Raw genomic sequence first — 57,671 nt, 5'->3', positions numbered from 1 at the left:
GCTAAAATATCTTCGCGATCGCCATCAGTAAGCGGACGCACGGCACCAGCCACTGCAATACGCGTGCAATAAGAAAGCAGCACGTCTGGGGCACCTTTAGCGCAGACAATCAGATTTCCAGAATCCGAACCATCTTTAACAACAACAGACATACGTTTGCGTTCAGAAGTAAAAGGTACTTCTGCAACTCGAGTCAAATGAGCGTAACGCTTGTCTGCTTTTGTTTTACGCGCTGCTACTACTAGCGAAACTTCTGTAGGGTCTCCTACAGGCTGCCAACTTTTAGCAGTTTCGTCATAGTGTAAATCGCCGTCGTTAGCTAAGCATCCGGAGCCTAACGCACCTAATACTTCCGTAGCAAGATTTTGCGGCACTGCCAGATCTGCATCCGCAGAACCAATTAATATCATGCGACCTTCAGGCTTGTAACCGCTCCCCGTAAGCTGAACTTCGCCGCTAGGTGTTATTACACGCTCAACAGTCATCTCGTTTCGAGTTAAAGTACCTGTTTTATCGGAGCAAATAACAGAAGCAGAACCAAGTGTTTCCACGGATGAAAGCTTTTTTACAACAGCATGATGCTTTACCATTCGTTGCACGCCAAGAGCCAGAACTACTGTCAAAATCGCCGCTAAACCTTCTGGAACGGCAGCAACAGCTAGGGAAACAGAAAGCAGCAAGGAATCAATAATATCTTGGACAGTATGGAATCCTTCAAGAATCCACATCGACGCAAGAACTACAGCCGCAATAATGCACACCGCGATTCCAAGAACTTTGGAAACGCGTACCATTTCTTTCTCAAGAGGTGTTGCTTCGTCATCTGACTTTGAAAGCATATCCGCGATTTTGCCAACTTGCGTGCGCATACCAGTAGAGGTGACTACAGCACGGCCAGTTCCTTGCGTAACAGCGGTTCCGTTGAAAACCATATTTGTACGATCGCCTAAAGCTTTTGCAGACGAAAGCGTATTCGGACGTTTGCTTACTGCCACGGATTCGCCTGTAAGACTTGCCTCAGCTACGCGTAATGAAGCCGCTGCTATAAGTCGACCGTCTGCAGACACAGCATCGCCTTCGCCAAGCACAAGAATATCTCCAGGAACAACTTCTGCAGTATTAATGCGCACAACGCTACCATCGCGCAAAACTGAAGTTTGCGGAGCGCTCATCCTAGCTAAAGCTTCGACTGCTTCTTCTGCTCGCGACTCTTGAATGTAGCCGAGAACTGCGTTTGCAATCAAAATAATGATAATTACGATTGAATCAAACGGCAGAATTTCTCCACCGCTGTTTCCTTTATGTTGTGCGCGCTCAACAAACCACGCGATTGCAGAAATAATAGTTGCCGCAATAAGCAAGTAAACGAGCGGATCTTTAAATTGTTCAAGGAATCGTTTCCATGCTGGAATTTTAGGAGCAGCAGCAAGCGCATTCGGACCGAATTGATCAAGTCTTTTTGCAGCTTCCTCAGAGCTTAAACCGCATGAAATATCTACGTTAAGCGATTTAGCTACTTGTTGAACATCACACAATGATGGATCTTTGCTATCAGCTGAGGTGTCAGCCGTTTTATTGGATTGATCAAGAGCGTGATCAACCATATCTTCCCCCTTGGGAGTGCCGCGGAGTAGTCAATAATCGCAATGCTAACGCTATTTTTAGCGCTTCGTATTGTAACTATTGCGCGGTTGTGGAATATTGCAATAGTTTGCAACAATTAAGTACCGTTCTATTATGCCATACAACGCGCCGAGCTTAGAATCAGCGAACTTTACCGGATTCAAAAAGCTATTAATAGCAATGCCTCGGGGGCATGTGAGAATAGGAGTATGACTACGAAAAAAGGACCGACCAAGGGGTCGGGTGGAAAACATCGCAATGCTTTGCGCGGAAAAGGGCCTACTCCGAAGGCTGAAGATCGCGTGTATCACAAAGCTTATTTTGCTAAGAAAGCTGCTATTAAGCGCACGTTTGCGGATCCGCGTTTGGCTGCGCGCCGCCGAGTGGACAAGCTTGGTAGCGATTCAGACGAGTTGGTAATTGGTCGCAATGCTGCTTTAGAAGCTTTAAGAGTTGGAGTTCCAAGCACGCAATTGTATGTTGCTAATCGCATTGAGCACGACGATCGCACGCGCGAAATCGTGAAGTTAGCAGGCATGCAGGGCTTACGTTTGCTTGAAGCAGATCGCCTTGAGATGGATCGTATTGCGCATAGCACGAATCATCAGGGTATTATTTTGAAAGTTCAGCCTTACCAGTATCACTCTCTGCAAGAGTTGGTTGAACGTGCCGAAAAGAAGTCGCGCGCAATGGAAGCTGCTGACTCTTTGGCTGCTCGCATTAATGCTCGACCATTGTTTATTGCTTTGGACGGCGTTACAGATCCTCAAAATTTGGGTGCTGTTATTCGTTCTGCAGCAGCTTTCGGCGCAAATGGCGTGATTTTGCCTGAGCGTAGAAGCGCTTCCGTAACTGCTGCAGCTTGGAAAGTTTCTGCCGGCGCTGCAGCTCATTTGCCAGTTGCTCGAGTTGTGAATTTAAATAAGGCAATTCAAGGTTTGCGCGAGCGCGGATGGTATGCAATTGGTCTTGATGGCGGCGGAGATAAGCTTGTTGGAGAAACTGGTTTTGAAACTGATCCGTTAGTTGTTGTGCTCGGCTCCGAAGGTAAGGGAATGAGTCGCCTTACACGAGAAGCGTGCGATGCTATTGCTGGAATCCCAATTTCTAACGCGGTTGAATCTCTTAACGCTTCAGTTGCAGCAGGTATTAGCTTGTACGCTGTTGCTAATGCTCGTCGTTTGGCTGCATTGGATCAAAACTAAAAATTTTCAAACTCTAAAATCACGCTTGCACTGTATTGTTACGGTGTTAGCGTGATTTTATTTGGTTGGGGCTTTTATTTGCTGAAGTTTAGTACTGACGCAATTTTGAAAGAAATAATTAAATAGAAATATGCATATTAGTGAAAATACTATAGAAGAAAATAAAACATTTATGAACGAAAATACTATTACGAATACGATTGCTACAGATGCAACCGCAAATACAAGTACAAATACGAATGCAACAAATACTCCGAAAACAACAAATAAACTATGGCTCGTAAAGCATGCGCGCGCGCTTAGTTTTATTGCATACATTGCTGTTGTCGCAGTAGTTATGTACTTCCATGAGCCGTGGTTCGATGAAGCTCAAAGTTGGCTTATTGCACGAGATTCTTCTTTTGTTGATTTGTTAACTCTTCGCCCACATTATGAAGGCCATCCACCGCTTTGGACTTTGCTTCTTTCAATCCCTGCAAAAACAGGAATTCCATACGAAATTGGTCTTAAAGGCGTGCAGCTTCTATGCGTCGCACTTTTAGGCGGCTGGCTTATTTTCCGCGCGCCTTTTAGTAAATTGGCTGTATTCTTACTTCCATTTACGTATTTTTTGTGCTTCCAATATGGAGTTACTGCGCGTCCGTATGCTCTTCTTTGCGCGGCTTTGTTCATGGTTGCGCATTACTGGAAACAGTCTGATTCTAAGCCTTCTGACACTTGGAAACTCGCTTTAAGTCTTGTACTTTTATGCGCAATCAGCGCGTATGGTATCGCTTTAGCAGCAGGTTTCGTTTTGGCTTGGATTTGGCGAGCCGTAAAATCTGCAGGAATTAAAAAAGCTTTCGCTGAAATAGTATCTAACACTAACAGATTAGTAAGCTGGATAATCCTTGCTTTAGTTGGAATTGCAAGCATTATTTGCATTTGGCCTGCGTCTAACGCTTTTGCATCACGTGAAACATTTGACGGAAATTCTCCTCTTACGCAATTCCTGTCGTTTATTTTCGTCATGCCGTCAGAAAGCATGTTCACTCAATTTGCAGGCGATGTTTCTTTGCGTAGACTCACACTAAGCGTACCTTCCGCGATTATTTGCGTTATTATTTCGATTTTAATATGGGCTTTCGCTGTAAGAATCGCTTATCGAAGGGGCATGCTTGTTTCTTTGATACTTCCTTACTTAACTTTTGCAGCAGTTGCCACGCAATATTTCACTTTGCATCACGCAGGAATTGTTTTTGCATTCTTCATAGCTCAACTTTGGATGTGCATTGCGCGTAAGCCACTGGAATCTAAAGATATTCCGGCGATTATTTCTAAGCTATTCAAAGTTGCAAATAAATCTGAAAATAAAGACACAAATAAAGACACAAATAAAGACGAAAATAGCAATAGTGAATCTGCCCGAAGCAAAGTCATAACTAGCTTTATTCCAGCAATCATTACTATTGTTTTACTGTCCCCAAGCTTGATTTGGAACGCGTATTCTTGCGTTAACGATATTCGATTCGACTATTCAGGCTCGCGAGCGCTTGCACAATTTATCAAGCAAAAACACGCTGAAAATAAGCGATTCGTAACATCTTGGCTGCATCAGGACGAAAAAACCGATAAGCAAGGTAATGTTATTGTTCCGGAATTTGAAGATATTCATCAATACTCGTGGCCGCTTATTACAGCAAATCCTTATTTCTCAAAGAATCTTATTGATTGCAGTTATAAGAATAGCTCGTTTATTACGAATGAGCAGATTTCGCGATATCAAGCTTCTGACGAGTTGAACGTTTGCAAAGCAAAGAAAGAGCCAGAATTCTTCGTTACGGAATCAAGCAAACCTTGGTATTACTTTGTTTCGTTAAATTACAATATTGATCATTACACTGATCGTGTTATTGCTGAAACTAAGTCTTCCTGGAAATCGAAAATTTCAAAAGGAAAAATTATTGTATATGAGCGTAAAAACAATATCAAAAAATTACAATAATTCGATTTCTGGATGATTCGCCCTAAACTCGTTCGCGTAAGAATTATTGGAATATCCTAGTGCGAAGCCCGTTAGAAGCTCGTAATTTTCTGGAACTGTGAATTCCGAATCTAACGGGTCTCGCCATGTTGCAAGAACTCCTAGAGGGCAAGAGTCGATATCTAAGTCTTTTGCAGCTAAGAATAAAGTTTGTAGCATTAATCCAGCGTCGAGCGCAGCAAAAGGCATAAAATCTTTGCGAGCGAGCACGAATCCTATTAAAGGCGCTCCAAAGGCCTCGAAATTCCTTCTTGTATGCGCATTTCGCGCTTCAAAATCATGCCTGTCTATTCCAAGATGCGAGTACAGTGCTAAGCCGAGTTGTGCGCTTCGTTGTTTCAAATCATCTGGATAAGGCTTATTAACAGGCACATCTCCATTAGGCGCAGCAAAATTCGCGAAGTTCGCTCGTTCTGTTTCGCTAAGTGATTTATCTTTAGATTTGAGCATAGCTTCGCATTTTTCTAAATATGCTTTTACAATGCGATTCTTACGCTCCCCTTGCGCAATTGCCAGCGCGTATGCTCGTGTATTGCTCCAACTTGGGGCTTTCGACGCTGTTTTAAGTATTGAATTTAACGCTTCTTCAGGTATTGGTTTGTCGAGAAAATCACGTGAGGAGAATCGCGCCGATGCTAATTCTGCAAAATCTTTATAAGTCATGTGTATTATTTTATACGAAAATACGAATACACCCCGATTGCAAGCATATTAGCCTACTTTCGGGGTGTTTTCGCTTAAAAGCTAGCGCACTTTTACGTACTCTTAGCAAACACTTAGCGCACGTTTATCATCAACGCTTAGCGCACTTTAAACGCTAACCAACAATAAGTTAGCGCACGCTAGCGCGTAATTTACCAGAATCCGAATGGGTCAAAAATGCCGCCGTCGTCATCGTTATCACCGCGAGGCTGCAAATCATCGTCATCGTCATCCTTATCGCGCTTATTATCCTTAGGATTTTTCGAATTATTATCGCCTTTATTGTTGCGTCCGCGCTGCCTACGCGAATGCGGATCCTTACGTGTTTCGCCTATTACAGAAGCCTCTTCTTGGTTGAAAAGAACATTCAATTTAATAGTTCTTGCGCCACGCACAACAGTTATAGTTGCCTGCTGATTAAACGCTGTTGCTCGTACGTATCCAAGAAGCGAATAATTGCTGGAAACTGGCTCATTGTTGAATGCAACTATATTATCTCCACGGCGAAGTCCCGCTTTAGCTGCAGGCGTGCCAGGAGTTACAGATACTATTTCTGCACCTCCGCGGCTAACGTTACCGGAAGTTACTAATGAATTCTTGATCATAATTCCGAGAGCCACGTGTTTTACAGAACCATTGCTAATGATTTCGTTTACAACTCGTTTCGCTAAGTTTGAAGGAATAGCAAATCCGATTCCAATAGATCCTGAAACATTTGCTTTACTTGAAGCTGCAGCAATAGAAGAATTAATGCCTATAACTTGACCAGCAGCATTGAAGGTTGGACCTCCAGAATTACCAGGATTAATAGCTGCATCGATTTGCACCGAATCTGTAATTATTTCAGAGCGAGAAGTATCGTCCATCACAGAAACAGGCCTATGCAAGGAGGAAACAATGCCTGCTGTTGCAGTGTTCGCATAGCCTAATGGATTACCAATTGCCATTACCGGTTCGCCAACCGCTAAATTATCAGAGTTTGCGAATTGCACAGGCTTAAGATTTCTTGGAGGATTTACGATTTTTAGAACAGCCAAATCTGTTGTTTTATCCGTTCCAACAACTTCTGCTTTGTAAATTTCGCCATTAGCCAATGTAACTTGGATTTGTTCTGCGCCTGCAACTACGTGATTATTAGTCACAACATGACCTTGCGCATCTACAATCGCACCGGAGCCTTTTCCTTCCATCTTTGATGTGCGCATTTGGATAGACACGACGGAATTGCAAACATTTTTAGCAACATTAACCCAGTTAGGAGCAGCGCCGCCTTTAACAATTGCACTACCTTTTCCGCCTGTAACGGTATTAGATGCGCCAATTCCTGAAAGTGAACCGACTTGAGGTATTTGGATAAATCCGTTATTAATAACAAACATTGTCACTACAATGCATACGATTGCTGTAACAAATGCAGATATTACGGCCACAATCATATTCGAAGCGTAATCTGTACTTCCGCTTCTACTAGAAGCGCCACGATTGCGATTATTTCGCGAGTCTCGATTATCTCTAGAATCTCGAGGATTCCTTGGATCCCTTGGGTCTCTTGAGCCATCTGAATTGGAATTGTCTGAATTAGGTCTTGAAGTACCAAACTGTGAATTTTTTGCCGTACGCGGTTCAGCACTCGGCTCTAGTACAACTTCGTGAGCAGGCTGAGTATCTTGAGGCTGAGCATTATTAACAGGCTGAGTGTTCACTGGCTGCGTATTAACAGGTTGCGTATTTACTGGCTGGCCATTTTGAGCCTGCGTATTCTGATTTTGCGCATCCATATCATCATCAAAATCTGCATAAGGATTCTCAAATCCTAAATAATTATTTTTCATCCCTGAATTTTGATTTTGCTGCCCATTACGCCCATTGCGATTATCGCGCCCATTATTAGCGTTACTAGCATTATTGGCATTATTAGCATTACTAGCATTATTAGCGTTATTGTAGCTATTCCCGTTGTAAGGAGGTTGAGGAGGATAAGCGGTTTCGCTTGAGTTTTCGCCAATTTTATAAGCGCCATATTTTGGAGCAAGCCTATACGACTCAGTAGGCTGCTCTTCTTGATAGCCCTGAGCATTCTGATTGGACTGATTAGTTTGATTGGACTGATTGCCTTGATATCCCTGCTGATATCCCTGATTACCAGGATTACCAGGATTACCAGGATTACTTTGATTTACCGAATTGCCAGGATTGCCTTGATACTCCTGGCCTAAATCAGGATTTTGTTCGCCGTTATTATACATTTCACCTGCCATTAATACTCCTTAAAATTCTTTCACTAATAATAAACCAAGCCGTTGTTAAACCATATACAATTCGTAAAAATCGTAAAAATCTTAAACTTATAAGTCGCAAAACAAAAGTTATACATCTACTCGCTTGCTTTTTATATTTTATACATATATATTCATTAAATTGCTGAAAATTTTGTGAGCAAATCCTTTAAATTAACTGTGTTATCGCTAAAAAGTAATAGAGTAAGCTATATGACTAATTTTATTGAATGTCCGCGCGGGGCTGAACCTGGTAAGCCTGGAGACAGGGGCGAATTTTACTTTACTTCCCACACGCGTCTTTCTAACAGCGCTGACGGCAAGGGGCGTGACGGCGCAAGATACGGACGAACCGGCGTAATTCACACGCCTCACGGGGATATTCATACGCCTGCTTTTGTGCCTGTTGCAACTCAAGCCGCTATGAAAGCCGTGCTTCCAGAAACAATCAAAGATTTAGGCGCACAATGCATGCTTTCCAACGCTTTCCACCTTTATGAAAGGCCGGGAGCTGATATTTTAGACGAGGCAGGCGGACTCGCCAAATTCATGAATTGGGATGGCCCTACTTTCACAGATTCCGGCGGATTCCAAGTTCTTTCGCTTGGCGCTGGTTTTAAGAAAACACTAGCTATGGATGTTACGGGCATGAAGTCAGACGATGTTATTGCTGAAGGAAAAGAGCGCATGGCATTCGTCGATGAGGATGGCGTAACGTTTAAATCTCCTCTTAACGGAGCTAAGCATCGTTTTAGCGCCGAAATTTCTATGGGAATTCAGCATAAGCTTGGCGCAGATATTATGTTTGCTTTCGATGAGCTTACAACTTTGATGAATACTCGCCGATATCAAGAGGAGTCGGTTGAGCGAACTTTCCGCTGGGCAAAGCGTTGTGTTGCTGAGCATAAGCGTTTAACGCAGGAGCGTTTAGGTAAGCCTTATCAAGCGTTATACGGCGTTGTTCAGGGCGCGAATTACGAGGATTTGCGTAGGCATGCCGCTGAGCAAATCGCCTCTCTTGATTTTGACGGAGTTGGTATTGGCGGCGCTATTGAAAAACGTATTATTGGCGATACTTGCGCTTGGATTTGCGATGCTATGCCGGAAAATCGCCCACGTCATGTGCTCGGTATTGCGGCCGTGGATGATATTTTTGCTTGCGTAGAAAACGGCGGCGACACTTTTGATTGCGTGGCTCCAGCTCGTTGCGGACGTAATGGTGCGATTTTTACTAGACATGGTCGCTACAATGTGAAGCGCGCTGATTTCAAGCATGATCAAGGTCCTCTCGAAGAGGGTTGCGATTGCTACACTTGCACGCATTATTCGCGCATGTATCTGAATCATTTGCTTCGCGCTAAAGAGATGAACGGATACACTCTTGCAACAATCCATAACGAGCGTTTCTTTGTGAAGCTGCTTGACGATATTCGCGATTCGATTGATAACGGTTACTTTGAAGAGTTCAGAGATGAATCGTTGGCTCACTATTATGAGAATGGGTCATGCGCGAATCGACTTGCATGAGCGCTTAAAGCGTAGCGCGCGAATGCACTTCGATTCGCTGAGCTTGCTCAAAGTTGAAAGCACGGTGTGCTTTCAACGCAAGCGAAGACGTTCGCGCGCTTAGACCGCGCGAACGAAACACTTCATCCGCTGCGAAAAATCTCGAATCTCTACCTAGTATGGTTACATTGTTTAGCAAATTTGTGCCAACACACAAGTGTCAATATTTGATAAACGGCTGCAAATATGGTAGCTTTGTGATTTGCATGCGAACGTGGCGGAATGGTAGACGCGCTGTCTTCAGGTGGCAGTGAGTGTATACTCGTGCGGGTTCAAGTCCCGCCGTTCGCACTCTGTGATGTCTCGTCGTGGAGAGTTGATATATCAACGTTTTTCACCTGTTATTACACCTTAAAAATAGGCTAAATGTGCAAATAATATACAAATAATGTGCAAAATCCTATAGTCAACAAAAATCCTATAGTAGACAAAATCCTATAGTAGACAAAATCTTATAGTCGACAAAATCCCATTAATTACGTATACGCCTCGAGATATACTTAAACGCCTAGTTTTTAAGCATTAAGATATGCTCGCGAAAGTTATAAACGCAACTCGCAAAATGCATATCAGTAATATAAAACTTGCAAAATCAATTACAAAAAAAGCAAACGATAGCAGATTGATACCAACTAGAACGGACCAAAATGTCTACGTACTCCTCACAAATCAGCGAAGAACAAGGAAATGTGAATCGCGCTTACGAACGCTTAGACGACTTACGCAAAGATGCGCGCACTCGTCTTGACGCAATTCGAGCAGCAGGTTCACATGGCTCTCCTACTCAGCGTACAGAACGCGACTCTTTTGCAACTATGTACGAAGATCGCCTTATGCAATTGCGCGCTGTAGAAGATCGACTCGTGTTCGGACGCATCGATAGTGCTTCAGGAGTACGCCACTACATTGGCCGCATGGGTTTGCTCGACAAAAATTTGGATTCGCTTTTAACTGACTGGCGTGCTGAAGCTGCGCGGCCATTCTATGAAGCCACGCCTTCTAATCACGGAGACATCGTTATGCGCAGGCATATCACGCTTCGTTTCCGCGACGTCGTTGGAGTCGAAGACGAAGTGCTCGACGTTAATTCAGATGAGGTAAGTAACGCTTCTGAACGTGGCACACTTACCGGCGAAGGCGCATTGCTCGCATCACTCGGCTCGCGCAGAACCGGCAAAATGACGGATATTGTTGCCACAATCCAAGCAGAGCAAGATCGCATTATTCGCGCTTCGTTAAATCGCCCTATTGTTGTTCAAGGCGGCCCTGGAACTGGAAAAACAGCCGTCGCTTTGCACCGCGCAGCATACTTGCTTTACACGCATCGCCGAAAACTTGAAAACGCTGGCGTACTAGTTGTTGGCCCAAGCACCGCATTCCTGCGTTATATTGACCAAGTTCTGCCATCTTTAGGCGAAACTGGGGTTGTAAGTCGCACAATAGCAAATCTGATTCCTGGAATCGAAGCGACCGCTGAAGATAGTCCGGAAGTCGCTAAACTCAAAGGCATGTTCCGCATGCACCTAGCTATTTCGAATGCTATCGAAGCTAGAATCCGCGTGCCAAAAGAGCTTCCTACCGTTCGCATAAACGGTTTCGCAATACCTTTAACGCGCGAAGATATTTTACAAGCCCAATCGGATGCTAAAAGCACTCATCAGCCGCACAATCTTGCGCGCACAACCTTTGTTAAATCAGTACTCAGCGCTCTGAAAAATCGTTATATAGAACAATTGGATTACGCTCCCCAAAATTCAGAGCTTGACGACGTTCTATCTCAATTGCGTTTAGACGATAAAATTCGCGTAACTCTTAATTTAGCTTGGCTCCCAATGCGCGGCACTTGGCTTATCGATCAATTATTCTCTAAGCCTCAGCAATTACGCGCGGCCGCTCCATGGCTTTCAGACGAGCAAATACAATCTTTGATTCGCCCTAAAGGAAGTCCTATTACGAAATCGGATATTCCTCTTTTGGACGAAGCTATGGAATTGCTTGGCCCAGATCCTAAAGGCGAAAATCGCAATGCAGCTCAGCAAGCGCAACTTGCAACCGAACGTCAAATCGCGTCAGATACTTTAGCTCAAGCTGGTATTGGCAATGGTTTGATAACTGCAGACATGCTTCTTGACAACTTAAACGGATGCGATTCAAGTATTGCAGCTCAGCGCGCAGCAGCGGATCGCGAATGGACTTATGGCCATATTGTTGTGGACGAGGCTCAAGAATTAACGCCAATGGATTGGCGAATGCTTGTTCGCAGATGCCCTTCTCGCTCGTTTACGATTGTTGGCGACGTTGCTCAAACTTCTGCTCTTGGCGGAACTCATAGATGGCATGCGAGTATGAATCCTGTTTTCGGCAAGGATAATTGGGATTTGTACGAGTTGACTATAAATTATCGTAATCCTCGTGAAGTTTCTGAAGCCGCTGGCGATTTAGCAACTAAATCCGGATTGTATATTTCAACCGTTAGCGCTGTTCGTTCTGTTCCAGGCTCTTTAGTTATGCAAAATTATGCGAATGATTCAGATCTTGACGCTTCTCTTGCTAAATATTGCGTAGACTTGTTCCACGAGTTTGTTTCAGATGACGGTACTGGTCGCGTGACGATTATCACGCCTAAATCAATGCTTAAAAAGACTCGAGAACTCGTTTACAATACGCTTCGGGATAATATTTCTAGCTCGCAATGGGAGCAGCTTAACAGGCAGCTTTCTGAGCATTATGACGATGCGCAAGTAAGCGTGTGCAGTGCTGAAGATGTTAAAGGCTTGGAGTATGACGCTGTTGTGCTTATTAAGCCTGAGTTGATTGAGGATGAAGCTTCTTCGCAAATGACTGCCGCTGCAGACGTTTATGTTGCTATGACAAGACCTACTCAGCGCCTAATTGTTCTTAGGTGAGTTTTTCGCGAATCGACCGAGCTTAAAGCAGCATAGTGCTCTGTAAGTAAACAAAATCGGGGTAGGGTTCTTGATTTTGTGGACTTATTGGGCGTGTCGATAAACAAAATCGGGGAAGTGTTCTTGGTTTTGTTTACTTAAGTAGCGTGTCGGTAAACAAAATCGGGGAGGTGTTCTTGATTTTGTTTACTTGAAGTCAAGTTCTATTCGCTGCGAAAAATCTCAAATCTCTGCCTAACTAATAGCAAAGCAGGTTCGAGCAAACAACATCCATCCATCACACTCTATGCGCAAACAGTTTGGCGGATGTAATAGCATATACAAAAATCCCTCGCGGATTATCGGAAGATAACCTGCGAGGGATTTTAGTTATGAGCGAAACTACTCGTTAGAATGCTTACGGCGGCGAGACGCTACGCCTGCAACACCAAGTCCAGCGAAGATTGCAGCAACACTTGCGAACAATCCAGTCTCAGCACCAGTCTTAGCAAGACCACCAGCATTACCAGAAGCACCACGCAAACTATTAAGCAACGCAGACTTAGCAGCCTGAAGCTTCCTCAAAGCCTCATCAACCTGAGCCTGAGTAGCATTCTTATCAGCAAGCACGCGCTTAGCTTCAGCCAAAGCCTGCCTATAAGCTCTAGCAGCAGCAGTGTTTGCACTAGTGTCTACAGCATTGTTAACTTCGACTTGCAAGGCAGACTTATCAACCGAAGCACTCTGAGAATCATTAGCCTCAACAGCAAAACCATTCCCAGCATTAGGGTCATAGCCGCTACCGATTCCACTACCACTGCCAGCGCCAAACGGATGATTAAGCTTATACTTAGCAGCCTTAAGCTTCCTCAAAGCCTCATCAACCTGAGCCTGAGTAGCATTAGAATCGCTAAGCACACTGTTAGCCTCAGCCAAAGCAGTGTTGTAAGCCTCAATATCATCCTTATTGCCAATAATGAAGTACAAAGACTTACGGAACTTAGCATCATCATCAGCCTCAGTCTGAAGCTTAGACTTATCCGTGCCATTCTCATCCCTAAGCTTATCCTTAGCAGCCTGAAGCTTCTTCAAAGCCTCATCAACCTCAGACTGCGTAGCATTAGGATTATCAAGCACAGAATTAGCATCATCCAAAGCCTTCTTGTAATCCTCAAGAGCCTTCTTAGACGCATCATCACCCTTAGCCTGAGCATTCTGATACTCAGGAGACTTAGTGAAGTCACCATCATTATCAGCTTCCTTACGCAAGTCATACTTGATTGTGCTGTACTCGTCTTCAATCTTCTTCTTAGCATCCTGCAAGGCCTTTAGAGCATCGTCTAGCTGCTTTTGAGTTGGAGCCTGAGTCATGCCTGTTGGAAGCTTGGTCTTCGGCTTGCCAGTAGAGCGATCAAAAGCATCGAGAAGATTCTTAGCATCCTGGAGCTTCTTGTTATAGTCTTCAAGAGCCTTCTTGGCAGCGTCATCACCCTTAGCAGTAGCGTTCTTGAACGCAGGAGTGTTCTCGAATACGTCGGTGCTGGTATCAGTATCGCCGTCCTTAGACTTATCAACTTCTTGCTGCAAGTCATGCGGGCTAGTGACGTAGTTCTTAGTAATCTTATCCTTAATTTCCTTCAGATTCTTAAGAGCCTCGTCAACTTCTTTCTGAGTTGGAACATCCTTAGCATCAGCCTTTGGCTTACCATTCTCATCGAACTTGCCAAGAAGCTCATTAGCTTTCTTTAGAGCATCTTTGTATGTTTGCACATCTTTTTTGCTGTCAGCATCCGTCTTGGCAGACGCATTCTTAAACTCAGTAGAGTTTTCGAACTTGTCTTTGTCTTCCTTTGCTCCGCCGTCTTCCTTAAGCTCTTTGGTTTCTTTCTTAAGAGCGTCAACTTTGGTCGTAAAAGCGTCATCGATAGCTTTCTTTACCTGTTGCAACTCATCCAAAGCTTTCTTAACATCAGCATTAGTTGGCTGCTTATCAACATCAGCATTCGGATCTGGGTTATTCACCTGATTGATAATCTTCTGTGCAGCCTTGAGCTTCTCGTTGTAAGCTTCCAGCTTTGAGGTCGCATCAGTGTCGCCAGCGTTCTTCTTTTCAAGAGCGTTCTTATACGGAATCGACTCTTCAAATTTAGGAGTTACAGGATTGCCATTGCCATCCTTATCGCCGACTTCGTTAGAAAGCGGAGTTACATCAGTCTTATAATTCTTTGTAATATTATCTTGAGCTTCTTGTAACTTCTCGAGTAACTTATCGACGAACTTTTGAGTTACCTTGCCTTTCCAGTCATTATCATTGAGCTTATCGGTAACTTTCTTAAGAACATTATCGAAGCCAGTTTGCTCACCATCTTTACCCAAGCGACTTATAGCAACTTGATCTCCAGCCTCCTTCTTAGCAAGAGCATTCTTGTATTCAGGCGTCTTCTTGAATACATCATCCGCATACTTCTTAGCTTCTTCAAGCTTCGAAGTATCCGTCTTGTAGTTGTCTTCAATCTGCTTCTTAGCTTGCTTCAAGGCATCGAGCGCGTCATTAATCTGCTGTTGCGTTGGACGTTCGCTAAGCGTAGCGGAATCCTTCTTAGCAAGTAAGCCACGCGCATCCTTCAACGCCTTCGTATAAGCAGTAACATCTGTGTTTTCCACACCGTTACTTGTCTTAGCTTTAGCGTTCTTGAACTCTGGCGTAGCTTCAAAGTCTGCATCGGCTACTGTAGCGCCTTCTGCAGTAGACTTCTTCGCTTCCTCATCAAGCTTAGAAGTGTCAGTCTTATAGACATCAAGTGCTTTACGCTTTTCGTTAAGCGTTGTCAACGCGGCGTCGATTTCTTTTTGAATTGGCTGCGCATCCAAAGGCGTCTTATTTTTCTTAGCGTCAGCCTTCTTGAGCAAGTCCTGCGCCTTAAGCAGCGCTGCATCATATGCCTTCTTAGCTTCCTTAGCAGCGTTGTTCCTGGTGTCATCTGGCTTGCCATCAGCAGTTAAGAAGTGCGGATCAGACGCATTGCGATACACATCAGAAGTAACAGTACCTTCCTTAGTTGCAGGACCATCTGTACTACCGTGCGCTTCAACGCTCTTCTTAAGGTCTTCAACATTAGTCTTGTACCCCTCAAGAGCTTTACGAGCTTCATCGAGCGTCTTAAGCGCTGCGTTTACATCCTCTTGCGTTGCGTCAGGCTTGATCATCAAGGCTTTAGCAGCCTTCAAAGCATTGTCGTAAGCTGTAGCCTTCTCCTTGATGGCGTCATATCCAGAAGTATCTTCCATGCCGTGGGTATCCAGCTTATGCGGATCTTTAGCATTCTTGTATGCTGGATCTTTCTGCGTATCCGTATCCTTGTTGATGGATTCCTGTAGCTTATCCGTCTTGGTTGCAAACTGGTTCAAGTCAGCAGCTGCGTCGTTCATTTCCTTCAGAATCTTCGTGACATCTCTATCAAGCGGCTCACCATTTGCGTGTGTCTGAATGCCATCAAGATAATTCTTGGAAGCCGGGTCACCCTTTGCATCAGGAATCTTAGTGTCTTGTGCATCTGGATCCTTGTCGAGCTTATTCTCAAATGCTTTGTGCAGCTTAGCAACCGCATCATCATATGCCTTCTTAATCTTCTTAGCAGCCTCTACCTTAGCTTTTTCATCATCAGTAGGATTCGTCTTTACAGCAAGCGCCTTTGCATTCTTATACGCAGGGCTATTCTGAATAGCGATGTCATTCCAGAAAGCTGCCGACAGCTTCTTCGTATCAGTTGCATACGTATCTATAACTTGACGAGCCTTTTCAAGAGCTTCTTTAGCTTTTTTGCAGTCTTCGTCAGTTGGCTGCTCAGCTGGATTAGTTTTAGCAAACTTTGCCTTCAGCTCCTTGGCCGCATGATAGGCATCGTTGTACTCTTTGAATGCTTTCTTAGCAGCCTCAGCATCAGCACCCGCACCAAATGACTTATCGAATGCATTGAAGTACGCTGGCTTCAAATAGCCATCAATATTGTCTGCAAGTGCTTTCGTAAGATCGTTCTTGTCAGTTGAATAGTTATGGAGCTTATCTTCAGCATCAGTTAATGCTTTTACTGCAGCATCAACTTGAGCTTGAGTTGCTTTGCCATTCTTATCTTCAAGAAGGTCTTTAGCTGCCTTCAGAGCATCATCATATGCTTTAATAGCAGCAGCAGCCTTAGTTTTTTCGTCATCTGATCCATTGTTCTTCTTATTAAGAGCATTCTGATAGAAGGTACTCTTTTTGCCATTAACATTATCAGGATCAGGGTTATCGAAGGTTTGCTGAACAGCAGCAGCAAGCTTCGCCTTATTCGTTGCCTTGGCATCAAGCGCTTTCTTAGCAGTCTCAAGAGCTGTAATCGCGTCGTTGACTTCCTTCTGAGAAGCGGTTGGATCCTTAGAAAGTTCGTTTGCCTTCTTTACAGCGTTATCGTAAGCTGTACGCTCTGCATCAGTTGCGTTTTGATATGCTGGGTCAGCGTTTGCAATCGTTTGAGCGCCTTGAGCGTCCCTACCATCCTTCACCTTACCATGCTCAGCAATAGCAGCATTAAGCTTATCCTTGTTGGTGGTGTACTTATCAAGCTCCTTACGTGCAGCGTCAAGCTTAGCCTTAGCATCGTCAACAGCCTTTTGCGTAGCGTTATCGTCGGCTTTTACCTTCTCAGCTGCAGCAAGTGCCTCATCATAAGCTGTTTTAGCTGCGCTTGCAGCCTCATTCTTCTTAGTATCAGGAGTTTTTCCGTCATCCTTCAGGAAGGAAGGCTCAGTAACATTCTTATACTTGTCAGTCTCATACGTGCCGCTTGCAGCTGTGTTGTCCTTCTTAGGATTACCTTGATCTTTAATATCTTGCTCGAGCTTAGTCTTGTCAGTCTTATCACCATCAAGAGCCGCACGAGCCTTATCCAACCTAATCGTTGCGTTATCGATACGTGCCTTAAGCTCTTCAGACAGCTTGGAATCCTCCGTATCACCAGCTTCCTTCAACGCATCATTAGCTTTCTTCAACGCCTCATCATACGCAGCCTTCTTAGCTTCCGATGCGTTGTAATATGCAGAATCGGTTGGAGTCTTCTTGTCATCATTCGTCACCGTATGCTTATCAACAGATGCCTTAAGATCAGCCTTCTTATGATTCGTCTGCGGCACAAAGATAACGTTAATCGCTTTAGGCGTATTCCAAGGTTGATCGCCGTTTTCCATGTAAATGTTTCTGTACATCGTCAATCCATACGGCAAAACAAACAAGCGAGCTTTATATACCTTGTCTTGTTTAGCAGCAACTACTACAGGCTTAGCGTCTTTATCCCAAGAATACGAACCTGCATTCGACTCTGCATCGCCGAGGTCCACACCAGAATTATCAACCTGACGACTATATTTCCAGTAAGCGCCGTCCATATTACCGAGCGACAACTCAGTTGTAGGCTGTCCATCTTTAAGCGCGTAACCCACATGCGACTTCTTAGCTTGTCCATCTGCGCCTTCATGGTCGAGCGCTTCGCCGCCTGTAAGTTCACGCAAGCCAGGGTTTGTCTCCTTTGGTGTAGCTTTCAGCAAACCAAGAATCTTATTTGTATCAAACTCTTGTGCCGCAGTTGGATCGTAACGGTAGATAATGGTCTTATGGTCTTCGCTCCAGGAAAGACCTTCATCGGAGGTGCGGCCATCAATCTTGTCTTTAGTCCAAGTAACGTTGTAATCCGTGCGAATGTTTGGAAGCTTTGTAAGCTTGCGCGCCTTTACATCAGACTTAAACTCAGCAACTGACTTGTCGGTCTTGATCTTAACGGTAATCGTATTTTCCGCCTGACCATTCGAGATGCCCTTATTAGAATCACCAGTTGCAGTAAGATTGCCCTGAAGATATTCAAGTGAAATCTGCTTCTCGTAGTCATTTTCACTTAAGCCAAGTTCTTTATTGCCTTTATTAGCTTCGTAAATAGCCTTCTTAATGCTCTTAATCTCAGCATCGGAATAAGCAAGTGGGTTAGCAACAAAGACTGCTTTATCGTTTGCAGGAACAGTAATCTGCTCCTCTGCAATCTTCTTCAACACAAGATCGCGCAGAGCAATCTTAGGAGCATCCTTTTCATCCACACCATCAAAGTGGATTACAGCATTGTCATCTCCGTCAAACGTGATTTTGTCTGGAGTTACGCCGTTAATCTTTGCAAGCTTCTTCTTAATATCTTCCTTAACTTCAGTCGAAACATTAGTTGTGTCTTCCACAATTGGCTTATCAATGCGATCATCGTAGCGCGCAACCGTAAGCGGAATAGCCCCGGACTTAAAGCCCAAATCCGTAACCATATAGGTGTTAAGCGTCTTAGATCCGGCTACATAAGTTTTATTTGTTGCGCCTTGAACTGATGTTTCCTTATTAATATCCGCAAACTGCTTTGCATCGTAGGCATCCGAAGACTTTACGCTAAGCTTGCCATCAGTGGTATCGGCAACTTGTACCGCTTTACCATTCTCCCTGGTAAATACACCCTTCGATGTACTTGCTGCAGTAAGCTGATCGTTCACAGACTTCTTATCTTTACGAGCTGTTTCAGCATTAGCAGCAGCAGTAATTGCTGCTTGAATCTGCTCTTTCGTAAGAGGCTGATTATACTTAAGCACAACTGATCCAGCTGTCTTTGGTGGCACAAGCGTTGCAGCACGGAATGCATTCGTTTTATAAACAGTTGTAGTACCATCTTTAGTTACATACACAAAAATAGAACGGTTTGCAGCATACGCCTCAGCGCCACCATTAAGGTTACCATCCCTAAAAAGATTGCTCATCGTAAGAGTAGCAGAGCCATCATCATTCGGCTTAAACGTATAGTTACCAGAGAAGCTCTGGTGCATCTTAGTATCGCCAGAATAGTATTCAGCACCCCTCTTGCTCTTATCGTTAGTCAAACCATTGTTTTGAGCAGGGAAAATAGCAATATTGGTAATCTTGCCACCATCTGTTGGCTTTGCAAAATTGAAAGTAACAGTATGCTTTTCACCATCTACGCTGTATGTATTGTCTGAGCTTCCCCAGCCATACATATTAGGCATAGTTTCAGCGTTATTCTCATCAATACTAATCTTTGTATTAGTAGTATCCTTTGTGTCAGGCTTAATTTTATTAGAATCTTGACTTGCTGTACCATCAGAAGCGCGATCCTGATTTTCAGCCTGAGCATCCTTAGTAGGCTCAGCCTGCTTCTTTTCATCTAGCGAACGCCTTGTACGCTTATTTACAACAGATCCCGCAGGAGTGCCAGTTTCTTCAGAATCCTGTTTTGCATCTTGATTATCTACAGACGCAATGCTCTCAACCTTCGACCCAGTCTCAGTCTTAGTAACGTCAGCCTGGCCATCAGTCTTTACTACAGACTGCGTAGAAGCTTTCTTCTCCTTAGATAAATTCTGTTCAAGCTTAGACTTGTTATCCTTAGTCTTGTGAGCATTCTTTAAAGTATTATTGTCAGTCTTCTCGTCTGTAGCAGACTTCCCGTCAGCTTGATTATTCTTATCAGCTTCCTTAGCTTCATTTTCCTTAACTTCAGGCTTAGCATCAGCCTTCTTACCAGTCTCATCCTTCTTACCAGCATCAGCACCAGGCTTCTCACCAGCAGTCACAGGAGCCGGCTTAGTATCAGGAGTAGTACCAGCCTCCGCCGCCATTGCCGGAGTTGCTCCAAAAGCAAATGCCGCACCAGCCAATACGCCAGCAGCACCAATCGTAAACGCCGCCACTTTGCGAGCGTCAACAGCCTTTTCAATCGCATTATTTACTGCAGAATTTAACTTAACAGTACGCGCGTGTTTTCTAGATTTTGATACCATAATATACTCCTTCACCTAGTGATCCGATACAAAGGCAGATTCGCATGCCCGACGATAGACACGCAAAATGCAAATTCTCAACGAAACTCATCCAAAATTTCATAGCACATTAATAAAATCGCAGCTATCTTTGTCAAGTTATTATAACAATTTAAAAAATTTTTTTGAAGTCAAATAACATATGTTTAGATTGAAAAGCATCGAGCACCCCCCCCCCCCAAGCCATATTTTTCAACGGTTTTGTGGATTAATATTTTTTTGTAAATATTTTAAATTGAGGTGTTTCTCACAGTTTTTCGTCGCCAAATCTAAACATTTGTTATGATACAAATCCAGATTTTGGTAATAAAAGTCCACCAAAATACAAAAATTCTATCTTACGGCGCTCACGTATTCGCTTGCGTTGAAAGCGCACTGTGCTTTCAACTTTGAGCAAGCTCAATCATCGAAGTGCATTCGCGCGCTACGCTTTAAGCGCTCATGCAAGTCGATTCGCGCAACAAAATCTCCTCAAGCGCGCGCTTAACAGACCCAGGCAGAGTACAACGCCATTGCGCCCACTTAACCACAGAAGGCTGCACGCACGCATGCGCATTCACCATATCAACACTGTTCTGCTGCTCAATCATCTGCTCTTCTCTTTCATATTCAAGAGCCGAAAGCGCACTTAAAGCACTCGCGCTGCCACCAGCCTCGCGAATCGCATCAAAAGCCATTTCCTTACCGCGATATGGCACTTGAGCTTGCAAAAGAAGCCTGTAAGCATCGCCAACCTTAGGGTCTTGCGCAATACACAAACCGCCATCCACAATCACTCGCACGCACTCACAAACAGGCACATTGCGCACACAAACAGTAAGACTGAGCGTAGATTCTTCGCCTTCATATGAAACTTCTACAGCGTTAGATTCAAGCTGAGAATCGCCAACAAAAACGCGAACGCGCGAAAAATCAGGGCATGCCACGCCTCTAAACACCACGCTCCAATCGCGCTCGGAAGGCAGCGCAACAACAGCACTATCGCATCCTTTTGCTGCATCAATCACAAATTGTGTGGATCCATTCCCATCTCTCCAAACAAACCGCATACTAGTATCAGCAGTTTTCCCAGCGCACGCGTCTTCGAAGCGTCCGTTATCTTCGCGCATCACAAATTCGCCGTCAGCTCCAGGGAACGCAAGCACGCGCAAAGATCGCGGATTTTCAACACTATTGACCGATTCGGCAGCCTCATCGCTACGAGCGCAATCTTCAACACTTGGCAAAACTTGCATTGGCACAATAGCCCCAGCACGCGCAAAAGCAGGAACTCTGTCAAGCGCACGCCACGCCTCAAAACGACGACCATTCCAACCACGAGATACGTAACGTCGCCCGTCGAAGAAATCGTACCAATCTCCAGCAGGAAGCCACACTCCAGCACAACCTCTAGTAACGGCATCGTCATTTTTAGAAACTACCGGCGCAACTATAAGCTCGCTACCAAAACGATATTCCTGCGGCATCTCGTAAGCAGCACCAACCTCTGGAGATTGCCAATACATTGGCTCCACTATTGGCCGATTCTCAAAAGCCGCACGATAATTCATCGTATATAAATAAGGTATCAACGACGCTCTTAAACGAAGCATCTTAACCATCGCGTCACGAGTTTCACGCGGAAAATTCCAAGGCTCTTTACCAGCAAAAGGCGAGCAACTGGAATGAAGACGGTTAATCGGGCTAAAAGCTCCAAGAGCATACCATCGCGCTTCCAACTCGTTATCTCGCACACCCAGCATATGGCCGCCAATATCATGACTCCACCAGCCATAACCAATATTCGAAGCTGTAGACGTGAAATAAGCTTGAAAAGCAAGCGAATTCCAAGTAGTAACAGTATCTCCCGAGAATCCAACTGGGTATCGGTGCGAACCTGGGCCAGCGTAGCGCGAGAACGTAAGTGGCCAGCCTCCATCTCGAGCCAAATCCTCATAATGCATGTGATTAAGCATCCATAGCGGATCCAACCCAGCCTGTTTTGTAACTCCACCCTGCTGCCAGTCAATCCACCAGAATTTAACACCTTCATCTTCCATGCGATGATGCATATTAAAGTAAGCTTCAACAAATCGCGGATTAGTTAAGTCAAATTCCACAGCTTTACCGCTTGCAGGGTCAATGCCCATATCTCGCGCAACCTGTGGGTAATCCTTCTCAAAAGCACGCACGCCATCTCGCGGATGCAAATTCAAAGTAGGCGCTAAGCCTTCATTCGCTAGTTTTCGCAAAAAAGCTTTATGATCAGGGAACAGCTGATCGTTCCACGTGTAACCAGTCCACCCAGATCCATACTTTGAGTCAACGTCTCTAATATGCCAGTCCATATCTATAACTGCCGTACTAAAAGGTATTGCCTCACGCTTAAATCTGCTCATAAGATTTTCATAATCAGATTGCGAATATCTGCAATATCTACTCCACCAATTGCCCATTGCGAACCTTGGCAACAGCGGCTGAGATCCTGTGAGCTTATAGAAATCGCGGATTGCGTCTATGTAATTGTGACCATAGCCAAAGAAGTACAAGTCGCGATAACGATTATTTTGCGAGGCGTTATTGCTATTATCGTGCGAACTTAGATCGTGCGAATCAAACTCTTGCGAGCGCGGCTTCACCCACGCGCCATACGGATTCGGCTTACCATTTACTTCGCTCTCCGGAACAATAACACAAGATTTTGAATCATCTAACACAGCCCAGCCGTCACGAGACATTATGCCATAATCAAGCTTAATTGCACCATCCGCTTCATCCAAAGTGCGAGCCGTGCCAAGCAAATTTCCTGGGCAATCGTCGCCATAATGCCACGTATTAAATTGCGAACAAGGAACTCCTCGCACAACTATACTTAATCCTTCTTTGCTGAAAGATTTGCGATTATAACTTAAAAGCAGCTTATCCGTTTCAACTTCAAGCCAACCATTTTCATCTTCTCGCGCGCAAAACTTTGGCTGAACGGAATTACCTCCAGAAAAATCACGGCACACAACCATTTGCGTAGGAGCGTCAACAAAATTGCCATCATCGCTCCACTCAAGACGAATCAGGGAATCTGTTATTACAGTAATTCTGAAACAATCACCCTGAATAATTTGTTGATTATTTGCTTTTACGCCAGGATTATTTACGAAATCGGCAAAAATTCGCGCTTTGCTAGGATCTGTACAAGTGCAAGTACATTCGCATGCATTTACGATATTTTTAGACGAACTGAGGCTATTTTGCGCGTCTGCACTAAAACTATCTCGCGAACCGCTTTCAAAATCATCTCGCGAACCGGCACTAAATTCATCTCGCGAACCGCAATTAAACCCACTTTGCGAGCCACAAAAATCGTAAACCATTACCCCAGCTCCTTTGCGTAAAAAGTAACTAATAAATTAATGAGTAATCAATCCAAAAATCACATAAACTTTTGCACAAGCAATACAGCAGACGCAATAAGTAGCATTATTGGATACCACGCGTACATAATCCAGCGGAACTGCTTAGTTGGTCGAGGGCCATCGCCATAAACACTACGGTAATGCAACACAACCACGCCAATAGCTGGAGCAACAAGCGACATCGCACCAAACACACCTGCAGTCAATTCCATAGTCGTTTCACGTTTGCGCATAAATTCAAAAAGCATCGACATAACGAAAATAATCAAACCGCCAAAAAGCAGTCTTTGACGCACTCCGACCATACCGATTAAATTCCAGGCAGCACCAGCAAGAACAACAAACGCGCAAGCAGCTACTTTTTTAAACCCGCGCAACTTTTTGCATACAGTATCCACATAACTAAGCACGATAAGCGATATAAGCAGCGCAAACACAGGATTCTGCGATGTCATATCCCAAACTTTTCCTGAAGTTACAAAATCGTACGGAACTTCACATATAAGCGCCAAAACAAATAATCTCAAGCCATAAAACACAACATTATTTGTATTGTGATATCCGCGAACAATCATCCACGCATACCATGGCAAAGCAACCCAAGATATAAGCTCGCATAATAACGCAATCAATCCGCCGTAAAAACCGGAAAGCAGAGACGTGCCAAACACGCTAAGAACAGCCATAAACGCGCACAACATCTTAAACTTGTTAAGAGTTATGCCTTCTTTAATATTGCGATCCGCGCGTATAGGATTCCCGTTATTATCTAGTTTTTCCTCAGTTTCTGACTCGTGATAATAGCCGTTAAATGAAACTCCGCTCATACTTGTGGACTTCAACTTTGAAGAATCATACTGCGCGCTATTATTTGCGGCACTCTTTGCTGCACTTTTTGCGCCATTCTTCGCGCTATCCTTCGCGGCATCCTTCACGCCATTCTTCGACAATCCCATAACGTACCTTTCGAAACCTGACTCAAACTTTTACTACTTCTGTGTATATACCCATACCATTCTATTAGTATCACGTACTTATACGCGCTTATATACTCATATCTTTATACGCGCGCTTCATATACACACCTATACGCCCTTATATACGCGTTTACGCATGAGTACGCATGCATTACTTGCCGTATACGTATTTATGTATGCGCACTCAATACGTAAAATATGTGGTTCCTTAAATCGAATGCCTTTAATTCACAAACTAAAAATAGCGAAAGATTGAGCACCCAGCACAAGCGAAGAGTCAGTGCATGAGATTTCTCCAACTTTCAACACAGGCGAATTAGCTTCGTTTGCGCTTAAGCCAGCAAGGCAATCCCACGAAACATACTCACTATTTACGCCCGGGTTCATAACCACAATGCTTCGTTCTGCAGCTGATTCTCCAGCGTCACCTTTTGCACAACGCTCGTAAGCAAATCCGCGGCCGTCAACCGGAGCATACAAAACTCTCCAAGACGCGTCAGCGTGCAAAGATTTTCGATTATGACGAAGTTCAATAAGAGAGCGCACCCATGAAAGGAAGGAATTTTCGCAATTAATTTGTGCAGAAACAGTTGGAATTTCGCCACTTTCTACTGCTTGCTTGCGAGAGTTTGCGCAAGTTCTTCCGTCTGCTCGAGCTTCAACAGGCAAGTATAATTTAGATTTTTCAGCAGTTGAGAAGCCAAAATTCTTTGCATCATCCCATTGCATTGGCGTACGAGTACCAGTACGAGCGTAACCACCCTCTTTTGTTGGAATATCGCGATATTTCATGCCGATTTCGTCGCCGTAGTATACAAATGGCACGCCTGGCATGGTGAGTATCATACCGAAAGCCACACGACGCTCACGATCGTCAAGACGCGGAGCTAAACGCGGCGTATCGTGATTACAAGTGATGAAACTAAAGTAACCTTGGTTGCAAGTCGACTCATATTGTGGGCAATAATCGTCTAAAAATGGGCAAATACTGCCGCCGCCGCGCGCATTAAAGTAGCTGTGATCATGCTCAGGATTGCTGTCTAAAGCGTTATCAACATCACGAGCTAAACGTGCGTATCCATTAGGATTTCCATCCCAGCGCCAATTCAAATAGAAGTCCATGTCAAATCCGGCAGCAAGAGCCTGACGTGGCCTACCCCATTCGGAAACAAAAGCAGCCTGCGGATACTCTTCTTTTGCAGCACCCAGCATTCCCTGCCATGCGCGAATCGTATTGTCTTTGCCAAGACTTCCTTCGCCATTGTTCTCATCGTTTTTTACAAGCGAATCAGCCATATCAACTCGGAATCCATCTGCACCGAGTGAAAGCCAAAATCGCATAATATCAACCATTGCAGCGCGAGTTTCTGCCGCTTCTTTGGAATCAGGCGAAGATTGCCAAGCTCGATCTCTATGCGCAAAACCGTAGTTTAAAGCCGGTTGGCATTTGAAGAAGTTTAGAATATAAGTGGCATCACGCTCAGTTTCACCGCCAATAAACGGCATAGAATAGCCGCTAAACGCACTGTCTGTCCAAATGTATCGCTTGCTAAACTCGTTTTCTTCCGCTTTCGAGCTTTCCTTAAACCACTCGTGTTCTTCACTCGTGTGCCCGGGAACTAAGTCAAGCAATATGCGGATTCCTCGATTATGAGCTTCATTAAAAAGTTGCTTTAAATCTTCGTTTGTTCCATAACGTGCAGCTACTTTTTTGTAATCGCGCACGTCATAGCCCGCATCTTTAAAAGGCGAGTCATAGCAAGGATTAAGCCAGATTGCGTTGCAGCCAAGCGATTTTACATAGTCTAACTTTTCAATAATTCCCTGAATATCGCCTATTCCATCGCCATTGGAATCACAAAAACTTTGCGGATAGATTTCGTAAAAAACCGCGTCTTTAAGCCATTTAGCATGATCATATAATGCCATTTTTAAATCCTTCTACTTTTAAACTCAAACCTAGAAGCAAACACTAGGATAAGCTGTCCCCAACTTTCTTGCAGCTATTGAGTGATATTTTATACATTTTCTATCACGACACTCTCTGTTTTCAAGACTCAACACAATACATTCAAAATATATATTCAAAATCAACACAATATCTTCAAATTCAACGCAGTATATTCAAAACTCACAAAACATACCATAAATAATTACTTAATTTGCTACTAAAAATGCTAATAACGCGGCAATATAAGCTATAACAACGTTTTAACTTAATTCACACATACACTGAAACTATACTTTTCAAACAAAAACAAACACGAAATAAACATTTTGCTAACAAAACCTAGCATGCAAATCAAGGTAGTTTGCGAACTTATTCATATTCGTGTATACTTCACATTGCTTACGGACGGATAACAAAGCATGTGACGCTGCCTAGCGCAGCAAACGCGATGTCGCGCCACAGCTTAGTCCGTCACTACGCCACCAAAGAAAATGCCATACGGCATAAAATTAGGAGGTCAAGGATGACGAATATTAAGAAGATGCTGGGTGCTGGTATCGCTGTCGCAACTTTGTTTGGTTTCGCAGCTTGCGGTTCTAACAATAACAGTTCCGAAAAGAAGGCAGATACTTCTACTCCAGTTCAGCTCACTGTTTGGGGCTCTGCAGATGATCAGAAGGACGGCGGCTGGATTAAGACAGTCGAGGAGGAGTTCAAGAAGGACCATCCAAACGTTACCTTCAAGAATGCTGTTGTTGAGCCACCAGACGCTGCAAAGGCTGTGAAGCAGGATGCTAAGGCTGCCGCTGATGTGTTCCTCTTCCCTAACGATCAGCTCGGTGACTTGGTAAAGGCTGGAGCAATCGGCGAGTTGAGCGATGCTGCTACAAACCAGGTTAAGGAACAGAACGAAGATACTTTGATCAAGTCTGTTACCGCTCAGGATGGCAAGATGTACGGCGTTCCTTACACCGGCAACACTTGGTTCATGTACTACAACAAGGCTAAGTTCTCCGCTGATGACGTAAAGTCTCTCGACACTATGCTTACAAAGGGCAAGGTTTCCTTCGATATTGCTAACGCTTGGTATCTCCCAGGCTTCTACCTCGATGGCAACATGACCCTCTTCGGCGAGAATGGAAACGATGCCAAGGCCGGTATGAAGCTCAGCGACAAGGCTGGCGAAGTTACAAAGTACCTCGCAAACCTCGTTGCAAACAAGAACTTCGTGCTCGATGGTAACGGCCGCGGTTTGGCCGGTTTGAAGGATGGCTCCGTTGACGCTTACTTCTCCGGTTCTTGGGATGCCGCCAAGGTAAAGGATGCTTTGAAGGACAACTACGCTGCAGCTGCTCTTCCAAAGTTCAAGACCGAGTCTGGCGAACATCAGATGAAGTCCTTCGCTGGTTCTAAGGCTGTTGCTTACAACACCAACACCAAGTCCCCAGAGATGGCCGCTACTTTCGCTGCATTCTTGGGCTCCAAGAAGTCCCAGCAGATCGCTTTCGAGAAGGAAGGCGCAATTCCTTCTGATAAGTCCCTCGCTGATAGCGTAAAGGCTGAGCCAGCTGCTGTTGCTCAGATGGAAACCATTGCTAAGACTTCTGTCTTGCAGCCAGCAATCCCAGAGATGGGTAAGTTCTGGGATCCAGTCCAGGCATTCGGCACCGGTATCTCCACCGGCAAGATTACTCCAGCAAACGCTGCTGCACAGACTGCAGAATTTGCTAAGGGCTTAGGAAAGTAAGTAAACAAAACCTACTCTAGCCAATAAATTTAAATGGTTGCATAAGCAATGTCTTATGCACTTCGAGTAAAACGATGCGCCCCAGTCCCCGCTCCGGCAAGGGGCGGGGCGCGTTGTTTATCTTCTATTAAATAATTTTGTTTACATGAAAGGCATGTCATGACTGGCACGACATCCACAAAGCTAAAAAGGCGCCAGAAGAAGACGTCAACTGCAGAACGCTTTGCTCCTTCACCGTATTCTTTGAAAGAGGCTGTAAAACATGCAGATGCTCTTTCATGGATTTCCATCGTAATATTCGGTTTCGGTAATTTCGTGCGTATGCAATTCGTTAAGGGTCTTATATTCTTAGCGTGCGAAGTTGCACTATTTGCATTCTTGTTCACAACCGGTATTGAATATCTTCCAAAACTTCACACGCTTGGTACAGTAGAGCAAGGAAAAATTAAGGTAAACGGATTCTGGCGATACACTCCAGGCGATAACTCTGTAGAAATTTTGCTCTACGGCGTTATGTCAATCTTAACAATTGTATTGCTTGTTTATCTTGCAACACTTTCTCTTCGCAGTGCTTATAAGACGCAGTCTGTAGTTAAAAGCGGACATAAGCCTCTTAACTTCATCAAAGATGCAAAGCAGCTCTTGAATGAAAAAGCACATATTGGTTTCATGACTCTTCCAACTGCTGGAATTGTGCTGTTCACAATTTTGCCATTGTTCTTCATGATTTCTATGGCTTTCACAAACTACGATGAAGACCACCAAAAGAAATTCAGCTGGGTTGGATTAGAAGTTTTCTCTGAGTTCTTAACCGGCAAAAGCAAGTTAATCAAAGCCGACGTATTCTTTGACGTATTAATCTGGACTCTTATTTGGGCATTCCTTGCTACATTCCTTAACTTCTTCTTCGGAATGTTCATAGCGATGATAATTAACAGAAAGACGACTCATCTTAAGAGCGTATGGCGTACTTGCTTCTCTCTTACGATTGCAGTTCCACAGTTTGTTTCGTTGCTTATCATGAATAACATGCTTGACCAAAACGGCGTTATTAACGTTGTCTTTAAGGAGCATGGTTGGATACGTCATGAACTTCCGTTCCTTACAGATGTAACTTGGGCTCGAGTAACAGTTATTATCATCAACCTTTGGGTTGGTATTCCATTTACTATCATGCAGATTACGGGTATCTTGCAGAATGTCCCTGCAGAACTCTACGAAGCTGCAGAGCTTGATGGTGCAGGCTGGTGGCAGCGCTTCATGAACGTCACAATGCCATACATCATCTTCGTTATGACTCCATACTTGATCACCACGTTCACTGGTAATATCAACAACTTCAACGTTATTTACCTCTTAACAAAGGGTGGCCCAGCAAGCAGTAAAGTTAACAGCGCAGGCGGCACCGACTTGCTTATCACATGGCTCTACAAGTTGACTGTTGACCAGCAGAACTACAACGCAGGTGCTGTAATCGGTATTTTGACATTCATTGTTCTCGCTGTTGTGGCACTGATTACGTATCGCAACTCTGGATCTTATAAGAATGAGGAGGGATTCCGGTGAGTAATAAAAATACCACAAAAGCCGCGAAGTCTGTCGAAAAAAGCACTCGCACTGTTCCGCTTACACAAGATCAGCGCATTCGAAGGATTTTCGGAGACATATTCTCACATCTGTTCTTGCTCGTGTTATCAGTTATTTGGCTGATCCCAATCCTGTGGGTTGTATTGGAAAGCTTCAATGCTAACACTGGCGCCTATCAGAAGACATTCTTCCCTACTGAATAATCGCTAAATAACTACATAAAGTTATTTACGGATACCGATGACATTAATTTCCCACGAATGTTCTTGAACACCCTGATTGTTTCAATCTTCGTGTGCATTATTTCTTTGGTATTCGTATTAGCAGTATCCTTCTGCATGTCTCGCCTCCGCTTCAAGGGACGTAAGACATTCATGAACCTTGCTTTGATTCTTGGCATGTTCCCAGGCATCATGGCTGTTATCGCTATCTACTTCATTTTGAAGGCTCTTAGCTTAACAACAGGTTCGATTGTGTTAGTCGCACTTATTATCGTTTATTCCGCAGGTAGCGGCGCTGGCTTCTACATCATGAAGGGCTACATGGATACTATCCCGAAGTCTTTGGATGAAGCTGCATACTTGGATGGCTGCACAAAGTGGCAAGTATTCTGGAAGATTATTGTTCCAATCTGCAAGCCAATGATTGTGTTCCAGGCTATTACAGGCTTCTTAGGCCCATGGCTAGACTTCGTTATGGTTAAGACAGTAGTAAGGGATAATAAGGAAAACTACACAGTTGCTTACGGCTTGATGGAGATGCTTACCAAGAAGTATCTACCTGATTGGTACGCTTCATTCGCAGCAGGAGCTGTGTGCATTTCCATCCCAATCGTGATTCTGTTTATCGTGATGCAGCGCTTCTACGAAGAGTCCATGTCTGGCTCCGTTAAGGGCTGATATCAGATACTGGTATTACTAGTATCAGTAGGTATCTGATTATACTTACACAGATTACGGGCAGTTAAAAAATTAATAAATCGCTTAAAGGTTATTCGAAGCTACGATTCACTAATTTGTGAAATAAGTTTTGCGGCAAATAACTGGTAGCGTAGAATAGTGAGGGCCGAGCGTCATTAAGCGTTTCGGCCTTCACTATCTCAAATTTAATAAGCATTTTCAGTTTTCAATAGTTTTCAGTTTTCAATGTTCGTTACAGACGGATTTTGCAGCCAAGAGTTACAAACCTAACGTTACAAACTGATATGGCAACCTGGTATTGCAACCCAGCATTGAAAAGAACATTACAGAAAAACTGCAGAATAAAACAAAATCAGAAGGATTGTTTTATGACTTCTTTACCTTCAGCACAATGGCCAACTTACGAGGGATCACTTGGATTCACTCTTAACGCAAAGTCCACTACTTTCACGCTATGGTCACCTACTGCAACTTCAGTAACATTGCGACTTTTTGAAACCGGAAATAATAGCGAACCAACTCAATCTTATGAATTAAAACCTCATCATGACGGCGCTTGGAAAGTTAACGTACGTAAACGACTTGACGGAATTTATTATGATTATCTAATCGCTTTCCAAGACGGAAAAGTTAATCGCACAAGCGATCCATGGGACATCGCAAGTGGCGTCAACGGCGAGCGCAGCTTAGTAATCGACGAAAATCGCGTTGCTCCAGCCAATTGGGAAAAAGATAAATCTCCAAAATTCTCTGAACACTCTACTGTGATTTGGGAAACACACGTATCTGATTTCAGCAATGATGTTAATGGCGGTTTTAAGCCTGAACATCGCGGAAGATTCTTAGCTTTCACGGATGAGCACACGACTGTAACTTCTGAAATCAACGGTAAGACTGTTACATCTCCAACAGGTATTGACTATCTTAAAAAGTTGGGCGTTACGCATGTCCAGCTCATGCCAATTTATGATTTTTGCACTGTGAATGAAATCAACATTTACGACGCTCGCAAAAACGGCGAAAACATCGATCAGCTTTATAACTGGGGATATGATCCTAGTGCTTATAACGTTCCAGAGGGAGCTTATTCTTCTAATCCTTATGATGGCACTGCACGAATCCGCGAATGCAAAGCTATGATTGCTGCCCTTCATAAGAATGGATTGCGCGTTGTAATGGACGTAGTTTACAACCACATGTATCATTCCGACAACGCTTTCGAGCAAACCGCACCAGGGTATTTCTGCAGGCGTAACGAAGAAAATATACTTTCTAACGGCTCTGGATGCGGCAACGACATGGCTAGCGAGCATCCTATGTATCGCAGATTTATTATTGAATCTTTGCTGCATTGGGCTAAGTGCTACCACATTGACGGATTCCGATTTGATCTTATGGGTTTGATTGACACTGATACTTTGAATCAAGCTCGAGAAGCTCTTGATAAACTTCCTGGCGGAAAAGACATACTCATGTATGGCGAACCATGGTCTGCTGGTTATACCGCAGTGCCTGAAGGAACAACCATGGGAGATAAGCTCGGTCGACATAATTTAGACGATCGAATCGGTTGGTTTAGTGATGAAACTCGCGATACTCTTAAAGGTAACGTTATGGATCATCACGAGCATGGTTACATTAATGGAAATGAGTTTTGGACTGCGGATTCGGCTCGTCAAGCGTTAAACGGATGGCGCGGTACTCCTTCTGCCGGTAAGAAAGTTGGACAAATTATCCAATATATTTCCGCTCATGACGATTTGACTCTGTGGGATAAACTCTGCATTTCTTTGCGCGAAAAGCCTAGCGACTCTGATTTTTACGCTAAGGATCCTCATTCAGTAGCGGATCTTTTCACAGCTAATATGCTTGCTGCCGGAATGGTTTTGTGCTCTGCAGGCACTCCATTTATGTTAAGCGGCGAAGAATTTGGCCGTACTAAAGGCGGAAACGATAATACTTATAAAAGCGGTGCGAAAATCAATCAGCTTGATTGGGTGCGTTCGCAAAAGTATGAGTCGCTTGTACGCTGGTATAGCGATTTGATTTCTTTGCGCGCTAAGCATAAGTCTTTCTATGACGGTACTCGTACGCAAATTAAAGCATCCGATAAGACTGTAATAGCTGATCTTATTGGAGATGACGTGATTGTATGCGTTAATCCTATGTATAATGCGGACGCTTCCGTCACTTTGCCTGAACTCTCTAGCAAAGGAAAGCACAAGAATTGGAAGATTGAACTTGACTCTTCCAGCTATTTTGCTGATTGGGTTGCGGGCGATTGCGATGCTACTTGTTCTGATGCTTGTGGTTCTGGCGCTTCTGATGCGGCGGCTTGTTCTGCTACTTGTGAAGCAAGGCAAGCTGGAGCTAACAATCCAGCTGGTTTAGACTCTGCTGCAGAAGTTCTGCATATTCCGTCGCGAACTTTCGTAGTTCTTGTGCGCGAGTAGTTCAGTCGTATCTGGAATTTGTAAGCTCAATCTCAATCAGATTGCATGTTTTATAGGCGTAGAAAATGTTGGTCTTCTGCGCCTTTTTGTTATTTTATCTACAGACACTTATTTGCAAACAATATCAATAATTTATATAATAGCTTTTTAGAGTGCGGCTTAATCCACAGATGCGTTAAGTTTTGTTGTACTCTCGCTCTCGTTTGCACATCTGGCACTAAGTGCAATGAGTTGAAGAAGGTGCCGTAATTAAAGGAGCATAATGAGCAAAGAGGCTAAAAGCGAAGACAAAAGCACGCCTGCTGTTGAGGAAAGTGCGGAACGTCTTGCGCGTCCACTTATTAAGTTAGCGAAAGCATGCGGAGTAGCTACTTTTTATATCGATCAATTGGGCGATTATACGGAGATTACTGATGAAGCGTTGGTTGGAGTTCTTGACGCTTTAGGTTTTAAGGCTGATACGCCTGAAAGTATTGCTGATTCTTATGAGCGCGTTTCTCAAAAAACAGCTAATGAATTGCTTCCTCCTACTGTAGTTGCTTTTAATGGTGTTAAAACTTGTGTGCCAATTCACGCAGGAGATGCCCAAAAAGAGCAAATTCATATTTCTCTTACACTCGAAGATGGAACGGATTATGAAGGTTCGTTAGGCGATATTCAATCCGAAGACAATGGAGATTTGTTCATTGAGCTTCCGGATGATTTGCCAATGGGCTACCACACTTTGCATGCTAAAGTAATCAACGCGAATGGTGAGACGGCTCAACATGCTGATGTCACATTGATTGCCGCACCTGCGCGTATTCCATTGCCTGAAAGCGTTAAGCAAAAGCAACGTTGGGGATTCATGACGCAAATGTATTCTGTGCGTTCAAAAGATTCTTGGGGAATTGGCGATTATGGCGATTTGCGTCGTCTACTTAAGGATGCTGGAGAAATCGGCAAGGCTGATTTTATGCTGATTAATCCAATTCATGCGTGCGCTCCAGTAACACCTCTTGAGCCTTCACCGTACTTGCCTGAGTCTCGTAGGTTCTTAAATGTCACTTATATTCGTCCGCAAGATATTCCAGAATATGCTGAATTAAGTGGAGAGAATCTTGCTAAAGTAGAGCAATTGCATGAGTCTATTGCACCTCAAAACAACAATCCAAATCCTATAGATATCAACGCTGCATGGGATGCCAAGCTTCCTGCGTTGCGTATTATTTTCAAGCAGCCTCGTTCCGCAGAACGCGAGCGCGAATTTAGTGAGTTTAAGCATCGTTCTGGTGAAGATCTTGATGCTTTTGCCACCTGGTGTGTTGCGTTTGAGGTTTGGGGTGCTCCTTGGGGCGAGAATTTGTGGTTTGATACTACTGGTAAAGGCACTCCGCAAATTGAACGACTTAAGCGCGAACATGCTGACTTGTTTGAGTTCAATCGTTGGCTTCAGTGGATTGCTGATGAGCAAGTTGCTGCAGCTCACGCTGAAGCTAAGGCTGCTGGCATGGCAATTGGTCTTATGCAAGACATGGCAGTTGGCGTACACGGTTACGGTGCTGACGTTTGGTGGAGTCCGGAACGATTTGCTAATGGCGTTAGCGTAGGCGCTCCTCCTGATTTCTACAACCAGCAAGGTCAGGATTGGGGTCAACCTCCATTCGATCCAAATTACTTGGATGAAACTGGCTATATTGCTTACCGAGACATGGTTCATAACGTGTTCTTGCATGCAGGAGCTGCTCGCATTGATCACGTTCTTGGCCTCTTCCGCTTGTGGTGGATTCCACAAGGGCAAGGTGCTAGAAACGGCGCGTATGTGTACTACAACGTAGATGCAATGCTCGCAGTTCTCACTATTGAAGCAACTCGCGCAGGCGGTGTTGTTATTGGCGAAGATTTGGGCACTGTACCGAAGTATGTTTCTAAGGTGCTTGCTGCTCACGGTGTTCTTGGAACAGTTGTTGAGTGGTTTACTCATGACGATGAGGCTGAAGCTGCACTTAAGAAGGCTGGCAAGAAGGAAATTATTTACGCAAATCCTTCTACGTACCGCGAATACGCTTTGGCTTCTGTAACTACGCACGATATGCCACCTACAGCTGGTTATCTTGCCTTTGAGCATGTAAAGCTTCGCGAGCAGCTTCACCTGCTTACAGACTCCGTAGAAACGTTCCAGGAGACTGCTCAAGCTGAACGCGATGCAATGATGAAGATGCTTCTTGAGAACGGCTGGATTAGCAAAGATGCTGCTAAGGATGTTGAGGGTCACGTACAAGAGATTGTTGAGGGTATGCACGCTGTATTGCTTACTTCCCCATCGCTTCTATTGCAGGTGGCTTTGGTTGATGCTGTCGGCGAGAAGCGTTCACAGAATCAGCCTGGAACTAGCACAGAGTATCCAAACTGGCGTATTCCACTTGCTGACACTGATGGTCGTGTAGTTCACACCGATGAAGTATTTAAGTCACCACGAGTGCTATCTATGACGGCAGTTATGCGCGGCGAAAATACACGGAAGCATGTATAATTTAACAGTTGGTTTACTGATGAACTGACTCTATTCCCCCCTCGTAAGGAATATGATTTGCATAGTAGCAAGTCAAAATGTTCCTTGCAATGATGTCCTATGTGAGGCGAGCATTGTCATAGATGCTCGCCTCATTAATTATTTGCAGAAACTACTGCTTAATATACTTTGCAAAAACACGCTCCAACAAAGGCGTGTGAAGCATAATAAGCGATCCCCAACCAATGAATACCAACAAAGGTAAACCCTGCGGCAGATACACGATTGATGCAAATATTAACACAATAAACACTATATCTAGCAGTGCCATTAAAAGAGTTTCTTTCCAATAAGAAATACCAAAAATAAGAGAATTAACCACTGTTTTATCGATTGAATTTTTAAAACGCGCTTGCAGTGCAAACACCCATTCGGCAATAAGAACCCATAATATGCTCAGAATAAATTTAATAATTAAAAGTGGAGTAGACCACACACAAAGCCATAGCCAAATAATAGCAAAAAGAATCGGACCCATTACAGCCCAAATAATAGTAGATTCCAAAAAATTGCTAGCAAACGCACGAAAATACGCTGCAGTAATATGTCCTTCACCTCGCTCTATACGTCTTGCAGCATCATGACCTGCACAAAGAGAAGCACCGATAGTGATTAAAGGAATGCTTGTTAAAATCATCAATATTGTAAGCCACACGGCATCAGCAAATGTTTCCATGCCTTGCGCAAACTTTGAATCTGGGCTTCCAAACGAGAAAAACATTCTATACTATCTCCTGGTTTTATGACGCAATTCCTATGCTTTACTATCTATAGATACCTTTAACAACGAACTCTACCACTTAATTACAAACTAGCGTAACTATTAAAAATAATGACGGTGTGCACAAACATATAGTATGCGCACACCGCCGCTTTTACTGCCACCGGAATTTTGGAGAAGAATTAATCTATCCCTTTACTGCGCCAGACATAACACCTTTAATAATGTACTTCTGGCAGATGAGGTAGAAGATTATGATTGGAACAATTGCCATAACTAAGCAGCCCATCATTGCGCCCATTTCAACGGAACCATAGCCACCCTTCAAATACTGAACAGCTATAGAAATAGTCTTATACTTGTTGAGATCGAGCGTCAAGAACGGAAGCAGGAAGTCATTCCAGATCCACATTGCTTGTAAGATTGAAACCGAAATAATAGCAGGTCGCATAATCGGCACAATAATCTGGAAGAATATGCGTGGCACAGAAGCGCCATCAAGCATTGCAGACTCTTCGAGTTCTTGCGGAATACCCTTAATTACGCCAGTGAAAATAAATACTGCAAGACCAGCACCAAAGCCTAAGTAAATAATCCACAAGCCCCATGGAGTATTCAACTTCAAAGTATTCGTAATGTAAGCAAGGGTGTACATAACCATCTGGAATGGCACAATCATGTTGAATAGGAACAACACGTAGAGCAGTTTCGCAAACCAATTATTAACTCTAACAATCCACCATGCACACATTGATGTGCACAGAAGAATAAGAATCACAGAGCCAACAGTTACAACCACAGTCCATAAGAAGCTCATAGGAAAATCAGTACGATTTGAGCCTAATACGTAGTTAGACATTCCAACAAACGATTTTGGACTAAAAGTAAAAGGATTGCTGGCAATATCAACCTTAGACTTGAAAGAATTCAGCACTACTAAAGCTATAGGGAAAATCCATAACAAGCTTATAAAAGTGAACAGCACCGTCAATAACGCAGGATACTTTGTCTTCTCGTTCATGCTGCTACCTCCTTCGACCTAGTGAGAATATTCTGAACCATAGCAATAACAGCCACGATAACGAAGAACATGACTGCCTGAGCCTGACCAACGCCTTCACATCTTGGAGTAGTGAAAGTCCTATAAATATTAAGAGCTAACATTTCTGTTTTCCTCGATGGACCACCATTAGTTAATGCGAAGTTCTGATCGAAAAGCTTAAAGCCGTTAGTAATTGTTAAGAACGTGCAAACAGTAATAGAAGGCATCATCAATGGAATAGTGATCTTGAATAAAGTCTGGCTTGGGCTTGCACCATCGACAGCAGCTGCTTCCATAACGTCTCCAGGAAGAGCTTGCATACCAGCAATGTAAATAATCATCATATAGCCAATTTGCTGCCAGCAAACAACAATCACAAGACCCCAGAAACCGAATACTGCAGAGAACGTAATCGTACGATTGAAGTATCCAAGTATGCCATTTAACAAAAGCTGCCAAATATAGCTTAAAACGATACCGCCAATAAGATTTGGCATGAAGAACACTGCTCTAAATAGTGTTGTACCCTTGAACTTCTTAGTAAGTAAATACGCAATCGCAAAAGCAACAACATTAATAATTATTGTTGTAATAACTGCAAAAAACGTTGTGAACAAAAACGAATAAAGAAGATGCGGATCTTTTAAAGCTCTATAGTAGTTACGAAAACCCACAAACTTACCATCAGTTACAGTAGTGAATTTTCTAAAACTCAAATACACACCCATAATAAATGGCACTAAGAAGCCAACAATAAACGCAGCAAACGTAGGTAGCGCAAATAGCCACCACCATTTACGTATTGCCTTTCCGCTCATACTAATCATGACTCGTCACTTTCTCCTCTTTGAGTGCGATATCTACGTAGACATCGCTGTCCTGAACCAATACTTTCATTCTACTACATGAATTAGTTATGTCAAACGTTGTCATTTTCGACATGTCGCTTCAAACAAATATCAAAATTTAGTTTTAAAAAATTGCTTATTATCGTTGGTATTCCAGCAAAATTTGCTAAAATAGAAATGTTTGCAAACGTTTGTTTGTTTCGAACTATAAAAGTTCACACTAAACAACTAAACACAAGGCTGTGCTACACGTTTGTTATACTCGAATAAAGGGGTTCACATGTCGGCAAATATTCAAGATGTAGCAAATAAAGCTCATGTGTCAGTTTCTACTGTGTCGCGTTCATTTACACGACCAAACTTAGTATCTGCATCCACTCGCGATAAAGTATTGGCAATTGCCAAACAATTGAATTTTTCTATTTCGAAATCTGCAGCAGCACTGAAATCTGGTAAAACCTTGCGCATCGCTTTACTGATTAGCGATCAAATTCGTCTATGGTTTTCTGCATCTATTATTCAAGGATTGAATCAAGTATTCCACACAGCTGGATACGATTTATCTATTTTTCAGATTTCCAGCAGCAAAGAGCGTAGCGAATTTTTCACAATGCTCCCAACTAGACGTAATGCTGACGCCGTTATTGTATGCTCATTTGACGTAAATACCAACGAAATTGCACAACTTAAATCAACAGGGGTGCCAATTGTTGGCATAAACTGCTTATATCCACAAAAATGCGATTTTGACGCGACTATCAATATTGACGATGACCAAGGTGCAAGACTTATGGCACGCCATTTAATAGGTTTAGGGCATCGCAATATTGCATATGTGCGCACAACTCGTGACGTTTCACTACATTTCAGCGTATTGCAGCGGTACCATTCTTTTATTGATGAATGTCAAAATAGCGGAATTACACCTATAGAAATTGTGGCACCTGCTAATTCTGATCGCATAAGTGCAATAGTTTCTATGCTTCTTGGAAATTCAATTATGCCAACAGCAATTGCATGCCAAGAAGATGGGATTGCAATACCACTTATGTTTCAGCTCGCACGCAGCGGGTATTCCACTCCAAAAGATGTGTCAATTGTTGGTTTTGACGATAGTTTTTACGCGCATGAAACTGGCTTAACTACTATTAGACAGGATCCAGTTGATATTGCTTCTACTGCGGCAAATATCACGCTTGAGCTTATAAACACAGAGAAAGTTGAAGATCCATATCGCATTGTTCCAGCGCAACTTATTGTGCGTTCAAGCACATCCGCATTATTAAATGACTAAGCCTTTTATAATTTTCTATAAGGTATCAAGATAACAAAGATATCTAAATAACAAAGATATCTAAATAACAAAATCCGCTAGGACTTAGCACTATTATGTGCCAGTATCCTAGCGGATTTGCTTACGTCACCTTTGCTTGCTTACGTCAGCAGGTGTAACGTCTATTTATTTATTAATGGATCAGTCGTCATCTTCGTGAGCCTGAGAATATTCCTTAGCCCAGCCGTCCACGAATGCGCTCTTAACCTTATCCCACTTGCCGGTGCCCTGAGCGTACTCAAGCAAAGCGGAGCCGAGGTCGTTCTTCCAGTTATCAGATGGCATTACGGTGAAGTTCCAGCTTACTGGAGTCTTACCGGACTTAGCATCTTCAACAGCTGCTTGAGTCAATGGGTTGTCGGACTTGATATCTGCGAAGCTCTTGAATGGAGTGGTGAAGCCCATCTTCTTAGAAATAGCTTCCTTACCAGCATCGGAAGTAAGCAACCACTTCAAGAAGTCCTTAGTTGCCTTCTTGTTAGCGTCAGATGCCTTCTCGTTGATGCACCAATAGTTCTCAGAACCAGTTGCCAAACCTTGCTTCTCTTCGCCCTTAGCGCCAATGTAAATTGGGAGCATGCCAAGGTCTTCAGCCTTCATACCAGCCTTGGAGAGGTCACCCCAAGCCCAAGTACCATTCTGATAGAACACAGCCTTGCCCTGCGAGAACTCAGCATTTGCATCTTCACCAGTCTTAGAACCAATCTTCGTTGCTGGTGTAGTGGAATCAGTAATGTAAAGATCGAAAATCTTCTTGTAACCGTCAAGGAACGTACCCTTTACCTTTGCAGGCTGCTTGGTAACATGATCTTCCTTGAACTCATAGTACAAAGGAAGATTTGCAAGGTGGGTCTTGAAACGCCAATCAGAGCTGGAATCGAAGCCAGCAGAAGTGAATGCACCATCGACACCAAGATCTGACTTGTGCTTTTGGATATCATCTGCAACAGCCTTCAACTTATCGAAGGAGTTGATTTCTTCAGCAGACTTTACCTTAGCATCCTTAAGACCGGTGTACTTCTTGAGCAAAGCCTTGTTATAAATCAAGCCGTATGTTTCCATTGCATATGGAATACCAACAACCTTATCTCCATCCTTCAAAGCAATATCCTTGTTCTGAAGCTGGTTATAAAGCTCAGTATCCTTCAAATCAGCAGTGTAACCCTTCCAGCTTGCGTAACCAACTGGGCCGTTAATCTGGAAGAGTGTAGGAGCTTCGTCACCCTTGCTAATTTCGCTCTTCAAAGACTGCTCATAAGTTCCGGAAGCAGCAGTTTGAACCTTAACTTCAACACCAGTTTTCTTGGTGTATGCCTTAGCTACTTCTTTCCACTGATCTGCAGCTTCTGGCTTAAAGTTCAAGAAATAAACCTTACCTTTAGCAGAGCTGTCGCTTGAGGAGGATCCGCAAGCAGCAAGCGCGCCAAAAGCCATTGCTGAGCAAGCTACCAGTGCAATTGTTGATTTAATTGTACGATTCATCATCGAACCTTTCTCCTATGCCGACAATCCCGTCATCGGACTGCCACACCTCTAGGTGTCCTTATCGACAATATTTATTATGCCTCAACTGTTGCAATATTGCAAACGATAGCATAAGTAAATTAACGCGTGTCGTCATAAAAAATATCACACACCAATATCTCCGATAAAATTAACACGTATTTTTGGCAATAATTAAAGGGATTACGCAACAATTTAGCAAACGATTGCGCAATCCCTTGAGAATCATAATTTAAAACAAATTATTTAATTAGCAGCTAACTCTTACTGTGAGCAATCTTATATTCCTTCTCCCAGCCGTCCACGAACGCTTTCTTAAGAGTATCCCATGCTTGATTAGCGCCCATAGAAGTCATACCGTCTTTTGAGTTCGCAGCATATAAGCAACAGGATTACGCACATATCCTAGTTCCTTTGCAACTGAAAATATGTGTTCTACAGTTTCTGATGATAAGCGATCAGGAGTATTATACGCAAAGGAGACAGCAGATTTAGAGACATGCGCCGCGTCAGCAATATCCTGCATTGTAATTTTTTTCCCATGCTTCACACTTCTTACTTCTACATTATTTTTACTGTTGAGCTTGCAATACGATCATAGAATTATCTTTATTGGGGCGCCAACTATCTCCAACAGTTACACCATTTATAATTCGCCAGCAGCCTTGGCACGAGCGTCAGAATTATGGAAGACGATTGCTTGTTCACCACAGCTTCTATTGCAGGTAGCTTTGGTTGATGCTGTTGGCGAAAAGCGTTCGCAGAATCAGCCTGGCACAAGCACTGAGTACCCGAACTGGCGTATTCCTCTTGCTGATGAAAACGGCCATGTTGTTCATACTGATGAAGTCTTTAAGTCTTCTCGCGTGCTTTCTATGGCTGCTGTAATGCAAGGCAAGTAAAGGCAATAAGAGGCAAGTAAAGGCAAGTAAAAACAAAACACTTTTTCTCATCTCGCATATGCCGCATAGCACATTTTGTGTTGTGCGGCTTTTTGTTTGTTGCGATGCGCTGATTGTTGTTGTTTTCCGTGTTGTGCGGCTTTTTGTTTTTGGTTTTGGGTTTGTATTTGGCTCTTTATGGATTGTTTAGCTTTTTATTTGCTCTTATTGGGTTGTTGTTACAGGGTTTGATTCGTCTTCTTCCTGTTTTTAACGCTTCACTGTTTTACTTTGTATTGCTGATTCGGCTTAATTCTTTGGTTTAAGTTCGGTTCTTTATGGTTGATTCTGCATAGGCTGTTACGCGCACTCGTCAGAGTTAGAATAAACGAAGTTCGTCAGATTCAGTATCGCGCATTTCGTCATAGTCGAGTATTAAGCATGTAAACCCACGATCGTGCGCTAGCACTCGTGCTTGTGGCGTAATTGTTTGTGCTGCAAAAATTCCGCGCACTGGTTTTAAAAGTGGATCGCGATTAAGCAATTCACAATATCTTGTTAGCTGTTCTACTCCGTCTATTCCTCCATGACGTTTAATCTCTATTGCAACATGAACTCCATCACTGTCAACAGCCATAATGTCTACTGGACCGATTGCTGTTGGGTATTCGCGTCTAACGAGTGAAGCACCCTTACCGATTCTCTCAATTTGTTCTGCTAAGTAACGTTGTAGGTGATCTTCTACTCCATCTTTTACTAAACCTGGGTCTTCGCCAAGATCATGTGTCTGATCATCGTATACGCGTTGCAAAACAATCGTTAATACATCTTTGCCTTTTTTAGCCGCAACTTTTATAACATCACCATCACTTAAAGCATAACTAGAAGAACAATTGCTTGCATCGGATGCATTAGAATTTATTGCTTTTTCTTGGCATGCATGTTCTATGCGCATAGTGCAAGGAGCTGCCATCCAATTAAGCGGCTTGTACGATCCCAACTCTGAGAAAATTAATACACTGCCGTCTTCTTTTATAAGCAACACTCTTTTTGATAGTGGAAGTGACGCGTTAAGTCTACCTGAATATTCAGCACTACAATCAGCAACAATAATTCGCACAGCGTAAGCATAACAAAATTACACTCTGTGAGCCATAGAATCGTATAATTTTTGAGTTATTTATGCACTAAAACTTGTTCATAATAAATTATGAAATAAGTTAAAACGAGCCAATATAAGTCAAAAATTATAAAATTTATGAAATTTTGCCTTGCATTTTGATAATTTAGTGAATTAAAGTCATTTTTCTTCGCTTTCTATATTAATTTTCTAGTATTTTCTAGTATGCTTATCTTATGCATTGTCCTTTTTGTAAGAATTCTGATACTAAAGTCGTAGATACGCGAATCAGCGAGGATGGTTATTCCATCCGCAGACGACGCGAATGCCAGTTGTGTGGCAATCGCTTTACTACTGTTGAAACTACACAGCTTCTTGTTATGAAGCGATCAGGATCTATTGAGCCTTTTGATAGATCAAAAGTAGTTGCAGGCGTAGGTAAAGCGTGCCAAGGCAGACCTATTGATTCAGAAGCTCTTAAAACCCTCGGCATGAAAGTCGAAGCTGATTTAAGAGCTCGAGGTTTAGCTCAGGTCACTTCTGAAGAAGTCGGAAAAGCTATTTTGCAACCTTTACGAGAACTTGATGAAGTTGCTTATTTAAGATTCGCAAGCGTATATCAAAACTTCACGGGCCTTAAAGATTTTGAAAAAGCTATCGAAGACTTAAAAAAGAACCAATCTAATACTCAGGAATAGTGTCGCTCATAAGTAATACTCATAAGTTGGATACTATTGCCGTTACGCTCAAGTAAGCTCTACCCTAGTAAATACACGGTTCTGCGTATAATTGGAATGTTGGTTTCCGCATGAGTAACCATCATTCCAAATAAATAATGTGCGTTTGTATTGCATTGTTGCTTTTACGAATGCGCCAGATGATGTCCTGTGAGGCGAATGTCTATGTCGACATTCGCCTCACATATTTTATTCTCAATAGGGTTAAGGAAAGTAATCATTTAAGCGTCGCAAACCATCAAAATAGCAGACCTAGCATCCGAACATTCAGAATCCTCATAGCAATCTGAATATTGCGAAGCCAAATACTCTAAACATCCTGGGCAGATAAAGCCATTCAAACAATACACAGAACCATCCGAGTAAGAGTCTGAATAGTTAGAATAACGCCGTCCTAAATCATCAGAACAACAGCTCAAGCACTCTTCAGATCCATCCAAACTATCCAAACAATCTGATTCATACAAACCATACAAACAACTCAAACTATCCAAGTCATCAAAATCACATGAGCAACGTGAACACGAACGTCCTGAATTCCCCAAACACCCAGAACATCCTGAACACCCTGAGCGTCCCGAACATCCTGAACTGCAAATACGTTCCGAATAATAGTCATCTACATATGCTTCTATGCGTTTTTGCAATAATTTTCTATAGCATTCGTCCTCAAGAAAATACTCATTGCTTAAACTTGCATAGATATATCGCATAGTATCAATGTTTATAGGAGTGCATTCATAGATATATATCCCACATTTTGCATCCTGATTCCAACTCATATCAATCCCCCATTTATTGCTTATATTGTTCTTCTTCTAATCAAGTGTTCCAACAGTACTTATACGTAAAAGAAATAATGAATCGTTATTTTCGAAAATGCTTACAAGTCTGCCGTTATTTATCACTATTTAATACTGGAACGTTAATAGTCTGACCTACCTGCAAATCATAAGACGAAAGATTATTAATCTCAGCCAAATGTTCAACAGTATCTGAAACGTTACCATTTTTATCAGTTATAGATGTGGCATAACCCCATAAAGTGTCACCAGGACGGACTGTATATGTGACGAACTTTTCTGGTGCAGCAGAAACAGCAACCTTAGGCATAATTACAATCCAAGCAACAGCAATAGCAAATAAAACTACACTGACTCTGGCCACAAAATTGTTCTTTGACACTCTGTTTTTACAAGTAGAGCGTACTCCAAATGACTTATTCATATATATCTCTCCTTTACTCAAAGTTCCTTGTGAACATTTGTTCTATCGAACAAGTGTTTTAATAATTGCACAGTCTGAAAAAATATGCAACGGCGTGTCGAACATATGTTTGATTTTTTGAACAACATGCGCTAATATAAATTTTGAAAGGAGTAACCATGAACGATGAAAGCACCGACCAGGCAAATTTTGCCACAGAAAGCAATGCCGCTTCTCTGACCGGGCGACAGAGCAAAATCATGGATGCAATACAGCAAAATATAGCAGTTCATGGTTTCCCGCCTTCATTTAGAGAAATAGGAGAATTAGTCGGATTACGAAGTACATCTTCTGTTAAACATCAATTAAAGGCGCTCGAATTAAAGGGCCTAATTCGAATAAGTGCAAACAAAGGTAGAGCAATTGAAGTTATTGGACACAATCCAGTAACTTCGTCCACGCAGCGACAACAATCTGAACCTTTAGGCGTGGATGTAGATATGTACGAAAGCGAAAGCATTCAAACATCTCACGACGTCCCTCTTGTGGGAAGAATCGCTGCAGGAACGCCTATTACAGCAGAACAACATATTGACGACGTTATGCGACTGCCAGAGCGTTTAACAGGAACAGGAAATCTGTTTATGCTAGAAGTTCATGGAGATTCAATGATTGACGCTGCAATATGCGATGGAGACTACGTTGTTGTACGCGAGCAACACGACGCTTGCAATGGTGACATAGTTGCCGCATTGCTAGATAATGAAGCAACTGTTAAAACATTCAGAAACGACAACGGACACGTTTGGCTAATACCACACAATCCTACTTATTCCCCAATTGACGGCACAAATGCGACGATTATGGGCAAAGTAGTCACAGTTTTGAGAAAAATTTAAAATTAAATACCCAATACGATATTGTGTAACGAAATTTTTCCAGTATAATAGTTCATAATTTCTTATTTATTTCACCACTGAGGCCAATAAGAAATTAAGAGAGAAATATTAAATAGTACAGCTATAAGCATACCCTAATGCAGTAGACCGTATATTTATATATCTCTACGTTTTTTTTGACCCGTATACATCGAAGCAAGGAAGCTAAAATGTCAGTTGTAAACGTGGCGGACCGCATACTAGATAATCTAGGAACAATGACAACCATGAGGTTGCAAAAACTTGCATACTATGCTCAAGCGCATAGTCTTGCTAGTACAAATAAAACTCTGTTCGACGAAAATTTTGAAGCTTGGAAAAACGGGCCAGTTTCAATCGAGCTACTAAATAGATACAGAGATAAAATCATCATTCACAAAGGATGCCTAATATTGTCGTTAAACGAGCGCAAAAATCCACTCAATCAAAATCAGCTAGATCTTATTGACGAAGTATGCGATATTTTAAAAGATTGCTCAGGATTTGACCTTTATAAACGAGTCACAAAAGAAACCCCTTGGAGAATAGCTCGAATACCGTATAGAGAAGACCAATTCTGTGAAGAAATTATTCTAAACGGCTATATAAGAACATTTTACACATATAACCCAGTAGTGCCCGGTAAGCAAAAACGTACCAGACACTAATTGTCACTTATTTATTAGCGCGATAAATATTTCACATAAAAATCTTAAGATCTTAAAATCTTATAGCCATAGGAACTTAAGATCTTAAGATTTTGAATTTTAAAATCTCTAAAACGTAGAAGGATGACTCATGAAAACCCTAGATAAGAGTCCTCGCACGCAAAATACCTGCATTCAAGAGAAAAATTCAATAACAAACAGCAAAAGTTCGCTAGAAAAAGATTATTATGTCTCAAAAAGAAAACGCTTGTTCCACGAAAAACCGGCATCTCAATCCAACAAATCGGATAAAAACAGCAGCTTCATGGAATCAAACAAAGAGAAAGAGGAAAAAATAAAAAAGGAATTGATTCGCACATTCATGAGAATACGCGAATCATTATCCAGCGATTTGTCAGCCGCGAAAATAGTAGGCTCACAAACAAATTTCGATTATAGAGAACTATTGTCTTTATATCACAAATTTGAATCGGACATTGAAAAAGAAAAGCAAAAAGTCAATCCACTCTATTCTAAAAAATGGAAAAATCAATGTTTTAAAGGATATCACGCTGGCGGAAAGAAAATATTACTACTCAGAAGAGAATTTCTATTAAAAAGTATTGCTGCAAACGAAGCTAAACAAAAGAATTGCACCCAAGAAAACGATAGCGGGATATTAAATAAATTAAAAGAAGAAGAATGCAAAATAAGAAAAGAAAAGGCAATTTTAGATAATATTTTGAAATCGTTTGGAGAAGAAAAAGAACTATATGAGTTAAACTTTACGCGTCCATGCGAATACGATGGCGTACAAACAATGGGACCAATTATGCAGCCTCGTGCTGCGCAAACAAATTAAAAAATAATCCCGATAGAGCAGGATAAAACCTATTCCATCGGGATTACCGCGACTAAAAATCAGTACTTAAAAATCCGCGACTAAAATCCGTAGTCTAAATAATATAAATTATTCTTCAACAATTTCAATAGAGATAATACCAACTGGCTCAATCGGGCAATCCGAGGAATCAGTTGGAATGCTTTCAATAGCATCCACTACTTCGCAAGATTTTTTATCTGCAACTTCACCAAAAATAGTATGATGACCGTCAAGCCACGGAGTAGGAACCGCCGTAATGAAGAACTGCGAACCATTTGTGCCATGCATGCGACCGTCATAACCAAGACGCGTACCAGCATTAGCCATTGCGAGAAGATAAGGACGATCAAACTTTAACGATGGATCAATCTCGTCATCGAACTCGTATCCTGGGCCGCCAGTTCCATTACCCAATGGGCATCCACCTTGAATCATGAAATCCTTGATTACGCGATGGAAAATAAGGCCATCATAGAATGGCTCGCGTGACTTTTCATGAGTAGCAGGATTTTCCCACTCGATTCTTCCAGTTGCCAATCCTACAAAATTCTTTACAGTGTTTGGCGCCTTGTCATCAAAAAGATTGATTGCAATTTTACCCTCAGAGGTATTAATAATAGCTTTTGTCATGCGATAATTTTCCCATACGTTAAAGACTGTTGAACATGCTGCGAAATTGAGCCAAATCAGCCGAACGGCAATTAGCCGTGAGGATAGACTTTACTCTCTCGTGAGGTACAGGTTTCCTACGCAATGTTGCTGAGCTCTCGGAGTTTCTTTCATCGCAGGCGCTTTGACTGAGTCTGAAATTATTGGAATTTCAGGCTCCTTCAAAGCGTGATTTGACATGTGAAGCACGGTGTGCTTCACATGTCAAATCAGCCGAACGGCTATGCCGTGAGGATCAGCACTCACGTCCTCGCTTGCGTTGAAAGCGAGGATATGGCTGTGGCGGTGAGGGGTGGGTGTTACTTGTCTCGCAGACGTTACGCTCTCGTACAGTACATGGTTTTTATGCTTTTGCTACTAGTGTTTGGATTCTTAGTTAAGTTTTGATTCCCAATAGGATTGGATTATGTGGGAATTTATTTAGAATCGCTCCACTCTTATATTGCTCGACCAAGCAACACCCATCCCTCACTACTACTTGGTATGCACGCATAGGAAAACACATGCGAGAAAAATCTTAAATCTCTGCCTAACTAATAGCATTGCGAGCTCAAGCAGGTCGTCACGCTACAAAAACATAGCTATATAAACAAGAAAGGCTTACCGAAGTAAGCCTTTCAAAACCTGGAATCATTACCCGTCCCTAGCGGAAAACAAAACCAGCATCAACACTCAACACTCAAACCATCACACTCTAAACACTCGCTAGTAAGAAAAGGTAAATGGCAAACCAGCAAACACTTAAAACATGACTAGTTCAAGCAGTGGCGTGAAACATACGCTCCACGCCACAAGTTGAATGTGAAAATATTATTTAGTGACGGAACTTGCGAACAGCAGCACCAATGCCAGCGAGCATGGAAGCAGCCAAAGCAGTGAACATCACGGTAACACCAGTCTTGCTCAAAGGAGCAGCAGAAGCAGCAGCGGCAGCCTTGGTATCAAGCTTTGCACCAGCTGGAGCAGCAGCACCCTTCTTAGCTTCGCCCTTCTTAGCTTCCTTCTGGCCCTTCTTAGCAGCAGCAGCAACAGCGTCACCGAACTTACCGCTCACAGCCTCAGCATAAAGCTCCTTAGCGCCAGCAGGATCAGCGAAGTTTGGCATCAAAGGATCAGAAGTAGCAACTACAGGCAACAAAGCAGGATTCACACCAAGAGCAATAGCCTCATTGTAAATCTTCTTATACTGAGCCTTAGCAGCCTTAAAAGCAGCGCCAGCAGCAACAGCAGCAGTCTTAGCATCATTGTACTTAAGAGTCAAAGCAGTAAACTCAGCAGCAAGACGAGTCACATGAGCCTGAGCACGATCACGAAGATCAGTCAAACGAGTTTCCTTAGCAGAATCATCTACACCAGAAGCCAAGAAGGCATCCAAATCATGCTGAGCCTTCTCGAGATTGGCCTTAGCAGCAGAAAGTTCACGAATAACCTTCTCGTAAGCAGCCTTTACATCATTATAATCATGATTCTTCTTAGCAAGATCATTCTCAGCATTCTGCAAAACCATAGCAGCTAAACGAGTAGCATTAATAGCCTCATCCTTAGTAGTTGGATCAGCAACCACGGTAGGAAGAGTTACAGGATTCTGTGGGTTAGCAGGTGGGTTGGCAGGAGGATTCTGCTCATTACCACTGGCCTTGCAACCAAGATTCTTAAAATGAATCTCAGCAAGATCGAGCTTATCCTGGGCTGCAGATACTGCATCCTGAGCATTCTGAGCATTAGTATCCTCAGCATCAGTCTTGATGGTACCAAGCTTAGTATCGTAAGCCTTCTTATCAGGAGCAGTACCATTATAATCAGCTGGAGCAGTTGGAGCGCCGGTTTCCAACTTCACGCCCGTGTTCTGTGCAGCATCGATAGCAGTCTTAATATCCTTTGCGGCATTATTAGCTTTCTGCTGCGCAGTAGCAACAGCAACTAAATCAGCTGCATCAACATCAGCGATAGCATTCTTAGCATCAACAAACTTCTGAACAGCATTCTTGTACGCTGTTACTGCAGCCTTTGCAGCATCAAGCTTCTTATGAGCACGACGCTTAGCAGCATTAGCGGTAACAAGATCATCCTTTGCATCCTGCAAAGCAGCCTTCTTAGCATTAACATCGTCCTGAGCATTCTTGCACTCTTCAGCAGTTGGCTTCTTAGGAGTCTCAGCAGCGAAAGATGGTGTGGCGAAAGCCAAACCAGAAACGAGGGTGGCGCCAGCAGCGAGAGCGGCGATAGCCTTCTTATTTAACATAATAATTTCCTTTCTTCTTCTCCTTCGCACTAGGGTATGCGAAGAAAAATTTGCACCACGATTGTTTTAAAACAATTCGCGGTATCGCCAGCCTTAAAATCTAGGGCGGCTGACGTTTGCTTTTAAGATACCCCCCCCCCCGTTTGAAAAAGTCAAGAGCCAATCAACCCACGCTTATCCACAATTTAAATAAAATATTTTAATAAAACACGATAAACAAACCATAAACCGTAAAAAATACAGTATCATGCTTGTTTTTATATTAAAAAATGAATTTTCAAGAATTTTCAAGAATTTTCCCAGGAAACTCTCAGGAAACTCTTCTGCACTCCCCCAACTATCTGCAAAACCGTTGCAATATCGCCACTTTTGCGCGACACGCCGATAATATATATACACCACCTATCAAGCAGCAGTCACACAATACGCTAGTAAGTAATGTGAGTTGCTTACCATAGATGCTTTTCTACCAGTTAGGCAGAGATTTAAGATTTTTCGCCCATGCATTTTCTTGATTTTGTTTACTTACAGGGTATATAAGTCCACGAAATCAAGAACCCTACCCCGATTTTGTTTATCGACACGCTCTCTAAGTACACAAAACCAAGAACACTTCCCCGATTTTGTGTACTTAGAAGGTGCGCAAGCGCGACACCTGCTTGAGTACGCAATGCTATTAGTTAGGCAGAGATTTAATATTTTTCGCCCATGTGTGCATCACCGGGTAGCAGTGAGGGATAAGGATTGCTTGGTCGAGCAATATAAGAGTGGAGCGATTCTAAATAAACTCCCACATAATCCAATCCTATTGGGAATCAAAACTTAACTAAGAATCCAAACACTAGTAGCACAAGCATAAAAACCATGTACCTCACGAGAGCGTAACGTCTATCCTCACGGCTAATTGCCGCTCGGCTGAGCTTGCGTTGAAAGCGCACTGTGCTTTCAACTTTGAGCAAGCTCACGCTCCGAATTGCTTTCGTGCGCGCAATGCTGCACTCAAGCAGGTCGTCGCGCTAGTAATCCTTATTCCTCACCGCCAGAGCCATACACTCGCTTTCAACGCAAGCGAGGACGTGAGTGCTGATCCTCACGGCATAGCCGTTCGGCTGATTTGGCATGTGAAGCGCACTGTGCTTCACAATTAAGCCAAATCACGCTTTGAAGGAGTTTGAAATGCGTTATGCAATTTCAAACTCAGTCAAAGCGCCTGCTATGAGAGAAACTCCGAGAGCTCAGCAACATCAGCATGAACCTTAAACAGCAGCACACTATTCTGCTTTAAGCTCGGTCGATTCGCAGTCGAATCGCGAACGCAAAACAAAAAAGTGGCGCAAAACCAAAAGGTTTCACACCACATAACAGTAATAATTAAAGCAAACGCAAAACAAAAAATTATAAACGAAAATCTATAAACGAAAATCTATAAATTAAAAGTTATAAACAAAAAGTCAGCGTCTGCAATAATAAGCTCTAGTGACGGAACTTGCGAAGAGCAACACCCATGCCAGAAAGAGCAGAAGCAGCAACAGCAACCAAAGCTACAGCAACACCAGTTTTAGGCAATGCAGATGGCTTAGCAGCTGGCTTGGCTGCAGGCTTAGCAGCTGGCTTTGCTTCCTTAGCTGGCTTAGCGGCTGGCTTAGCAGGAGAAACAGGGTCATCGAACTTTCCAGACAAAGCTTTATCATACAATGGCTTGGTGGCTGGAACGCAAACTACAGTACCATAATAGTTCTTGTAGCAGTTGGAACGGTCTGGAACCTGAACTTCAGCTGAAGCAGTGGCCTTACCTGACTTCTTAGCAGTAGCAGGAGCATTATTTTCTACAGTTGCTGGCTCACTATTAGAAGAACCACCAAGTGGATCAGATGTTACTACTGGTGGCAAACCTAAATCTTCAGCCATTGCTGGAGTTGCCATTGCAAAACCGGCAAGCAAAGTAGCACCCGCAACGAGAGCAGCGATTGACTTCTTGCTCAACATATTCATACCTTCAATCCTTTTTATCACATTTCCACACAGCACAAGACAGATATGAAAGTGAGATACCGTTATTAAAATTGAAATATGCTAACTGGAATTCACCAATTAGAATACAGGGCACAGGTTACACCAATTTTTCACAAATAAAAAGATTTTCAAGGAAAAACACTAAATAAAAAAAGATTTAGGACTAGGAACAATCCCAGCTGATCATTGATAATTTCCTGGTTATTTCCTTGTTATTTCCAGGTTATTCCACAAAATGAGGGTATTCTCCAAAACAATTATCGAAAAAACAAAATAAAACAATAAACCAAATAAAAACAAACAAACAACACAAACAACACAAACAACACAAACAACACAAACAAAAAAACGCTGAAAACATAACTCAAAAAGAGCACATTTTCAGCGTTTATAAGCTTTAAACTTAATTCATTACTTACTAGCTTATGCTTTCACACAAACTATGTGAGCAACAAATCAGGCAGCAATGCTGGCGATATCAACTGGAACGCCAGGAGCCATCGTGGAGGTAACGGTTACCTTAGTAATGTAACGACCCTTGATGGTGCTTGGCTTCAAGCGGCGAACTTCGTCTGCAACAGCCTTGAAGTTCTCTTCAAGAGACTTAGCATCGAAGGAGAGCTTGCCGAAGAGGAAGGACAGGTTGCCCTGACGATCCACGCGGAACTCAATCTTACCGCCCTTAATATCAGCCACAGCCTTGGCAACATCCATGGTCACGGTGCCAGTCTTTGGATTTGGCATCAAGCTACGAGGACCGAGAACACGACCCAAGCGGCCAACCTTACCCATCATGTCTGGGGTTGCAACGACTGCATCGAAGTCAAGGAAGCCACCGGCAACCTTTTCGATAAGCTCGTCATCGCCAACGATGTCAGCGCCAGCTTCCTGAGCCTCAGTAGCCTTTGGACCACGAGCGAACACCAAAACCTTAGCGGTTTTACCGGTGCCATTTGGCAAGTTAACTACGCCACGAACCAACTGATCAGCCTTGCGAGGATCCACGTTAAGGCGCATAACAGCCTCAACGGACTCGTCGAAAGCGTGCTTTGGCATGCTCTGCAACAAAGCAATAGCCTCAGCTGGGGTGTACAGGTTATTGCGGTCAATCTTCTCAGCCGCTTCACGATACTTCTTAGAACGCTTAGCCATTTCTACACTCCCTTTCAGTCGGTAACGGTAATACCCATCGAGCGAGCAGTACCCGCGATGATCTTCATACCGGCCTCGACGTCACGTGCGGAGAGGTCAGGCATCTTAATTTCGGCGATTTCGCGCACCTGAGCCTTGGTCACAGAACCAACCTTGTGAGTCAATGGATTCTCGGTGCCCTTCTGAATACCAGCAGCCTTAAGCAACAAAGCAGCGGCAGGTGGGGTCTTCAGAATGAAAGTGAAGGAACGATCTTCATAAACGGTGATCTCTACTGGGACGATCTGACCCATCTTGTCCTTCGTCTGGTCGTTATAGGCCTTGCAGAAGTCCATGATGTTCACGCCGTGGGAGCCTAATGCTGGACCCAGTGGTGGAGCTGGATTTGCTTTACCAGCTTGAATCTCGAGCTTAATAAGCGCGGAGACTTTCTTTTTCGGAGCCATAATATGGTTCTTCTTTCTTGTACAAGCGGTCCAAACGGTTGCTGCAAACTCTTCTATAGTCGCTTCTTATAAAACATGCAAAACGTTCGAAAACGTATAAACACTTACGAAACGTTGCTATAAAGCTGTTTTGCAGCTTCCTCCCGCATCTTGTATTGCTGTGCTGTGCTAGCGGATTCCTCCTCCAGACACAAGCTTTCCTATTATGCCACCTAATAGCGACTACTTGCAAGATATTGCATTAGAAAAGACGCTTACAAATAGCCGATAGCAAATTAAAGGCAGTGAATATTGGAACACCTCTGTGTGATGGTAATAAAAAAGCGGGGAGTTTTAACTCCCCGCTAGAAGAATAATGCGGCGGCGTGCTAGTCTCCCACACCCTATCGAGTGCAGTACCCTCACCGTGTCAGGCCTTAGCTTCCGGGTTCGGAATGGGACCGGGCGTCTCACCTGAGCCATGACCACCGCAAACTTAATTATAACACTCACAGTAAACCATGAGCGGAATAGTGGCGGTTAGGGAACCGGACATGAACGCGAGTAACAATCAAACCAATCTCAACAAACTTAAACGCAGAATCTTTTAACACTCCAAGTTAACTAGAACATTAAACCATAAGCTTAAAAGAGTATATTACTATCGCCCGTTAGTACTGGTCAGCTCCACCCCTTACAGGGCTTCCACATCCAGCCTATCAACCACGTGTTCTTCATGGGGGCTCACACATTAAAATGCAAGGAATGCTAATCTTGGAGCAGGCTTCCCGCTTAGATGCTTTCAGCGGTTATCCCTTCCAAACGTAGCTAACCGGCAGCGCCACTGGCGTGACGACCGGCATACCAGAGGTTTGTCCACCCAGGTCCTCTCGTACTATGGGCAGGTCTCCTCAACATTCCAACGAGCGCAGAGGATAGAGACCAAACTGTCTCACGACGTTCTGAACCCAGCTCGCGTGCCGCTTTAATCGGCGAACAGCCGAACCCTTGGGACCTGCTCCAGCCCCAGGATGCGACGAGCCGACATCGAGGTGCCAAACCATCCCGTCGATATGGACTCTTGGGAATGATCAGCCTGTTATCCCCGGGGTACCTTTTATCCGTTGAGCGATGCCACGTCCGTACGCCGGCACCGGATCACTATCTCCGACTTTCGTCCCTGCTCGACCCGTCAGTCTCACAGTCAAGCCCGCTTGTGCGATTACACTCAAAACCCGATTGCCAACCGGGTTGAGCGGACCATTGAGCGCCTCCGTTACTCTTTAGGAGGCAACCGCCCCAGTTAAACTACCCGCCAGGCACTGTCCCTAACACGGATAACGTGCTGAGGTTAGACGCCAGATATGGAAAGAGCGGTATTTCACCTTACGACTCCACGCAAGCTAGCGCTCACGCTTCACAGCCTCCCGCCTATGCTACACGATCCACACCTAACGACAATACCAAGGTATAGTAAAGGTCCCGGGGTCTTTTCGTCCTTCTGCGCTTAACGAGCATCTTTACTCGTACTGCAATTTCGCCGGGCTCCTGGCCGAGACAGTGGGGAAGTCGTTACGCCATTCGTGCAGGTCGGAACTTACCCGACAAGGAATTTCGCTACCTTAGGATGGTTATAGTTACCACCGCCGTTTACCGGGGCTTAAATTCACCGCTTCACCCGAGGGCTAACGGATCCTCTTAACCTTCCGGCACCGGGCAGGCGTCAGAGCGTATACAGCGGCTTACGCCTTCGCACGCTCCTGTGTTTTTGGTAAACAGTCGCTACCCCCTAGCTTGTGCCACCCCCAACAGCTCCGCTTGTAAAAAACATCACCATCAAGGGTCTCCCTTATGCCGAAGGCACGGGAGTAATTTGCCGAGTTCCTTGGCCAGGATTCGCCCGATCGCTTCGGTATACTCTACCAGACCACCAGTGTCGGTTTAGGGTACGAGCGGAATCACACCTCACGTTGAAGCTTTTCTCGGCAAGCAGGATCACCGGAATCAGCCTTACAGCCTACCCATCACGCCTCAGCTTTAACATCCCCCGGATTTACCTAGGAGACAGCCCACACGCTTAGCCACGGAAAACCACCTCCGCAGCCGGCTACCTACCCGCGTCACTCCCACGCTAACCTACTACCGATACAGTCCCAACACAAACAAGCCAACAACCCCGAAAGGAAGCCAACTCATAAATGAAGGTTAGTACTCTCAGATTCAGTTCGAACGGTGTAACACCGGTACGGGAATATCAACCCGTTCATCCATTCGACTACGCCTGTCGGCCTCGCCTTAGGACTCGACTCACCCGGGGACGACGAACGTGGCCCCGGAACCCTTAGTCATTCAGCGGACAGGATTCACACCTGTCTCTCGCTACTCATGTCTGCATTCTCACTCCTGTAAAGTCCACGACAAGTTCACACTGCCGCTTCACCCCATACAGGACGCTCTCCTACCCCGCGTGAACTAAATCACGCAGTCGCGTCTTCGGTGGCGTGCTTAAGCCCCGCTACATTGTCGGCGCGGAACCACTAGACCAGTGAGCTGTTACGCACTCTTTCAAGGGTGGCTGCTTCTGAGCCAACCTCCTGGCTGTCTATGCGACTCCACATCCTTTCCCACTTAGCACACGCTTAGGGACCTTAGACGACGATCAGGGCTGTTTCCCTTTTGACGACGGAGCTTATCCCCCGCCGACTCACTGCCATGATAAACCTAACAGGTATTCGGAGTTTGGCTGCTATTAGTACCCGGTATGGGCCCGCAAGCATCCAGTAGCTCTACCCCCTGTAAGCAATAACATGACGCTGCACCTAAATGCATTTCGGAGAGAACCAGCTATCACGGAATTTGATTGGCCTTTCACCCCTAACCCCAAGTCATCCCCCCAGTTTTCAACCTAGGTGGGTTCGGTCCTCCACACGGTCTTACCCGCGCTTCAACCTGCTCAGGGCTAGATCATCCCGCTTCGGGTCCAGGACATGCGACTCAAACGCCTTTTAAAACTCGCTTTCGCTACGGCTCCCCCACCCGGGTTAGCCTCGCCACATACCACTGACTCGCAGACTCATTTTTCGATAGGCACGCCGTCACCCCACAAAGAAGGCTCCGACGGATTGTAAGCGCACGGTTTCAGGAACTATTTCACTCCCCTCCCGGGGTGCTTTTCACCTTTCCCTCACGGTACTAGTACACTATCGGTCAGACAGGAATACTTAGGCTTACCCAACGGTCTGGGCAGATTCACGCGGGATTCCACGAGGCCCGCGCTACTTGGGAATAAACATAAAGAGACATCGCACGACAAGCTACGGGGCCATCACCCTATACGGCTGGGAATTCAATCCCATTCACCTAGCACGACATTTTATCACTCTTCTCAACCCCGTCAGAGGCTGAACAATCAATCCCACGACCCCGAGCACGCAACACCTGACGGTTATCACACGCACCCGGTTTAGCCTGATCCGCTTTCGCTCGCCACTACTCACGGAGTATCCTTTCCTGCAGGTACTGAGATGTTTCACTTCCCTGCGTACCCCCCATGCAAAACATGGTGACCACTCATAACAATGGCCGGG

At 43.7% G+C, this 57,671-nt stretch carries 33 protein-coding genes, 1 tRNA gene, 2 rRNA genes and 3 pseudogenes (1 of these 39 running past the window's edge); 16 read left to right on the top strand and 23 right to left on the bottom strand.

Annotated features, from left to right (window positions below):
- Positions 1-1,604 carry the 5' portion of a cation-translocating P-type ATPase gene (locus tag BFS05_RS06135; RefSeq protein WP_103085082.1) on the bottom strand. Its footprint begins 1,387 nt before the window's first position, so only the first 1,604 of its 2,991 coding nucleotides appear in the window; its start codon is at positions 1,602-1,604; the stop codon falls past the left edge of the window.
- 228 nt (positions 1,605-1,832) lie between these two features.
- Between BFS05_RS06135 and rlmB the strand changes: the two genes are divergently transcribed.
- Positions 1,833-2,828 carry a 23S rRNA (guanosine(2251)-2'-O)-methyltransferase RlmB gene (gene rlmB, locus BFS05_RS06125; protein WP_103085080.1) on the top strand — a complete coding sequence of 332 codons (996 nt, stop codon included), beginning with the start codon at positions 1,833-1,835 and terminating at the stop codon, positions 2,826-2,828.
- A 130-nt stretch (positions 2,829-2,958) separates the two neighbouring features.
- Positions 2,959-4,812 carry a hypothetical protein gene (locus BFS05_RS06120; protein ID WP_103085079.1) on the top strand — a complete coding sequence of 618 codons (1,854 nt, stop codon included), beginning with the start codon at positions 2,959-2,961 and terminating at the stop codon, positions 4,810-4,812.
- Here BFS05_RS06120 and BFS05_RS06115 read toward each other — a convergent pair.
- Both BFS05_RS06115 and BFS05_RS06110 read right to left on the bottom strand, forming a co-directional pair.
- A complete protein-coding gene (locus tag BFS05_RS06115; RefSeq protein ID WP_103085078.1) occupies positions 4,804-5,514 on the bottom strand; it encodes a nitroreductase family protein in 711 nt (236 codons plus the stop codon). The two genes, BFS05_RS06120 and BFS05_RS06115, sit on opposite strands and share 9 nt — an antisense overlap.
- A 191-nt stretch (positions 5,515-5,705) precedes the next feature.
- Positions 5,706-7,811, bottom strand: a complete 2,106-nt coding sequence (locus BFS05_RS06110) for a S1C family serine protease (protein ID WP_258004288.1) — start codon at positions 7,809-7,811, stop codon at positions 5,706-5,708.
- Between the two features lie 231 nt (positions 7,812-8,042).
- Between BFS05_RS06110 and tgt the strand changes: the two genes are divergently transcribed.
- The 3 genes from tgt to BFS05_RS06090 all read left to right on the top strand — a co-directional run bounded on the left by tgt (position 8,043) and on the right by BFS05_RS06090 (position 12,301).
- Entirely contained in the window at positions 8,043-9,356 is a 1,314-nt protein-coding gene (gene tgt, locus BFS05_RS06105) for a tRNA guanosine(34) transglycosylase Tgt (RefSeq protein WP_103085077.1), read from the top strand.
- A gap of 247 nt (positions 9,357-9,603) precedes the next feature.
- Positions 9,604-9,686: transfer RNA gene (locus BFS05_RS06095), tRNA-Leu, on the top strand.
- Between the two features lie 356 nt (positions 9,687-10,042).
- The gene (locus BFS05_RS06090; RefSeq protein ID WP_103085075.1) at positions 10,043-12,301 is read left to right on the top strand and encodes a HelD family protein; all 2,259 of its coding nucleotides are present in this window, start codon (positions 10,043-10,045) and stop codon (positions 12,299-12,301) included.
- Between the two features lie 381 nt (positions 12,302-12,682).
- Here the strand turns inward: BFS05_RS06090 and BFS05_RS06085 are convergent, their stop codons facing one another.
- The 4 genes from BFS05_RS06085 to BFS05_RS06070 form a co-directional block, all read right to left on the bottom strand.
- Positions 12,683-20,131 carry an FIVAR domain-containing protein gene (locus BFS05_RS06085; RefSeq protein ID WP_103085074.1) on the bottom strand — a complete coding sequence of 2,483 codons (7,449 nt, stop codon included), beginning with the start codon at positions 20,129-20,131 and terminating at the stop codon, positions 12,683-12,685.
- Positions 20,132-20,601: 470 nt separating this feature from the next.
- Positions 20,602-23,517, bottom strand: coding sequence for a glycoside hydrolase family 31 protein (locus BFS05_RS06080; protein ID WP_103085073.1), 2,916 nt, complete (start codon positions 23,515-23,517; stop codon positions 20,602-20,604).
- Between the two features lie 59 nt (positions 23,518-23,576).
- Positions 23,577-24,515, bottom strand: a complete 939-nt coding sequence (locus tag BFS05_RS06075) for a conjugal transfer protein TraX (protein ID WP_258004287.1) — start codon at positions 24,513-24,515, stop codon at positions 23,577-23,579.
- A gap of 249 nt (positions 24,516-24,764) precedes the next feature.
- Positions 24,765-26,465, bottom strand: a complete 1,701-nt coding sequence (locus BFS05_RS06070; RefSeq protein WP_103085072.1) for an alpha-amylase family glycosyl hydrolase — start codon at positions 26,463-26,465, stop codon at positions 24,765-24,767.
- Positions 26,466-27,010: 545 nt separating this feature from the next.
- Here BFS05_RS06070 and BFS05_RS06065 point away from each other — a divergent pair.
- The 5 genes and pseudogenes from BFS05_RS06065 to malQ all read left to right on the top strand — a co-directional run bounded on the left by BFS05_RS06065 (position 27,011) and on the right by malQ (position 35,706).
- The gene (locus BFS05_RS06065; RefSeq protein WP_103085071.1) at positions 27,011-28,234 is read left to right on the top strand and encodes an extracellular solute-binding protein; all 1,224 of its coding nucleotides are present in this window, start codon (positions 27,011-27,013) and stop codon (positions 28,232-28,234) included.
- Between the two features lie 159 nt (positions 28,235-28,393).
- Entirely contained in the window at positions 28,394-29,800 is a 1,407-nt protein-coding gene (locus tag BFS05_RS06060) for a carbohydrate ABC transporter permease (protein ID WP_103085070.1), read from the top strand.
- Positions 29,797-30,720: pseudogene (locus BFS05_RS06055) on the top strand (sugar ABC transporter permease). Before BFS05_RS06060 ends, BFS05_RS06055 begins: the two are co-directional and overlap by 4 nt.
- 389 nt (positions 30,721-31,109) lie before the next feature.
- The gene (gene pulA, locus BFS05_RS06050) at positions 31,110-33,194 is read left to right on the top strand and encodes a type I pullulanase (RefSeq protein WP_103085069.1); all 2,085 of its coding nucleotides are present in this window, start codon (positions 31,110-31,112) and stop codon (positions 33,192-33,194) included.
- A gap of 262 nt (positions 33,195-33,456) precedes the next feature.
- Positions 33,457-35,706: a 4-alpha-glucanotransferase gene (gene malQ / locus BFS05_RS06045; protein WP_103085068.1), complete on the top strand. Its 2,250-nt coding sequence runs from the start codon at positions 33,457-33,459 to the stop codon at positions 35,704-35,706.
- Positions 35,707-35,857: 151 nt separating this feature from the next.
- Here the strand turns inward: malQ and BFS05_RS06040 are convergent, their stop codons facing one another.
- From BFS05_RS06040 to BFS05_RS06030, 3 genes are all read right to left on the bottom strand, one after another.
- The gene (locus BFS05_RS06040; RefSeq protein ID WP_103085067.1) at positions 35,858-36,466 is read right to left on the bottom strand and encodes a DUF624 domain-containing protein; all 609 of its coding nucleotides are present in this window, start codon (positions 36,464-36,466) and stop codon (positions 35,858-35,860) included.
- 187 nt (positions 36,467-36,653) lie between these two features.
- On the bottom strand, positions 36,654-37,487 hold the full coding sequence (locus tag BFS05_RS06035) for a carbohydrate ABC transporter permease (RefSeq protein ID WP_103085066.1): 834 nt from the start codon (positions 37,485-37,487) through the stop codon (positions 36,654-36,656).
- Positions 37,484-38,335, bottom strand: coding sequence for a carbohydrate ABC transporter permease (locus tag BFS05_RS06030; protein ID WP_103085065.1), 852 nt, complete (start codon positions 38,333-38,335; stop codon positions 37,484-37,486). The genes BFS05_RS06035 and BFS05_RS06030 overlap by 4 nt, the downstream gene beginning before the upstream one ends.
- Before the next feature lie 301 nt (positions 38,336-38,636).
- Between BFS05_RS06030 and BFS05_RS06025 the strand changes: the two genes are divergently transcribed.
- Positions 38,637-39,650 carry a LacI family DNA-binding transcriptional regulator gene (locus BFS05_RS06025; RefSeq protein WP_103085064.1) on the top strand — a complete coding sequence of 338 codons (1,014 nt, stop codon included), beginning with the start codon at positions 38,637-38,639 and terminating at the stop codon, positions 39,648-39,650.
- A 180-nt stretch (positions 39,651-39,830) separates the two neighbouring features.
- Here the strand turns inward: BFS05_RS06025 and BFS05_RS06020 are convergent, their stop codons facing one another.
- Together BFS05_RS06020 and BFS05_RS06015 are read right to left on the bottom strand one after the other, a co-directional pair.
- The gene (locus tag BFS05_RS06020) at positions 39,831-41,174 is read right to left on the bottom strand and encodes an ABC transporter substrate-binding protein (protein ID WP_103085063.1); all 1,344 of its coding nucleotides are present in this window, start codon (positions 41,172-41,174) and stop codon (positions 39,831-39,833) included.
- Positions 41,175-41,550: 376 nt separating this feature from the next.
- A pseudogene (locus BFS05_RS06015) lies at positions 41,551-41,718 on the bottom strand (LacI family DNA-binding transcriptional regulator); the annotation flags it as partial.
- A gap of 178 nt (positions 41,719-41,896) precedes the next feature.
- Here BFS05_RS06015 and BFS05_RS06010 point away from each other — a divergent pair.
- Positions 41,897-42,094: pseudogene (locus tag BFS05_RS06010) on the top strand (hypothetical protein); the annotation flags it as partial.
- Between the two features lie 358 nt (positions 42,095-42,452).
- Here BFS05_RS06010 and nucS read toward each other — a convergent pair.
- Positions 42,453-43,193 (bottom strand): endonuclease NucS, encoded by a 741-nt coding sequence (nucS, locus tag BFS05_RS06005; protein ID WP_103085061.1) that lies wholly within the window; start codon positions 43,191-43,193, stop codon positions 42,453-42,455.
- Positions 43,194-43,429: 236 nt separating this feature from the next.
- On the opposite strand from nucS, the gene nrdR reads away from it, so the two are divergent.
- Entirely contained in the window at positions 43,430-43,891 is a 462-nt protein-coding gene (nrdR, locus tag BFS05_RS06000; protein WP_103085060.1) for a transcriptional regulator NrdR, read from the top strand.
- A 260-nt stretch (positions 43,892-44,151) separates the two neighbouring features.
- Here the strand turns inward: nrdR and BFS05_RS06700 are convergent, their stop codons facing one another.
- From BFS05_RS06700 to BFS05_RS05995, 3 genes are all read right to left on the bottom strand, one after another.
- Entirely contained in the window at positions 44,152-44,379 is a 228-nt protein-coding gene (locus BFS05_RS06700) for a hypothetical protein (protein WP_180978622.1), read from the bottom strand.
- Between the two features lie 32 nt (positions 44,380-44,411).
- Positions 44,412-44,549, bottom strand: coding sequence for a hypothetical protein (locus tag BFS05_RS06845; protein ID WP_180978621.1), 138 nt, complete (start codon positions 44,547-44,549; stop codon positions 44,412-44,414).
- A 278-nt stretch (positions 44,550-44,827) separates the two neighbouring features.
- The gene (locus BFS05_RS05995; RefSeq protein ID WP_103085059.1) at positions 44,828-45,157 is read right to left on the bottom strand and encodes a LysM peptidoglycan-binding domain-containing protein; all 330 of its coding nucleotides are present in this window, start codon (positions 45,155-45,157) and stop codon (positions 44,828-44,830) included.
- Between the two features lie 158 nt (positions 45,158-45,315).
- On the opposite strand from BFS05_RS05995, the gene lexA reads away from it, so the two are divergent.
- The 3 genes from lexA (at position 45,316) to BFS05_RS05980 (ending at position 47,562) form a co-directional block, all read left to right on the top strand.
- Positions 45,316-46,035, top strand: a complete 720-nt coding sequence (lexA, locus tag BFS05_RS05990; protein WP_103085058.1) for a transcriptional repressor LexA — start codon at positions 45,316-45,318, stop codon at positions 46,033-46,035.
- 209 nt (positions 46,036-46,244) lie between these two features.
- Positions 46,245-46,721 carry a Panacea domain-containing protein gene (locus tag BFS05_RS05985; RefSeq protein WP_103085057.1) on the top strand — a complete coding sequence of 159 codons (477 nt, stop codon included), beginning with the start codon at positions 46,245-46,247 and terminating at the stop codon, positions 46,719-46,721.
- Between the two features lie 130 nt (positions 46,722-46,851).
- Positions 46,852-47,562: a hypothetical protein gene (locus BFS05_RS05980; RefSeq protein WP_103085056.1), complete on the top strand. Its 711-nt coding sequence runs from the start codon at positions 46,852-46,854 to the stop codon at positions 47,560-47,562.
- A gap of 108 nt (positions 47,563-47,670) precedes the next feature.
- On the opposite strand, the gene BFS05_RS05975 is transcribed toward BFS05_RS05980, so the two are convergent.
- From BFS05_RS05975 to BFS05_RS05940, 7 genes are all read right to left on the bottom strand, one after another.
- Positions 47,671-48,213, bottom strand: a complete 543-nt coding sequence (locus BFS05_RS05975; protein ID WP_103085055.1) for a peptidylprolyl isomerase — start codon at positions 48,211-48,213, stop codon at positions 47,671-47,673.
- 853 nt (positions 48,214-49,066) lie between these two features.
- Positions 49,067-50,494 (bottom strand): hypothetical protein, encoded by a 1,428-nt coding sequence (locus BFS05_RS05970; protein ID WP_103085054.1) that lies wholly within the window; start codon positions 50,492-50,494, stop codon positions 49,067-49,069.
- Positions 50,495-51,967: 1,473 nt separating this feature from the next.
- Positions 51,968-52,486, bottom strand: a complete 519-nt coding sequence (locus tag BFS05_RS05960) for a hypothetical protein (protein ID WP_258004279.1) — start codon at positions 52,484-52,486, stop codon at positions 51,968-51,970.
- A gap of 477 nt (positions 52,487-52,963) precedes the next feature.
- On the bottom strand, positions 52,964-53,659 hold the full coding sequence (gene rplA / locus BFS05_RS05955) for a 50S ribosomal protein L1 (RefSeq protein ID WP_103085051.1): 696 nt from the start codon (positions 53,657-53,659) through the stop codon (positions 52,964-52,966).
- Between the two features lie 14 nt (positions 53,660-53,673).
- The gene (gene rplK, locus BFS05_RS05950) at positions 53,674-54,105 is read right to left on the bottom strand and encodes a 50S ribosomal protein L11 (RefSeq protein ID WP_004118588.1); all 432 of its coding nucleotides are present in this window, start codon (positions 54,103-54,105) and stop codon (positions 53,674-53,676) included.
- A 355-nt stretch (positions 54,106-54,460) separates the two neighbouring features.
- Positions 54,461-54,577 (bottom strand): 5S ribosomal RNA (rrf, locus tag BFS05_RS05945).
- A gap of 158 nt (positions 54,578-54,735) precedes the next feature.
- A 23S ribosomal RNA gene (locus BFS05_RS05940) occupies positions 54,736-57,671 on the bottom strand; the annotation flags it as partial.

The organism is Gardnerella coleohominis (assembly GCF_002896555.1).
GTDB lineage: Bacteria > Actinomycetota > Actinomycetes > Actinomycetales > Bifidobacteriaceae > Bifidobacterium > Bifidobacterium vaginale_F.
This window is presented reverse-complemented; position numbering and strand designations above follow the sequence as displayed.

Coding starts and splice junctions, on each gene's coding strand:
- rlmB (WP_103085080.1), top strand. CDS start 1,833: ATGACTACGAAAAAAGGACCGACCAAGGGGTCGGGTGGAAAACATCGC.
- BFS05_RS06120 (WP_103085079.1), top strand. CDS start 2,959: ATGCATATTAGTGAAAATACTATAGAAGAAAATAAAACATTTATGAAC.
- BFS05_RS06115 (WP_103085078.1), bottom strand. CDS start 5,514: ATGACTTATAAAGATTTTGCAGAATTAGCATCGGCGCGATTCTCCTCA.
- BFS05_RS06110 (WP_258004288.1), bottom strand. CDS start 7,811: ATGGCAGGTGAAATGTATAATAACGGCGAACAAAATCCTGATTTAGGC.
- tgt (WP_103085077.1), top strand. CDS start 8,043: ATGACTAATTTTATTGAATGTCCGCGCGGGGCTGAACCTGGTAAGCCT.
- BFS05_RS06090 (WP_103085075.1), top strand. CDS start 10,043: ATGTCTACGTACTCCTCACAAATCAGCGAAGAACAAGGAAATGTGAAT.
- BFS05_RS06085 (WP_103085074.1), bottom strand. CDS start 20,131: ATGGTATCAAAATCTAGAAAACACGCGCGTACTGTTAAGTTAAATTCT.
- BFS05_RS06080 (WP_103085073.1), bottom strand. CDS start 23,517: ATGGTTTACGATTTTTGTGGCTCGCAAAGTGGGTTTAATTGCGGTTCG.
- BFS05_RS06075 (WP_258004287.1), bottom strand. CDS start 24,515: ATGGGATTGTCGAAGAATGGCGTGAAGGATGCCGCGAAGGATAGCGCG.
- BFS05_RS06070 (WP_103085072.1), bottom strand. CDS start 26,465: ATGGCATTATATGATCATGCTAAATGGCTTAAAGACGCGGTTTTTTAC.
- BFS05_RS06065 (WP_103085071.1), top strand. CDS start 27,011: ATGACGAATATTAAGAAGATGCTGGGTGCTGGTATCGCTGTCGCAACT.
- BFS05_RS06060 (WP_103085070.1), top strand. CDS start 28,394: ATGACTGGCACGACATCCACAAAGCTAAAAAGGCGCCAGAAGAAGACG.
- pulA (WP_103085069.1), top strand. CDS start 31,110: ATGACTTCTTTACCTTCAGCACAATGGCCAACTTACGAGGGATCACTT.
- malQ (WP_103085068.1), top strand. CDS start 33,457: ATGAGCAAAGAGGCTAAAAGCGAAGACAAAAGCACGCCTGCTGTTGAG.
- BFS05_RS06040 (WP_103085067.1), bottom strand. CDS start 36,466: ATGTTTTTCTCGTTTGGAAGCCCAGATTCAAAGTTTGCGCAAGGCATG.
- BFS05_RS06035 (WP_103085066.1), bottom strand. CDS start 37,487: ATGAACGAGAAGACAAAGTATCCTGCGTTATTGACGGTGCTGTTCACT.
- BFS05_RS06030 (WP_103085065.1), bottom strand. CDS start 38,335: ATGATTAGTATGAGCGGAAAGGCAATACGTAAATGGTGGTGGCTATTT.
- BFS05_RS06025 (WP_103085064.1), top strand. CDS start 38,637: ATGTCGGCAAATATTCAAGATGTAGCAAATAAAGCTCATGTGTCAGTT.
- BFS05_RS06020 (WP_103085063.1), bottom strand. CDS start 41,174: ATGATGAATCGTACAATTAAATCAACAATTGCACTGGTAGCTTGCTCA.
- nrdR (WP_103085060.1), top strand. CDS start 43,430: ATGCATTGTCCTTTTTGTAAGAATTCTGATACTAAAGTCGTAGATACG.
- BFS05_RS06845 (WP_180978621.1), bottom strand. CDS start 44,549: ATGACTATTATTCGGAACGTATTTGCAGTTCAGGATGTTCGGGACGCT.
- BFS05_RS05995 (WP_103085059.1), bottom strand. CDS start 45,157: ATGAATAAGTCATTTGGAGTACGCTCTACTTGTAAAAACAGAGTGTCA.
- lexA (WP_103085058.1), top strand. CDS start 45,316: ATGAACGATGAAAGCACCGACCAGGCAAATTTTGCCACAGAAAGCAAT.
- BFS05_RS05985 (WP_103085057.1), top strand. CDS start 46,245: ATGTCAGTTGTAAACGTGGCGGACCGCATACTAGATAATCTAGGAACA.
- BFS05_RS05980 (WP_103085056.1), top strand. CDS start 46,852: ATGAAAACCCTAGATAAGAGTCCTCGCACGCAAAATACCTGCATTCAA.
- BFS05_RS05975 (WP_103085055.1), bottom strand. CDS start 48,213: ATGACAAAAGCTATTATTAATACCTCTGAGGGTAAAATTGCAATCAAT.
- BFS05_RS05970 (WP_103085054.1), bottom strand. CDS start 50,494: ATGTTAAATAAGAAGGCTATCGCCGCTCTCGCTGCTGGCGCCACCCTC.
- BFS05_RS05960 (WP_258004279.1), bottom strand. CDS start 52,486: ATGAATATGTTGAGCAAGAAGTCAATCGCTGCTCTCGTTGCGGGTGCT.
- rplA (WP_103085051.1), bottom strand. CDS start 53,659: ATGGCTAAGCGTTCTAAGAAGTATCGTGAAGCGGCTGAGAAGATTGAC.
- rplK (WP_004118588.1), bottom strand. CDS start 54,105: ATGGCTCCGAAAAAGAAAGTCTCCGCGCTTATTAAGCTCGAGATTCAA.